General features: G+C 60.8%; 43 protein-coding genes and 1 tRNA gene. 18 read left to right on the plus strand and 26 right to left on the minus strand.

The genetic code is table 11. From position 1 onward, the window contains the following. Positions 1-54: 54 nt before the first annotated feature. Positions 55-594 carry a gamma carbonic anhydrase family protein gene (locus G5137_RS19870; RefSeq protein ID WP_058057072.1) on the plus strand — a complete coding sequence of 180 codons (540 nt, stop codon included), beginning with the start codon at positions 55-57 and terminating at the stop codon, positions 592-594. A 92-nt stretch (positions 595-686) separates the two neighbouring features. Here G5137_RS19870 and polA read toward each other — a convergent pair whose 3' ends face one another. Then, positions 687-3,452 (minus strand): DNA polymerase I, encoded by a 2,766-nt coding sequence (gene polA / locus G5137_RS19875; protein ID WP_421207254.1) that lies wholly within the window; start codon positions 3,450-3,452, stop codon positions 687-689. A gap of 400 nt (positions 3,453-3,852) precedes the next feature. On the opposite strand from polA, the gene elbB reads away from it, so the two are divergent. Beyond that, the gene (gene elbB, locus G5137_RS19880) at positions 3,853-4,503 is read left to right on the plus strand and encodes an isoprenoid biosynthesis glyoxalase ElbB (RefSeq protein WP_421255861.1); all 651 of its coding nucleotides are present in this window, start codon (positions 3,853-3,855) and stop codon (positions 4,501-4,503) included. A gap of 72 nt (positions 4,504-4,575) precedes the next feature. Here the strand turns inward: elbB and G5137_RS19885 are convergent, their stop codons facing one another. From G5137_RS19885 to G5137_RS19900, 4 genes are all read right to left on the minus strand, one after another. Beyond that, positions 4,576-4,785: a cell division protein ZapB gene (locus G5137_RS19885; RefSeq protein ID WP_005339554.1), complete on the minus strand. Its 210-nt coding sequence runs from the start codon at positions 4,783-4,785 to the stop codon at positions 4,576-4,578. 246 nt (positions 4,786-5,031) lie between these two features. Continuing rightward, complete coding sequence (locus tag G5137_RS19890) at positions 5,032-6,312, minus strand: hypothetical protein (RefSeq protein WP_227341733.1); 1,281 nt, start codon at positions 6,310-6,312, stop codon at positions 5,032-5,034. A 20-nt stretch (positions 6,313-6,332) separates the two neighbouring features. Then, positions 6,333-7,112, minus strand: a complete 780-nt coding sequence (gene cysE, locus G5137_RS19895) for a serine O-acetyltransferase (protein ID WP_005339552.1) — start codon at positions 7,110-7,112, stop codon at positions 6,333-6,335. Positions 7,113-7,120: 8 nt separating this feature from the next. After that, on the minus strand, positions 7,121-8,032 hold the full coding sequence (locus G5137_RS19900) for a cation diffusion facilitator family transporter (RefSeq protein WP_227341732.1): 912 nt from the start codon (positions 8,030-8,032) through the stop codon (positions 7,121-7,123). 85 nt (positions 8,033-8,117) lie between these two features. Between G5137_RS19900 and G5137_RS19905 the strand changes: the two genes are divergently transcribed. The 3 genes from G5137_RS19905 (at position 8,118) to trmL (ending at position 10,704) form a co-directional block, all read left to right on the plus strand. Further along, positions 8,118-8,813 carry a response regulator gene (locus tag G5137_RS19905; RefSeq protein ID WP_227341731.1) on the plus strand — a complete coding sequence of 232 codons (696 nt, stop codon included), beginning with the start codon at positions 8,118-8,120 and terminating at the stop codon, positions 8,811-8,813. Then, positions 8,795-10,165 (plus strand): ATP-binding protein, encoded by a 1,371-nt coding sequence (locus G5137_RS19910; RefSeq protein WP_408082979.1) that lies wholly within the window; start codon positions 8,795-8,797, stop codon positions 10,163-10,165. Before G5137_RS19905 ends, G5137_RS19910 begins: the two co-directional genes overlap by 19 nt. A 74-nt stretch (positions 10,166-10,239) precedes the next feature. Continuing rightward, a complete protein-coding gene (gene trmL / locus G5137_RS19915; RefSeq protein ID WP_005339545.1) occupies positions 10,240-10,704 on the plus strand; it encodes a tRNA (uridine(34)/cytosine(34)/5-carboxymethylaminomethyluridine(34)-2'-O)-methyltransferase TrmL in 465 nt (154 codons plus the stop codon). 13 nt (positions 10,705-10,717) lie between these two features. On the opposite strand, the gene dinF is transcribed toward trmL, so the two are convergent. The 4 genes from dinF to lexA form a co-directional block, all read right to left on the minus strand. Continuing rightward, on the minus strand, positions 10,718-12,079 hold the full coding sequence (gene dinF, locus G5137_RS19920; protein ID WP_421255862.1) for an MATE family efflux transporter DinF: 1,362 nt from the start codon (positions 12,077-12,079) through the stop codon (positions 10,718-10,720). A 2-nt stretch (positions 12,080-12,081) separates the two neighbouring features. After that, entirely contained in the window at positions 12,082-12,708 is a 627-nt protein-coding gene (locus tag G5137_RS19925) for an SCO family protein (protein WP_158114375.1), read from the minus strand. A 210-nt stretch (positions 12,709-12,918) separates the two neighbouring features. Continuing rightward, on the minus strand, positions 12,919-13,134 hold the full coding sequence (locus tag G5137_RS19930) for a hypothetical protein (RefSeq protein ID WP_019446524.1): 216 nt from the start codon (positions 13,132-13,134) through the stop codon (positions 12,919-12,921). 484 nt (positions 13,135-13,618) lie between these two features. Then, positions 13,619-14,242: a transcriptional repressor LexA gene (gene lexA, locus G5137_RS19935; RefSeq protein ID WP_139433841.1), complete on the minus strand. Its 624-nt coding sequence runs from the start codon at positions 14,240-14,242 to the stop codon at positions 13,619-13,621. A 204-nt stretch (positions 14,243-14,446) separates the two neighbouring features. Here lexA and plsB point away from each other — a divergent pair, with 204 nt between their 5' ends. Beyond that, positions 14,447-16,870: a glycerol-3-phosphate 1-O-acyltransferase PlsB gene (plsB, locus tag G5137_RS19940; RefSeq protein ID WP_421173179.1), complete on the plus strand. Its 2,424-nt coding sequence runs from the start codon at positions 14,447-14,449 to the stop codon at positions 16,868-16,870. 68 nt (positions 16,871-16,938) lie between these two features. Here the strand turns inward: plsB and ubiA are convergent, their stop codons facing one another. Next, complete coding sequence (ubiA, locus tag G5137_RS19945) at positions 16,939-17,808, minus strand: 4-hydroxybenzoate octaprenyltransferase (RefSeq protein ID WP_005339536.1); 870 nt, start codon at positions 17,806-17,808, stop codon at positions 16,939-16,941. After that, positions 17,805-18,341, minus strand: coding sequence for a chorismate--pyruvate lyase family protein (locus G5137_RS19950; RefSeq protein ID WP_005339534.1), 537 nt, complete (start codon positions 18,339-18,341; stop codon positions 17,805-17,807). The genes ubiA and G5137_RS19950 overlap by 4 nt, the downstream gene beginning before the upstream one ends. Positions 18,342-18,486: 145 nt before the next feature. On the opposite strand from G5137_RS19950, the gene G5137_RS19955 reads away from it, so the two are divergent. Together G5137_RS19955 and G5137_RS19960 are read left to right on the plus strand one after the other, a co-directional pair. Beyond that, positions 18,487-18,927 (plus strand): flagellar basal body-associated FliL family protein, encoded by a 441-nt coding sequence (locus G5137_RS19955; RefSeq protein ID WP_216952370.1) that lies wholly within the window; start codon positions 18,487-18,489, stop codon positions 18,925-18,927. Positions 18,928-19,039: 112 nt separating this feature from the next. After that, positions 19,040-19,204 (plus strand): hypothetical protein, encoded by a 165-nt coding sequence (locus tag G5137_RS19960; protein WP_098971330.1) that lies wholly within the window; start codon positions 19,040-19,042, stop codon positions 19,202-19,204. A gap of 18 nt (positions 19,205-19,222) precedes the next feature. Here the strand turns inward: G5137_RS19960 and G5137_RS19965 are convergent, their stop codons facing one another. From G5137_RS19965 to waaF, 5 genes are all read right to left on the minus strand, one after another. After that, positions 19,223-19,555: a DUF2799 domain-containing protein gene (locus tag G5137_RS19965; protein WP_216952374.1), complete on the minus strand. Its 333-nt coding sequence runs from the start codon at positions 19,553-19,555 to the stop codon at positions 19,223-19,225. 137 nt (positions 19,556-19,692) lie between these two features. Continuing rightward, positions 19,693-19,830, minus strand: a complete 138-nt coding sequence (locus G5137_RS19970) for a hypothetical protein (protein ID WP_216952376.1) — start codon at positions 19,828-19,830, stop codon at positions 19,693-19,695. Between the two features lie 74 nt (positions 19,831-19,904). After that, complete coding sequence (locus G5137_RS19975) at positions 19,905-20,885, minus strand: MDR family oxidoreductase (RefSeq protein ID WP_421255863.1); 981 nt, start codon at positions 20,883-20,885, stop codon at positions 19,905-19,907. 93 nt (positions 20,886-20,978) lie between these two features. Continuing rightward, a complete protein-coding gene (waaA, locus tag G5137_RS19980; protein WP_421255864.1) occupies positions 20,979-22,244 on the minus strand; it encodes a lipid IV(A) 3-deoxy-D-manno-octulosonic acid transferase in 1,266 nt (421 codons plus the stop codon). A 1-nt stretch (position 22,245) separates the two neighbouring features. Then, complete coding sequence (gene waaF / locus G5137_RS19985; RefSeq protein WP_421255865.1) at positions 22,246-23,280, minus strand: lipopolysaccharide heptosyltransferase II; 1,035 nt, start codon at positions 23,278-23,280, stop codon at positions 22,246-22,248. A gap of 218 nt (positions 23,281-23,498) precedes the next feature. On the opposite strand from waaF, the gene G5137_RS19990 reads away from it, so the two are divergent. Continuing rightward, positions 23,499-24,275, plus strand: coding sequence for a glycosyltransferase family 2 protein (locus G5137_RS19990; RefSeq protein ID WP_113740654.1), 777 nt, complete (start codon positions 23,499-23,501; stop codon positions 24,273-24,275). A 333-nt stretch (positions 24,276-24,608) separates the two neighbouring features. Here the strand turns inward: G5137_RS19990 and G5137_RS19995 are convergent, their stop codons facing one another. Further along, the gene (locus tag G5137_RS19995; RefSeq protein ID WP_041210780.1) at positions 24,609-25,646 is read right to left on the minus strand and encodes a glycosyltransferase family 9 protein; all 1,038 of its coding nucleotides are present in this window, start codon (positions 25,644-25,646) and stop codon (positions 24,609-24,611) included. A gap of 134 nt (positions 25,647-25,780) precedes the next feature. Here G5137_RS19995 and coaD point away from each other — a divergent pair, with 134 nt between their 5' ends. Next, the gene (gene coaD / locus G5137_RS20000; RefSeq protein WP_041210779.1) at positions 25,781-26,266 is read left to right on the plus strand and encodes a pantetheine-phosphate adenylyltransferase; all 486 of its coding nucleotides are present in this window, start codon (positions 25,781-25,783) and stop codon (positions 26,264-26,266) included. Between the two features lie 92 nt (positions 26,267-26,358). On the opposite strand, the gene G5137_RS20005 is transcribed toward coaD, so the two are convergent. From G5137_RS20005 to radC, 6 genes are all read right to left on the minus strand, one after another. Further along, positions 26,359-27,294, minus strand: a complete 936-nt coding sequence (locus G5137_RS20005) for a VirK/YbjX family protein (protein ID WP_421255866.1) — start codon at positions 27,292-27,294, stop codon at positions 26,359-26,361. 114 nt (positions 27,295-27,408) lie between these two features. Then, positions 27,409-28,221, minus strand: a complete 813-nt coding sequence (mutM, locus tag G5137_RS20010) for a bifunctional DNA-formamidopyrimidine glycosylase/DNA-(apurinic or apyrimidinic site) lyase (RefSeq protein WP_421255867.1) — start codon at positions 28,219-28,221, stop codon at positions 27,409-27,411. Positions 28,222-28,245: 24 nt separating this feature from the next. Further along, entirely contained in the window at positions 28,246-28,701 is a 456-nt protein-coding gene (locus tag G5137_RS20015) for a hypothetical protein (RefSeq protein WP_216952392.1), read from the minus strand. Between the two features lie 93 nt (positions 28,702-28,794). Then, positions 28,795-28,962, minus strand: a complete 168-nt coding sequence (gene rpmG / locus G5137_RS20020; RefSeq protein WP_005307500.1) for a 50S ribosomal protein L33 — start codon at positions 28,960-28,962, stop codon at positions 28,795-28,797. 11 nt (positions 28,963-28,973) lie between these two features. Then, positions 28,974-29,210, minus strand: coding sequence for a 50S ribosomal protein L28 (rpmB, locus tag G5137_RS20025; protein WP_005307492.1), 237 nt, complete (start codon positions 29,208-29,210; stop codon positions 28,974-28,976). A 136-nt stretch (positions 29,211-29,346) separates the two neighbouring features. Next, on the minus strand, positions 29,347-30,021 hold the full coding sequence (gene radC / locus G5137_RS20030; protein ID WP_421207232.1) for a RadC family protein: 675 nt from the start codon (positions 30,019-30,021) through the stop codon (positions 29,347-29,349). A gap of 147 nt (positions 30,022-30,168) precedes the next feature. Here radC and coaBC point away from each other — a divergent pair, with 147 nt between their 5' ends. The 5 genes from coaBC to pgi all read left to right on the plus strand — a co-directional run bounded on the left by coaBC (position 30,169) and on the right by pgi (position 35,575). Next, on the plus strand, positions 30,169-31,371 hold the full coding sequence (gene coaBC, locus G5137_RS20035) for a bifunctional phosphopantothenoylcysteine decarboxylase/phosphopantothenate--cysteine ligase CoaBC (protein WP_421255868.1): 1,203 nt from the start codon (positions 30,169-30,171) through the stop codon (positions 31,369-31,371). A gap of 81 nt (positions 31,372-31,452) precedes the next feature. Next, a complete protein-coding gene (dut, locus tag G5137_RS20040) occupies positions 31,453-31,911 on the plus strand; it encodes a dUTP diphosphatase (RefSeq protein WP_005339498.1) in 459 nt (152 codons plus the stop codon). A gap of 68 nt (positions 31,912-31,979) precedes the next feature. Continuing rightward, complete coding sequence (slmA, locus tag G5137_RS20045; protein WP_005339495.1) at positions 31,980-32,576, plus strand: nucleoid occlusion factor SlmA; 597 nt, start codon at positions 31,980-31,982, stop codon at positions 32,574-32,576. Positions 32,577-32,741: 165 nt separating this feature from the next. Then, positions 32,742-33,578, plus strand: a complete 837-nt coding sequence (locus tag G5137_RS20050; protein WP_088868140.1) for a mechanosensitive ion channel domain-containing protein — start codon at positions 32,742-32,744, stop codon at positions 33,576-33,578. Between the two features lie 347 nt (positions 33,579-33,925). Further along, entirely contained in the window at positions 33,926-35,575 is a 1,650-nt protein-coding gene (pgi, locus tag G5137_RS20055) for a glucose-6-phosphate isomerase (protein ID WP_247823751.1), read from the plus strand. Positions 35,576-35,731: 156 nt separating this feature from the next. Here pgi and ilvC read toward each other — a convergent pair whose 3' ends face one another. Further along, a complete protein-coding gene (ilvC, locus tag G5137_RS20060) occupies positions 35,732-37,213 on the minus strand; it encodes a ketol-acid reductoisomerase (protein ID WP_139411011.1) in 1,482 nt (493 codons plus the stop codon). Positions 37,214-37,434: 221 nt separating this feature from the next. Here ilvC and ilvY point away from each other — a divergent pair, with 221 nt between their 5' ends. Further along, positions 37,435-38,328: an HTH-type transcriptional activator IlvY gene (gene ilvY / locus G5137_RS20065; RefSeq protein WP_005339488.1), complete on the plus strand. Its 894-nt coding sequence runs from the start codon at positions 37,435-37,437 to the stop codon at positions 38,326-38,328. On the opposite strand, the gene G5137_RS20070 is transcribed toward ilvY, so the two are convergent. Further along, on the minus strand, positions 38,317-39,183 hold the full coding sequence (locus G5137_RS20070) for a hypothetical protein (RefSeq protein WP_198505594.1): 867 nt from the start codon (positions 39,181-39,183) through the stop codon (positions 38,317-38,319). The genes ilvY and G5137_RS20070 overlap by 12 nt on opposite strands. A gap of 191 nt (positions 39,184-39,374) precedes the next feature. Here G5137_RS20070 and G5137_RS20075 point away from each other — a divergent pair, with 191 nt between their 5' ends. Continuing rightward, entirely contained in the window at positions 39,375-39,566 is a 192-nt protein-coding gene (locus tag G5137_RS20075; protein ID WP_019446537.1) for a hypothetical protein, read from the plus strand. A 73-nt stretch (positions 39,567-39,639) separates the two neighbouring features. Beyond that, positions 39,640-42,216: a GNAT family N-acetyltransferase gene (locus G5137_RS20080; RefSeq protein WP_421255869.1), complete on the plus strand. Its 2,577-nt coding sequence runs from the start codon at positions 39,640-39,642 to the stop codon at positions 42,214-42,216. Positions 42,217-42,488: 272 nt separating this feature from the next. On the opposite strand, the gene G5137_RS20085 is transcribed toward G5137_RS20080, so the two are convergent. Continuing rightward, positions 42,489-42,565: transfer RNA gene (locus G5137_RS20085), tRNA-Asp, on the minus strand. Positions 42,566-42,668: the final 103 nt, after the last annotated feature.

Here is a 42,668-nt window from a genome sequence, read left to right on the forward strand (position 1 = left end):
ATCCACAGAAACTGGTTCCAGATTGCTAGAATGGCCGAAAACAAGGAGGCCAAGATGGACTTGCGACTGAGACCCTATAAGGGAAAACGCCCGCAACTGGGCAAACGGGTGTATGTAGATCCCTGCGCGACACTGGTGGGCGATATCGAACTGGCCGACGACGCCAGCATCTGGCCCATGGTGGCGGCACGGGGGGATGTGAACCATATCCGCATCGGCGCCCGCAGCAACATTCAGGATGGCACCGTATTGCATCTGACCCGCAAGAGCGTCAGCAATCCGACCGGCTATCCGCTGCTGATCGGTGAAGATGTCACTGTGGGTCACAAGGCGATGCTGCACGGCTGCACCATAGGCAACCGGGTGCTGGTCGGCATGGGTGCCATTCTGCTTGATGGCGTCGTGGTCGAAGATGATGTGATGATCGGCGCAGGTTCACTGGTGCCACCGGGCAAGCGACTCGAATCGGGCTTTCTATATATAGGGAATCCCGTCAAACAGGCTCGTCCGCTCAAACCCGCCGAGATCGCCTTCCTCAAGACCTCGGCCGACAATTATGTGCTGCTCAAGGATGAGTATCTGCAAGAGACCTGATAGGGCTGGCAGAAACAGGAAGCCCGGCATGATGCCGGGCTTCGCTTCTTATATAGCTATCTATATAGCCGTGCAGAACGGCTGACCGGAAATCAGTGGGCCTGATCCCAGTTGTCGCCGGTACCCGCTTCAACCAGCAGCGGCACATGCAGTTCGGCAGCGGCCGACATCTTCTCCTTGATGATGGCGGTATACTCCTCCAGCTTCTCTTCGCGGATCTCGAACACCAGTTCATCGTGTACCTGCATCAGCATGCGGATCGACTCATCCCCGATACCGCGGATCCAGCTGTCCACGTTGATCATGGCGCGCTTGATGATATCGGCGGCCGTGCCCTGCATAGGCGCGTTGATGGCGGCCCGCTCGGCTGCCTTGCGCAGACCGGCGTTGCGGGACTTGATATCCGGCAGATAGAGGCGACGACCAAACAGGGTCTCGACATAACCCTGGGCTTCCGCCTGCTGGCGGGTACGCTCCATATACTCCAGCACGCCCGGGTAGCGTTCGAAGTAGAGATCCATGTACTTCTGCGCTTCGGCACGACCGATCCCCAGCTGCTTGGCCAAACCGAAGGCACTCATGCCGTAGATAAGACCGAAGTTGATCGCCTTGGCGCTGCGGCGCATGTCGGTGGTGACCGCATCGAGCGCTACACTGAATACCTCGGCGGCAGTCGCCTTGTGGATGTCCTTGCCCTCGGCAAAGGCGGTCAGCAACCCCTTGTCACCGGAGAGGTGCGCCATGATGCGCAGCTCGATCTGGGAGTAGTCCGCCGCCACCAGCTTGTAACCGGCGCTCGGAATAAAGGCCTGACGGATCCGGCGCCCCTGCTCGTTGCGCACCGGGATGTTCTGCAGGTTGGGATCAGATGATGACAAACGGCCCGTAGCCGCTACCGCCTGATGATAGGAGGTATGTACCCGCCCGGTCTGCGGCTTGATCATCAGCGGCAACTTGTCGGTGTAGGTGGACTTGAGCTTGGCCAGCCCACGATGCTCCATCAGCAGTTGCGGCAGCTCATAGGTCTCCGCCAGCTCGGCCAGCACCTCTTCTGCGGTGGACGGTGCCCCCTTCGGCGTCTTTTTGATGATCGGTAGGCCCAGCTTGGTGAAGAGGATCTCCCCAAGCTGCTTGGGTGAGGAGAGGTTGAACTCCTGTCCAGCCAGCTCATGGGCCTGCTTCTCCAGCTCCGCCAAGCGCAGCTCGATCTCCTGGCTCTGCTGGTGCAGCAACTTGGGATCGATAGTGGTGCCGAGCAACTCCATCCGCGCCAGCACTGGCAGCAGAGGCAGTTCGATCTCGCTGAATACCTTGGCGAGACCCGGCACGGCCTCCAGCTGACCCCACAGCGCCTGATGAAGACGCAGGGTGATATCGGCATCTTCCGCCGCATAGGGGGCGGCCTGCTCCAGCTCGATCTGGTTGAAGGTGAGCTGTTTCACCCCTTTGCCCGCAATATCTTCAAAGGAGGTGGTCTCAACCCCGAGGTAACGCTTGGCCAGCGAATCCATGTCGTGGCGACTGGCGGTGGAGTTGAGCACATAGGATTCGAGCATGGTGTCGTAGGCGATACCTTGCAGGTCGATGTCGTGGTTGAGCAGCACGTTGCGATCGTATTTGAGATTCTGCCCCACCTTGAGACGGGTCGGATCTTCCAGCAGCGGTTTGAGCTTGCCCAACACCACGGCCTCGCTCAGCTGTACCGGTGCCCCCAGATAGTCATGGCCAAACGGCACATAAGCAGCCTTGCCCGGCTCAACCGCGAAGGAGACCCCGACGATCCGCGCCTCCATATAGTCGAGACTGGTGGTTTCGGTATCGAAGGCAAACAGCGGTGCCGCTTTCAGCTGTTCCAGCCAGCCGTCAAACTCGGCTTCGTCCAGAATGCAGCGGTAGTCGGTTTCGATGGCGGCAACCGGAGCGGCGCTCTCATCGCCAGCCTCGTTCTGTCCGGCGCTCTCGCTGCCCTCTTCACCACCGGATTCCAGCTCCTTGATCAGGTTGCGCAGCTCGTATTCGCGATAGACCGCCAGCAGGGACTCCTTGTCGACCGGCTTGAGCAACAGCTCTTCCAGACTCTGTTCCAGCTCGACATCGGTCTTGATGGTCGCCAGTCGATAGGAGAGACGAACCTGCTCTTCCTGCTCGCGGAACTTGTCGGCGAACGCCTTGGAGCCTCGGAAGCCGAGGGCGGCCACCTTGTCCAGGTTGGCGGCAATCTCGTCGATACTGCCAATCCCCTGCAGCAGAGCCAGTGCAGTCTTCTCGCCGACACCGGTCATACCGGGAATGTTGTCGACCTTGTCACCCATCAGGGCCAGATAGTCGATGATGAGCTCGGGCGGTACGCCAAACTTCTCGATCACCCCTTCCCGATCGGTCTTCACATCTTTCATGGTGTCGATCAGGGTGACATGATCGGAGACCAGCTGCGCCATATCCTTGTCACCTGTACTGATCAGCACCGGTAGCTGCTTCTCGGTCGCCTGGCGGGCCAGGGTGCCGATCACGTCGTCGGCCTCCACCCCCTCCACCATCAGGAAGGGGAAACCCATCGCCTTGATCATCTGGTGGATCGGGGCAACCTGGCTGCGCAGATCGTCCGGCATGCTGGCGCGGGTCGCCTTGTACTCGGGATAGATGTCATCGCGGAAGGTCTTGCCCTTGGCATCAAACACCACGGCCACATGACAGTCAGGATATTGCTTGCGCAGGCTGCGCATCATGTTGGCCATGACACGGACGGCGCCGCTCGGCAAACCGGTCGATGTGCGCAGATCGGCCTGCTGGGAGGCGAAGAAGGCGCGGTAAAGATAAGAGGAGCCGTCGACCAGAATAAGGGGGTTGCTAGGGGCCATGAAATCGTCCTGCCAGAGATAAACAGCCGCTAGGATGCCACAGGGCCCCCCTCACACCAAGGGGCGCAGCAACAGCACACAGCGCCTGATAAAGGGACTCAATCTGTGGATAACTCTGTGTTCAAAAATGGGGCGCATCAGAGCGCACAGTGATAAAACTGTGCATAAGAATATAAAAAGCCATTAAAAACAATGCTTTGAGATCGCAAAAACCGATCGTGAGACAGTTAGAATGATCTCGATCAATGTGGAAAAAGATTTAAGGGAGTAGGTACGGCAGGATCCAAAACGAAACAATCCTAGCACAGCAAGATGACTTGACCAGCGGAGGGCGAGCGATAACCATACAAAAGTACAACAATCCATCCTGGCTCACATTTTCAACAACGAGGAGTTTGCCATGAAAAAAGTGGCCGTGATTTTGAGTGGCTGCGGTGTCTTTGACGGGGCCGAAATCCACGAGGCCGTCATCAGCCTGCTGGCGTTGGCCCGTCAGGGAGCCGCCGTCCAGTGCTTCGCCCCGAACGTGGCGCAGCTCCATGTCATCAACCACCTGACCGGTGAAGTGAGCGAAGGGGAGAGCCGCAATGTGCTGGTCGAAGCGGCCCGTATCTGCCGTGGCCAGATCAAGGATGTGGCCGAGCTGGATGCGGTAGATTATGACGCCCTGCTGGTGCCCGGCGGCTTTGGCGCGGCCAAGAACCTGTGTGACTTCGCTATCAAAGGAGCCGAGTGCCAGATCCAGCCCGATGTGCTGAAAGCGTGTCAGAGCTTTGCCAACGCCAACAAACCGGCCGCCTATATCTGCATCGCCCCCGCCATGATCCCGCAGATCTATGGCGCCGGGACGCTGGCGACCATCGGCCATGACGAAGGCACCGCCAACGCCATCGAGGCGATGGGTGGCAGCCATCTCAACTGCCCGGTCAACGAATTCGTGGTGGATCAGGAGCGCAAGGTGATCTCCACTCCGGCCTACATGCTGGCCAACAACATAGTCGAAGCGGCAGACGGCATCGAGAAGACAGTCAAGCAGCTGCTGGCGCTATAATCCTCACCCAGCCAAAAACAGACGGGCCGCTCATGGAGCGGCCCGTTTTCAATTCTGCCTGAAGGCGATGAGTTAGATGGTTTCGCCCATTTGATCCATTTTACCCAGCAGGGCACGCAGACGCTCCTGCCATGCAGTGTGCTCGTTGCGCAGCTGATGGTTCTCGTCTTGCAGCTTGCTGTTCTGCTCTTTCAGCTCGTCCAGCTCCATCTTCAGCAGGGAGATGTTGTCGACAGCGGATTGTACTTTGGATTCGAGTTGCTCAAGGACTTCTAGTGACATATGCATACCTGTTTGTTCAATTGCGATGCCCCACAGAGGGCGATTCAAGCGCGTGAAGCCAGCATACCCCGAGCGCATCGGCACAAACAAGCCAGTGCGCTGTAAAATGCGCCTTCCATAGATGTATTGTCTAAATATGCGTCTATTTTTCTCGCATCCTGCGCCCGAGCCGCGACAACACACTGAACCGTGCGTAAAAGACCCCGCCGCCCGCGCATCATTTGCCCCCTCCTGACGGCGCCGCCGTTATCCATGCAAGGCGATATAAGCCCCCAGCAACAGACAGGCGACGACATACATCAGCAGGCCATAAAGCAGGTTCCAGCGCAGGATCAGCCCGGCACTGAGGTTGTAGCGGGAGGCCAGCGCCAGATTGGAGCCGGAGAGCGGACTGGTGCCGGTGGCAAGCCCCCATCCCAGCAGGAAACACATACCTAGCAGGCTGGGATCCGGCGCCAGCGGCCAGAGCAGTGGCGCCAGCCCGGAGATACTGATGAGCGGATGCACCCCGACGATGGCCACCAGCAGGATCAGCAGCAGAGTGAGGGATGCCTCCAGCCAGCCAAAGTGATTGAACAGCGGCAGGCCGTGACCGGCACCGAAATCGATGACCGACAGCGCACTGTTGATGCCTGCCGCCAACAAACCGGCCCCCAGAAACAGCACCAGCTGACCGCCGATGGCGGGGAAACGCTCCACCACCTGCCGCTTGAGGGCCGCCTTGCGCCCTGTCCTCGGCATAAAGAGCAGCGCCAGCAGCGGGGCCACCAGTGCGATCACCGCCAGAATGCCGAGCTGGGGCCAGATCTGCTTGATGAGCAGTACCAGCAACGCCAGCGTGACTGGCAACCCCAGTGTCTGCAACCGCAGCGGATAACCGGCAAAGTCGGCCACTCCGATCCTCTCCACCTGCCAGGCAGTCAGCCCCATCGCCAGCAAGGCGGCGAGGATCCCGAACGGCAGAATATGGGAGAGCTGCAAGCCCGGCGCATAGGTGAGCGCCACCGCCATGGCGACAAAGAAGGGTGACCAGAAGGCGGCGGCACAGAAGATCCGGCTCAGCACCATCACCTGACGCCGCTCCAGGGTGCCATTACGCTCCAGCCGATCGCCGATGATAAAGAGCACCGAGAGATTGATGACCGCCCCCAGCAGATTGAGGCTGGCCATGGTGCTCCACAGCCCCTTGCGCCCGGTCCAGGAGGTGGTGCCGGTCAGCAAGCCGGAAGTGGCAAGGTTGAGGGTGCTCACCGCGGCAAACATGGTGAGCATATTGATATTGGGCAGCAGCCAGTCACCGGCAATGAGGGTCGCGCCCTGCCACCAGGAGAAGATCAACAGCAGCAGGGCGGCACTATACAGGGCCAGCGCCTGCCGCCTGGCGGCCCCTACCAGCCAGGGCCAGGTGAGCAGTGACGCCCCCCAGGCTGCAATGGCCGCGGGCCAGGGGGAGAGACCCAGATAGAGATGAAGCAGGTTGAGCAGCCACATCCCCAAAATCAGATAACCCGACCAGCGTTTGGCCATCGACGCCTCCGGTCAGGAGATCAGAGACACTGATCCATATCCAGTGAAGGCTTGTCGCACTCCGGACGGCCGACGATCTTGGCGGGTACGCCAGCAACCGTGGTATGAGGTGGCACCGGGTTGATCACCACGCTGCCGGCGCCGATTTTGGCACCCACGCCCACTTCGATATTGCCGAGCACCTTGGCGCCCGCCCCTATCATCACCCCTTCGCGGATCTTGGGGTGGCGATCGCCGCTCTCCTTGCCGGTACCACCGAGGGTAACGCTCTGCAGGATGGAGACATCATCTTCAATCACCGCCGTCTCGCCGACCACTATGCCGGTGGCATGGTCAAACATGATGCCCTTGCCGATGCGGGCGGCCGGGTGCACATCCACCCCGAACACCACCGAGATCTGGTTCTGCAGATAAAGAGCCAGCGAGCGGCGCCCCTGACGCCACAGCCAGTTGGCGACCCGATACCCCTGCAGGGCATGGAACCCCTTGAGGTAGAGCAGCGGGGTGGAGAAGAGGTCGACCGCAGGATCGCGCTCCTGCACGGCGCAGATGTCGGCCGCCACTACCGTCAGCAGCTCGGGCTCGCTGCGCAGGGCCAGCTCGATCACCTCGCGCAGGGCGATGGCGGGCATGGTGGCGCTGTCGAGTTTGTTGGCCAGCTGGAAGCTCAGCGCCGAACGCAGATTCTTGTGATTGAGAATGGTGGAGTGGAAGAAGCTGGCCAGCATCGGCTCCTGGGCCGCCATGCACTCCGCTTCTTGCTGAATTTTGTGCCAAGTTTTGGCAACCAGTTCATCCATGTTGCAGCCTACTGTTGTTCTGGGTGAGGGCTCTGTTGTTCTTTTGTCAGCACCGAGATGGGGTCCATGTGGATGATGACATCCATCCGCTCGAATGCCTGGCGAACCGCCAGCTCGGCTTCATCGGCGATCTGATGGGCCTTGACCAGGGGGATCTGATCATCCAGTTCCAGATGCAACTGTACGAATCGGGTCGGCCCGGATTGACGGGTGCGCAGGTCATGTACGCCGTGTACCCCTTCGACGGCGCAGCAGAGGGCCATTATTCTCGCTTGTTCTTCCGCTGGCAACTGACGATCGAGCAGGGCCTGCACCGACTCGTAGCCGATATGTCCCGCCCCCCACAACAGGAACAACCCGATCAGGATGGCAAACAGGCCGTCAGCCCAGTACCACCCCTGCCCCGCCAGCACCAGCGCCAGCAAGACACCGGCGTTGAGCAGCAGATCGGAGCGGTAGTGCAACATGTCCGCCTTGATGGCCACGCTGTTGGTCTTGCGAATAACGAAACTCTGGAAACTGACCAGCAGCAGGGTCAGCACAATGGAACCGCCACTAACCCAGAGACCCGCCTCTAACCGTTCAATAGGTGCCTGTTTGAGCAGGGAGGAGATGCCGTGCATCACCAGCAGCAATGCGGAACCGGAGATAAAGGCCGACTGGATCAGCCCCGCCAGAGACTCCGCCTTGCCGTGACCGAAGCGGTGTTCATCATCGGCGGGGGCCAGCGCATAGCGAATGGCCAGCAGGTTGATGATGGAGGCACTCACATCCATGAAGGAGTCGGTGAGCGACGCCAGCAGGGTCGACGAGTCTGTCATCAGCCAGGCGATCAGCTTGCCGGTGATCAGCAAGGTTGCAGTGGTAACCGCCGCCATGCTGGCAAAGGTAACCCAACGGGAATATTGTTGATGGCTCAAAACCGGCTTTCCTCTGGCGATGAAAAACTTATTATACCCTGACCCCGGCGTCAGTTTGGCGCGAAAATCTGCGGAATAACACCCGATGAACAGAATACTCCTGGTCGACGACGATCTTGAATTGACCCAGCTGCTCACCGAAATTCTGACCCTGGAGGGATTTCAGGTCACGGTCGCCGAGGATGGTGAAGAGGGGCTGCAACGGCTGGCGGAGCAGAGCTTCGATCTGGTGTTGCTGGATGTGATGATGCCCAAGCTCAACGGCTTTGCCATGCTGACCAAGCTGCGCAAGACCCATGAAACCCCGGTGCTGATGTTGACCGCTCGTGGCGACAGCCAGGATCGGGTTAACGGTCTGGAAGCGGGTGCCGACGACTATCTGGCCAAGCCGTTCGACGATCGGGAGCTGCTGGCCCGGGTTCGCGCCATCCTGCGTCGTACCCAGAGTGCCCCGCCCCAGCGTGGCAGCTCCTCCGACGAAGTGCACTTCATGGATATCGTGCTGCAACCCGGCCTGCAGCAGGCCCGCTGCGGCGTACAACTGCTGGAGCTGACCGCCACCGAATTCGGGCTGCTGGAGTGCCTGCTGCGCAATCCCGGCCAGATTGTCAGCAAGAGCCACCTCTCCGAACAGGTGCTTGGCAAGAAGCTGGAGCCCTTCGATCGGGCCATCGACATGCACCTGAGCAACCTGCGCAAGAAGCTGCCGGACCGCAGTGATGGCCAGCCCCGCTTCAAAACCGTACGGGGGCGCGGTTACCTGTGGCTAGAGCAAGAATAAAGAGTACCAGCTCCCTCAACGGCATATCGACCCACATCTTCCTCTGGTTCTGGTTCATGCTGCTGGTGATGCTGGCCGCCGTGATCAGCCTGCCCACTCTGGATCCTCGCAACCAGATCCCGCTGCCGACCCATGAGGCGGTGCGAATGCAGAAAAATGTGCAGGCCCTGCTCAACGCTGCCGATCCGAATCAGGATTTCGATCTGGCCAAAACGATGGACAAGATCGCCATGCTCCCGGTGGACAATGTCTACCTGCGCGACGAGAGGGGGCAGATCCAGTCCACCACCCATCCGCGCAAGTTTGTGGTGCGCTTTATGGTGGACGCCGATGACCCGGCCAACCCCATGCTGGGCAACGAGGATCGCAAGGCGATCGCTGGTCCCTTCCTGATGGAGCACCGCGGCCATCGCTATCACGTCTATTTCGGCCTCAATGCCGAGAACCCCTACCTGTTCCTGTTCATACAGGTGCTGGATCACCCGATCCGCATTCTGGGCATATCAATGCTGGTCAGCACCCCGCTCTGCCTGCTGCTCGCCTGGCGGCTGACCCGCCCCATCCTGCAGTTGCAGAAGTCGGTCTCCCAACTGGCGGCTGGCAATCTGGAGGTACAGATCCCCAACCTGGGACGGGGCGACGAGATCGGTCAGCTGGCGGATAACGTCAGCCGCATGGTGGAGACACTCAAGAGCATGATCCAGAAGCAGAAACAGCTGCTTTCCGATATCTCCCACGAGCTGCGCAGCCCCCTCACCCGGATGCAACTGGCGCAGGCGCTGATCCGCCGCAAGCAGGGTGACAGCGCCGAGCTGGCGCGGATCGAATCGGAGATCGGACGGCTGGACAAGCTGATCGGCGATCTGCTGGATCTGTCGCGAGTGCAGCAGCATGTGGAGGCGCCGGTGGTACATCCGCTGGCCGACCTGCTGGAACCCATCCTCGAAGATGCCATGTTCGAAGCGAATCAGAGTGGCAAACAGCTCAGACTGCCGCCGCTGCCCGCAGAGTCGATCCAGATGTGGCCCGAGCTGCTGGCCCGGGCCGTGGAGAACCCCCTGCGCAACGCCCTCAAATATGCCCGCGAGTTCATCAAGGTGGACTGGTATCGGGAGGGACTGGAGTGGGTGATGACCATTCGGGATGACGGCCCAGGGGTGCCAGACGAGCAGCAGGCGCTGCTGTTCCAGCCCTTCTTCCGGGTCGATGACGCCCGCAACGCCAAGACTGGCGGCACCGGGCTGGGGCTGGCCATCGCCTCGGAGGCGATCCAGCGCCACGGCGGCACCATTGCGGCCAGCAACAATCACCCGACTGGGCTAACCATCACCATCCGCTTGCCCATCGCCTGATCCTTTTCATCCGGACGGGCGCTGGGTATGCTGGCGCCCCTTCTTGGCTTTACATCTCTTTGCAGGAGCTCGTCATGCTCGATATCGTCCTCTACCAGCCGGAAATTCCGCCCAACACCGGCAATATCATCCGGCTCTGCGCCAATACCGGTTACCGGCTCCATCTGATCGAGCCGCTGGGATTTGAGTGGGATGACAAGCGGGTAAAGCGGGCGGGACTCGACTATCACGAGTTTGCCGAGGTGAAGCGCTGGCCGAGCTATGAGGCCTTTCTGGCCGCCGTGGCGCCCAAGCGGGTATTTGCCTGCACCACCAAGGGGCGCACCGCGCACTCGGCAGCACAATATGCCCTTGGCGACGCCCTGCTGTTTGGCCCGGAGAGTCGCGGCCTGCCCATCGAGATCATCGAGAGTCTGCCATTCGAGCAGCGGCTGCGCATCCCTATGGTGCCCCAGAGCCGCAGCATGAACCTCTCCAACGCGGTGTCTGTCTTTGTCTACGAGAGCTGGCGCCAGCTCGGCTACGACGGTGCCATGTAAGCGCCACCGATGATCAGTGGCGGGCGTCGAGCAGATGCCCGCTGCGCTCCAGCCGCCAGCAAGTGACCCCCAGCGACAGACCGCGCCCCACCATCAGCGCCGCCATCGCCGCCCATAACGCGGCCACGCCCCACGACTGACAGAGCCACCAGATCGGGAAGAAGCCGCCAAACGCGGCCAGCAACATGCTGTTGCGCATCTCCCGCGCCCGGGTCGCTCCGATAAATACGCCATCCAGCAGGAAGCACCAGACCGCCAGCAAGGGCATGGCGATCAGCCAGGGAAGCTGACGATGTGCCTCCGCCATCACGGCCGGAATGTCGGTGATATAGCCGATAAGGTGGGCACCAAAGAGGGCAAACACCAGGGTAAAACCACTGGCAATGAGGGCGGCCCAGCCCAGATTGAGCACGATGGCCTCCCGCAGTTTCTGCCGATCCCGCTGACCGATGGCTCGTCCTACCATGGCCTCCACCGCATAGGCAAAACCATCGAGTCCGTAGGAGATAAGCATCAGGAAGTTGAGCAGCACCGCATTGGCGGCCACCGCCACATCCCCCAGTCGTGCCCCTTGCAGAGTCATGAAGGCGAAACAGAGCTGCAAACAGAGGGAGCGCAGAAAGATATCGCGGTTGAGGCCGAGCAACCGCACCATGGGCGCAAGCTGCCGCCAGCGCTGCCAGCCATCCTGCCACACCGTCGGCGCCAGTTGCCGCAGCTGACGGCGTACCAGCCAGATCCCGACCGCCAGCGCGCAGTAGTCCGCCATGACCGAGGCCGCCGCCACACCCCGCACCTGCCAGCCGAGCCCCAGCACAAACAGAGCATCGAGCGCCATATTGACCAGATTGGTGAGGATCAACATTACCATGGGGCTGCGGGCATCCTGCATCCCCAACAGCCAGCCCATGACCACCAGATTGCAGAGCGCCGCCGGGGCGCTCCAGATCCGCACCGCCACATATTGGCCCGCATAAAGCTGCACCTCGGGCGAGCCGCCACTCAGGGCGATCAGTCGTGGCAACAGGGGGAAGAGCAACAACAGCAGCGCCAGACCGAGAGCAATGGCCAGCCCCAGCGCCCGCAGCAGGGTATCGAGCTGGGCACGACCATCGGCGGCGCCGTGCGCCTGCGCCGTCAGGCCGGTGGTCGACATCCGCAAAAAGCCGAGCAGCCAGAAAATGAGGTTGATCAGGGTTGCACCGACCGAAACGCCCCCCAGAAACCAGGCCTGACCGAGATGACCGATCACCCAGGTGTCCACCAGCCCCAGCAAGGGGGTGGTGATATTGGAGAAAACCATGGGCAGTGCGAGCGCAAAGACGGCGCGGTGGCGAGAGGGATCTCGCCACCAGGGGGCAACAGCTGGGGTCACGCTCAGTGGCCTGCCAGCTTCAGAATGCGGGCGAAGTCAGAGAGCATGGTGGCCATCTGCACCCGGGGCACCTGACCCGGCGCCACCTGCGGGCGGAATACCGCCTGCAGCTTGCCCTTGGGATTGATGAGCACGATGGAGGCGGAGTGATCGATCAGGTAATCCTTCTCCCCCTGATTGGCGATGGAGTAGATCAGCCCCAGATTGCGCACGAACGGGAACAGCTTGTCGTGGGGGGCAGTGGCCGCCTTGAATTCGGGATTAAAGAAGGCGGTATAGGTCTTGAGACGGGGAATGTCGTCACGCTGGGGATCCGCCGAGATAAACACCACCTGACTGTCGGGCGCCATCTTCTTCAGCTGGTCATAGACGGAGCGCATATCTGCCAGGGTGGTGGGGCAGATATCGGGGCAGAAGGTGTAGCCGACGAACAGGAAAGTCCAGTGCCCCTTCAAGTTGGCAGGGGTGAACGGCTGGTTGTCCGCATCGGTAAAGACAAAATCGTTGATGTCCCGCCCCGCCGGATAGTAGTCGGCCTGTTCCGGCTGCTCTGGCTGCGTGGCGTAGAACACCAGGATCAGGCAGGCTGTCAGCAGCAGAAAGAGCAGGGGATAGCGGAGCTTCATCATAACAAGAGACCCTTTCAGTTCGAGGCAGATGGCCAGCAGTGACCGGACAAGAGAGGGGCATTGTACCCCAGCGAGCCGCCAAGGTGGTTCAACCTTGTGCAATGCCCTGTCAGGAGTCGACCATTTGGCATAATTAATCGCCAGTTGCGGCCATAAAAAAACCGGCCCCCTCAGGTGCCGGTTATGGATGGATTTGTTTGTCTCTTCTGCTCAGGGGCGAGCGTTACGCCCCTGCTGCAACATCTTGCCGATGGCCCGCACGCCGATGGGAATCACGGGGGCCAGCCAGCCCTCTTCCCCCTGGCGATCACCGTGACCACGCTTGAACAGCAACACCAGACGTACCACCTTCTCTTTCGGACATCCCAGCCAGAGCGTCCAGTGCGAACCACGATGGTGCAGCCAGAGACCGTAAAACCAGGTCATCCGGCTACCTTTGACGAAACGGGTGATTGACGATTCCGCTGGCGCAGCCCCAGCCTCTGAATCCCATGGCGATCTTGATGCCATACCAGTCCTCCTTGACCGACAGGTCATGTTGCTTCGTCGGCCTGAACTGGGAACAGGCCCGTCACGACTATCTGCAACCATTACGAGTGGTTCCCTTTGCCCGACAAGGCTCGGGATCTCCCCACTCCCCCTTCATATCCCGTGAAGGTGTACTGCCCTATTCTCGTTGTTACCGGCCCTTCCGTACCGATGCATTGTGATGGTCAGAGGGAGGTGCCAAGCCCTGTCTCGGCGACAGGGCACTGATCTGAGCATATATCTGAAATGGATGATTGGTAGCCGGTCGCGCAGGACAAAAATGCCGCCGCCGATGATCTGTTTGATATGACAGGGAAAGTGCGCCAGAAACAGCACGGCCTCCCGAAGGAGGCCGTGTGGCAAACGCAGTTGGCGGGGAGGATTACATCCAGTCGGCGTTGCGGATCACCCCGACCGCCAGCCCTTCGATGGTGAGCTGCTGGCAGGAGAGGTCCACCTCGATGGGGGAGAGCTCTTCATTTTCCGGTAGCAGCCATACCTGACTGCCCTTGCGCTGGAAGCGCTTGACGGTGACATCCTCATCGAGACGGGCCACTACCACCTGACCGTTGCGCACCTCCTGGGTCTTGTGCACCGCCAGCAGATCGCCATCCAGAATACCGATGTTCTTCATGCTCATCCCCTGCACCCGCAGCAGAAAATCTGCCCGCGGATGGAACAGGGTAGGATCAACCTGATAGTGGCTCTCGATATGCTCCTGAGCCAGGATGGGTTCACCGGCAGCGACCTTGCCGATAAGCGGCAGGCCGCTCTCCTCCAGCACCTCTTCCTCTTCGAGCAACAGGCGAATGCCGCGGGACGTGCCCGGCATGATCTCGATGACCCCTTTTTTGGCCAGGGCCTTCAGATGTTCTTCGGCCGCATTGGCCGACTTGAAACCAAGCTTCTGGGCAATCTCGGCACGAGTCGGCGGCATACCGGTTTCGCTCATATTCACCTTGATCAGCTCCAGCACTTCGGCCTGGCGGGGGGTAAGGGGTTTCATAGAATTGGCACCTGTCTTTTTATACAGCACACTGGCAGTATATACAGTGCAGTGGCCAAGGCAAGGCGCAGCTGACATTTGTCGCGACCAACCCCTCATTTACTACTGTTTTGATCCTGCGCAGCCGACTCATCGTACCTCTCGGCGACAAGGGGCTGTCGATTTGCTATGCTCACGCCGCATTTTTTTGGAGAGCAGACGCACATGTCCCTAGGACAGAAGATTTCCAGAGCCATCTTGCAATGGCCGGTCAGCGGCTTGGTCAATCACAAGAGCCTGCCGGAAAATCCCATCACAGAACTCAATCTGGATCCGGCCAGACCCATCGTCTATGCCCTGAAAACCAGTTCGATCACCGACCTGATGACCCTGCAGCAGTGCTGCGAGGATCTCGGTCTGCCCGGTCCCTTCACGCCGCTGGAGCTCAACGGCCAGCTGCTGCCGCGCTATGTCTGTCTGGATCGTCCGCCTCCGCTGTTTGGCAAACGCAGCAAACCGCTCCCCTTCCTGCAGGAGTTCCACCAGCTGCTGGATCTGCACAAGCAGGATCCCGAGCTGGATATCCAGGTGGTGCCCGTCACTCTGTTCTGGGGTCGTGCGCCGGGTCGGGAAGGCGAAGAGGCTTCCGGCTGGAACATCATCAGCAGTCTGGCGCCGAACCGGCTGAAGAAAGCGCTCATCGTGATCCTCAAGGGTCGCGAGAATCTGGTGCGCTTCTCGCCGCCGCTCTCTCTGCGCTACATGGCGGACAAGCACGGCACAGACGAAGGGATCGCCCACAAACTGGCGCGGGTGGCTCGCACCCACTTCAGTCGCCAGCAACTCGCTGCCACCGGCCCGAAACTACCGAACCGCCACCTGCTGTTCAAACAGCTGCTCGATTCCGAAGTGATCCAGCAGGCGATTGAAGAGGAGGCCCAGCGCGAAGGGATCAGCCTCGAGAAAGCCAAGAAGCGGGCTCACGGCTATATGGACGAGATCGCCTCCGACTTCTCCTATCGGCTGATCCGTCTCGGCGAGAGTTTCCTCGGCTGGCTGTGGAACAAGCTCTACCGCGGGCTCTCCGTCAACGGCGCCGAGAAGGTACGCCAGCTGGCACAGGAGGGGCACGAGATCGTCTACGTCCCCTGCCACCGCAGCCACATGGACTACCTGCTGCTCTCCTACGTCATCTATCACCAGGGGATGGTGCCGCCCCATATCGCGGCGGGCATCAACCTCAACTTCTGGCCGGCGGGCCCGATTTTCCGCCACGGCGGCGCCTTCTTCATCCGCCGCACCTTCAAGGGCAACCCGCTCTACAGCACGGTATTTCGTGAATACCTCAACCTGCTGTTTGCCAAGGGGTACTCGGTGGAGTTCTTCACCGAGGGTGGCCGCTCCCGTACCGGTCGCCTGCTGCCACCCAAGACCGGCATGCTGGCGATGACACTGCAGGCGATGATGCGCGGGCTGGACAGACCGGTCACTCTGGTGCCCGTCTATCTGGGTTACGAGCACGTGATGGAGGTGAACACCTACCACAACGAGCTCAAGGGCAGCCGCAAGGAGAAAGAGAGCTTCCTGCAGGTGCTCGGCATCCTGCGCAAGCTGCGCAACTATGGCCGTGGCTTCGTCAACTTCGGCGAACCGCTGACCCTCAACAGCTACCTGAGCGAGCATATTCCCGACTGGAAACAGCACATCGGAGAAGAGGAGCGTCCGGAGTGGATGGCGGGTACCGTCAACGAGCTGGCCGAGCTGCTGATGACCCGCATCAACGGGGCTGCCGCGGTCAATGGCCTGACCCTGAGCGCACTGGCACTGCTGGCCGCCGAGCGTCACGCCCTGACCCGCGACGAACTGCAGGCCCAGCTCAACACCTATCTGGATCTGCTCAAAGCGGTGCCCTACAGCCCGCACAGCACCATGCCGGCCGAAGATGCCGCCACCCTGCTGGATCAGGCCATGGAGCTCAACAAGTTCGAGGTGAGCGAGGACAAGCTGGGCCAGATCATCAGTCTCGACCGCTATCAGGCGATCCTGCTGACCTACTACCGCAACAACATCCTCCACCTGTTCGCCATGCCTTCGCTGGTAGCGGCCCTGATCGAGCGTTGCGAAGGGATCTCCCACAGCGAGCTGCTGGCCCGCTGCATCGACATCTATCCGCTGCTCAAGACCGAGCTGTTCCTGCGCTACGAAGAGGATGAGCTGCCGGAGCTGGTCGATGCCCTGCTGGCAGAGCTGCAGCGTCAGCAGCTGATCGAGGCGCGCGATGGCGGCTACTGGGTCAACCCGGCCAACCAGATGCGCCTGCTGCTGCTGGCGGAGAGCATTCAGGAGACCCTGCAGCGCTACGCCATCGTGCTGACCCGGGTGCTGGCCCAGCCCCATATCGAGGCGGAGCAGCTGGAAGCGGACGGCCTGATGATGGCAGAGCGCCTCGGCACCCTGCACGGCATCAACGCCCCCGAGTTCTTCGACCAGAAGCTGTTCAGCACCCTGATCCACACCTTGCGCAAAGAGGGTTACCTCTCCCCAGAGTGCAAGCCGGATCTCGGCCGCTTCCAGGCGCTGGCCGACAATATAGTGCCGCTGCTGAGCAACAAGATCCGCCGTACCATTCAGGCAGGCAATCAGCTCTGATCTGCAACACAAACAAAGAAGGCCGCATCATGCGGCCTTCTTTTTATCCAGTTTTACTCGGGGCGCAATCACGCCAGCAGGTAGTCAAGCACCAGACCGGCAAACACCAGCGCCCCCACATAGTTGTTGTTGAGAAACGCCTGGAAGCAGGCTTCCCGCTGCCGCTCGCGAATGAGCCGCTGCTGATAGACAAACAGCACCGCCGCCCCCAGCAATCCCCAGTAATACCAGCCCCCCAGCGTCATCAGCTGCCCGACCGCCAGCAACAGCAGCAGCGTCGAGAGTTGCAGTGCGCCGATGATCCGCTTGTCGTAACGACCAAACAGGATGGCGCTGGATTTGAGGCCGATCTTGAGGTCGTCATCCCGATCCACCATGGCGTACTGGGTGTCGTAAGCCACCGTCCAGAGCAGGTTGGCGAAAAAGAGCAGCCAGGCCACCAGCGGCAGAGCATCCGCCTGCGCCGCATAGGCCATCGGGATCGACCAGGAGAAGGCCATCCCGAGCACCAGCTGAGGGTTCGAGATAAAGCGCTTCATAAAGGGGTAGCTCACCGCCAGCAGCAGGGCGACAAACGACAGACCGATGGTGAGCGGATTCATGGTCAGCACCAGACCAAAGGAGATAAGCGCCAGCACGAAGAAGAGCGCCAGCACCTCCCACGGCTTGACTCTACCCGTAGGCAAGGGGCGACCAGCGGTGCGTTTGACGTGGCCATCGAAGTTGCGATCCGCATAGTCGTTGATGACGCACCCTGCCGAGCGCATCAGAAAGACCCCGACCACAAACACGGTCAGCACCCAGAGATTGGGCAGGCCACCAGCGGCCAGCCAGAGCGCCCACAGGGTTGGCCACAGCAGCAGCAGAGTACCTATGGGTTTGTCGACGCGGGCCAACTGCATGTAGGCAAGTCCCCGCTCCTTGGTTAACAGGTTCACTCCAGCTCCTTGTCACAGACGAGAGAGGGCAGAAACAGCTCGTGCACCAGCAGTGGCCACTGCCCCAGAAACAGACGGGAACGACGCCCCCAGACAGTGGCGGCCGGGCAACGAGGATTGGCGGCAATATCGAAACGGGCCAGCTGCAGGTGATCACGGCGGGCAGGCTCATGGCCAAATACCCGCTCACCCAGCGGCTGCTCGCCAAGCTCGGCAATGCCGCTCCCTTGCAATGCGTCATCGGCAAACAGGGTCCAGCCCAGCACGGCGGGCCCACGATCCCCGTGCAGGATCACCTCGCGGCAGGTACCGGCCGGCGAGGCCGAATCCACCAGCCACTGCTCATCGGCAGTAAGGGCGACCGGGTGATTGCCCAGCCACTCCACCGAAAAGTGGCGATTGTGCTGACGCAGCCGCCGGGTCATGGAGCCGGGCTCCAGCAGCCAAGGGCGCAGGCTGGCGGGCAATTCGCAACATTCGGGGGCCAGCCACCCGCTTAACGGCGTGAGGGGAACAGTCAACTCGGACTTCACAGCTTCACCATCCAGAGATTTCCGTGTTCAGGTTAAAATCCGGTTTATTATCCGTAAATCAATAGCGAAATGTAAGAACATCCGTGCTTGACGGCCCCGATGGCAACATCAAAAATGGGTTATCTCTTGCTGATGAGCCATCTATATGAAGATCTTCAAAATTCTGCTGGTGTTGTTACTGAGCTGTGGTGCGCTGCATGTACAAGCCTCATCCGAAGAAGAGCCGCCCGCAGAGGGAGAAGAAGCAGCCGCAGCCGCCAAGCCGGGCTTTTCCTACCACGCGCTCGACCCCGACATCATCACCAACTACCTGAGCAACGGCAAAACCCTCGGTTATGTCCGAGTCACGGTGGAGCTAATGGCGGAAAACGAAGCCGACCTCAAGCTGCTGGAGCAGCATGACCCGCTGATCCGAGATACCATCATTCGTTTGATGGGCAGCAAGAGCGCCGAGCAGATCAAATCCCTGGTCAGCCGTGAAGAGTTGCGCAAGGAGTGCGAAACCAAGGTCAACGAACTGCTAGTCAAAGAGACTGGCAAGAAAGCGGTGCGCGAGCTCATCTTCACCAAGTTCCTTTACCAGTAATCCCTCCCGAAACAATCGCTTATTGGCATAACGGCCAATAAGCGAGCTTTACCGATTCACTCGAAATGAAAATCGATTACAATACGGCCGTCGAGTCTTAGAGGTAGTCGTTATGGGCAGCAAGACCCTGTGTGAGTGGCGTCGCCACGAGATCCCCACTGATCTCAAAGCGTTGCGCAAAATTGTTCGCAAGCCGAAATTCGTCTGCGGCAAGTGCGCCCGCAGCGCCAATGACAAGGGTTACCTCTGCCAGCCACTCCGCTTGAAAGAGGAGTAACCCCTCACGGTCAGTGCACTATTGATCGGTCCAACCCTGTCGTCCCTGCTCGAACAATCTGCGCGCCTGGGTATCGTTCGGGCAGACACCGCGATACTCCTCGCCTGAGCGGCCAGCCAAATAGAGATGCTCGGGGCGGCAATACCATGCCAATCCCTTCTGATGTCCCTGCTTCCACAGTTCGGTATCCACCTTCTTGCCACACTGGCCCTGATGGAACTCAACCCGTTCGGTGGTGAAGCCCAGCTTGCCGTCAGCCTCCCCCACTTCGCTCCACACCTTCTCGCAAGGGTCATCGTTGGAGACACAGCCCCCCAGCAGGGCCGCCAGCAATATGATGGAAAGTCGCATAGTCATCCTTGAGTGTCGTTTGAGCTGTTCATTCTTGACCAGCCAGGGGATGACCACAAGCAACTTGCATCCCCCCTGTGAGCGCACCAAAAAAATCAGGCGGGCACAATGCCCGCCTGTTCATTCAATGCTATGGATCACGGGTTGTTGAAGGGGTCATCGAAGGGATCATCGTCCTGCCAGCCTTCTTCTTCCCACTGATCCAGCTCTTCTTCCCAGGAATCCGGCTCCCAATCATCATCAGAGGAGTCGTAATCCGGCTTGTGTCCACCCATCTTCACTCTCCTTGGATAGTTCACCCGCACTCCAATTTTATCCGGAATTGTCGGGCTCGCCAGTCAGAGGAAGTTCAAAGTTTGACCAAGGTGCGGCCGGCGATCTGGCCTTGCGTGATGGCCTCGGCGGCCTCCACTACCTGCTCCAGCCCAATCTCGGTGACCGCCTGTTCAAAGAAGCTGGCAGGCAGATCCCGTGCCAGTCGCTGCCACGCCAGTTGACGACGTTCAAACGGGCACATCACCGAATCGACCCCCTGCAACCGCACGTTGCGCAGGATAAAGGGCATCACACTGGTCGGCAGATCGAAACCGCCCGCCAGCCCACAAGCTGCCACAGCGCCGCCATAGTTCATCTGGGCCAGCAGCTTGGCCAGCACCTGACTGCCGACGGTATCGATGGCAGCGGCCCAAAGCTGCTTCTCCAGCGGTTTGGCAGGCACCTGCAGCTCGCTGCGCGGCACGATGCGGCTGGCACCCAGTGCGGTCAGCATGGCGCCCTGCTCTTCGGGACGACCGGTCAGCGCCGCCACCTGATAGCCAAGGGCCGCCAGCAGGGCGACCGAGGTGGCCCCCACACCGCCTGCCGCGCCGGTGACCAGCACCTCGCCACTTGCGGGAGTAATACCCGCCTCTTCCAGCGCCAGCACGCAGAGCATGGCGGTGAGACCGGCGGTACCGATGCACATGGCCTGGCGCTCATCCAGCCCGGCGGGCAATGGCACCAGCCAGTCCCCCTTGACCCGCGCCTGTTCGGCCATGCCGCCCCAGTGCCCTTCGCCCACGCCCCAACCGGTCAGCACCACCTTGTCGCCGGGCTGATAGCGGCTGTCGGCAGACTCGAGCACGGTACCGGCGAAGTCGATACCGGGCACCAGCGGCCACTGACGCACAATCTTGCCCTTGCCGGTTATGGCCAACCCATCCTTGTAGTTGATCGAGCTGTAAGCGACCGCCACCCGCACTTCACCTTCCGGCAACTGGCTCTCGGTCAGCCGAGTCAGAGTCGGAACAGTCTTGCCGTCTTGGTTTTCCAGTAACAGAGCCTTGAACATGGTTGCCTCTTTGATGACGTGTGAAACGGGGATCAGCTGCTTTGACGCTTTTGCAGTTGAAAATCGAGAGCCAGAGCAGTGCCCATCATGGGTTCAGTCGTTCTCCAGCGCGGTGAGACAATGAGAGAGGGTGCGCGCCAGCGCTCCCTGATTGCGCAGCACCACGGCGCGAGCCTGCTCGCCCATCTCGCGGCGGGCGTTGCCGTCGGCAAACAGCTGGCTCACCCGCTCGCCCAGCTCGGCGGCGTCGGCCACAACGGCGGCGCCCCCCTGAGCCACCAGCTGGCGGGTGATGTCGCTGAAGTTGAAGTAGGCGGGACCGGTCAGGCAGGGCTTGCCGAGGGCCGCCGGCTCCAGCAGGTTGTGACCGCCAATCTTCACCAGACTGCCGCCAACGAAGGCCACATCGGCCGCAGCCAGCATCAGCGGCAGCTCGCCCATGGTATCGCCGAGATAGACCTTATCCTCCGCACTCACCGCAGCACCATCAGTGCGCCGCACGCAGCCATAATGGGCGCACAGCTCGGCCACCCGATCGAACCGCTCGGGGTGGCGCGGCACCAGAATGAGCAGCGCAGCGGGATGGCGTTTGAGCAGCAGATCGAAGGCGGCCAGCACCTGCTCGTCCTCACCCTGATGGGTGCTGGCGGCGATCCAGACCGGCCGCTCGGCGCCCAGCTGCTGGCGCAGGGCGCGCCCCTTGGCCTGCACCTCGTCGCCAAACTGGATATCGAACTTGATGGAGCCGGTCACCGCCAGCCGCGAACGATCGATGCCGAGGCGGGCGAAGCGGTCGGCGTCATCCTGATGCTGGCAGAGCAGATGGGTCAACGGCCGGCTCAGGGTGTCGAAGGCGCCGTGGAAGCGGGCATAACGCTGGCAGGAACGCTCGGAGAGGCGGGCATTGATGATGGTCACCGGCAGGTGGCGCGCCTCGCAGGCGGCCAGCCAGTTGGGCCACAGCTCGGTCTCCATCACCCAGAGCGCGCGCGGCTTGAAGGTGTCGAGAAAGGCGGCAATGGCCCAGGGGTAGTCGAGCGGCGCGTAACGATGGATCACCAGATCCCCCAGCTTGGCAGCCTGATCGGCGCCGGTGCGGGTGGTGGTGGTGAGCAGGATCGGCAGATCGGGCCGCTCCGCCTTGAGGGCGCGAATGAGCGGCGTGATGGCCAGCGTCTCCCCCACGCTCACCGCATGGATCCAGAGCGGCGCCTCCTGTCCGGTGGCGGGCAGCCGTCCGAGATGCTCGGCCCAGCGCTTGCCAAAGCCGGGCTTGCCTTTCTTCGGCTTGTAGAGGGCCAGCAACGCCAGCGGCAATCCGAGATGGATCAGCAGGTTGTAGAGCAGACGGTAGGGCATCTTACTGACTCTGCTCCAGCTTCTTGCAGGCATCGACCACCTGCTCCGGCGCCAGGTCGATCAGGCACTTGAGATGGCCGAACTTGCAGGTGCGCTTGAAGCAGGGGCGACACTCGATGTCGGTGTGAACGATCTCGACCCGATCCGCCAGCGGCGGGGTGTAGAGCGGCGAAGTGGAGCCATAGACGCCCACCAGCGGCCGGTTGAGGGCGGCGGCGATGTGCATCAGGCCGGAGTCGTTGGAGATGACCCGGCTGGCCAGCGCCATCAGATCGATCGCCTCGTGCAGGCTGGTCTTGCCCGCCAGCACGTGGCAGTTGGGGCGGGTCAGCAGGTTGACCCGATCCCGGATGGTATTGGCTACCGGTACATCCTTGTTGGAGCCAAAGATCCACACCTGCCATCCTTCGTCCAGATGCTGCTGGGCCACCACGGCGTAGTGCCCCTCCGGCCAGCGCTTGGCCGGGCCAAACTCGGCACCGGGGCAGAGCACCAGCACCGGGCGGGCGCGATCCAGCCCCAGTCGCTCCAGCGTCTTGCTCTGGTTGACCAGATCGACGTGCAGAGAGGGGTGGGGAATGGTCGGAATATCGGCCCGGCTCTTCATCTGCTCCTTGGGATAGGCGAGCGCCAGATAGCCCTCCACCATCAGCGGGAAGGCGGACTTGTTGCTGCGCATATCGTTGAGCAGGCCGAAGCGGTGCTCCCCTTTCCAGCCGGTACGCACCGGAATGCGGGCAAACCAGGGGATCAGCGCCGATTTCATGGAGTTGGGCTGGACGATAGCCTGATCGTACTTCTCGGCCGCCAGCTGCTTGCCGAGGCGGCGGCGCGCCACCAGCTTGAAGTCACCGTGGCCAAGGGGCATGGTGATCGCCTTGTCCACCTCCGGCATCCGCTCCAGCAGGGCGCAGCACCAGGCGGGGGCCATCACGTGCAGCTCGCTCTCGGGATGGTTGGCCTTGATCGCCTTGTAGAGACTCTGGGACATCACCATGTCGCCGACCCAGGAGGGGCCGATCACCAATATTTTCATTACGCGTCTTCTCTCGGGTCTGGCCCGGCGGTTAATCATCACTGGGCGAGATTATGCCCCAAGAATGGTCGGATAAATAACAGAAGATCCTTACCTACCCGCCCTGACATGGGAGACCAGCCGCCACCCGGGTCATGCCCCGGCCACGCTTTTAGGCTAGAATGGGCGCCAATTCGAGCATGTCCCGCCAGACGGGCAACAACCGAGAGCCCCATTTCGTGAAAAAACCGACTCTGGCTGCCGTTCTGATCGTCAAGAATGAAGCCGACAACCTGCGCAAGTGCCTCGCCTCCCTCGACGGACTGGTGGACGAGATCGTCATTCTGGACTCGGGCAGTCAGGACGAGACCCCGGCCATCGCCGCCGAATTTGGGGCCCGTTTCTTCGTCAACGCCAAGTGGCCCGGCTTTGGCAAACAGCGCCGACTGGCCCAGTCTCATGTGCAGTCCGACTGGGTGCTGTGGCTGGATGCCGACGAGCGGCTCACCCCCGAGCTGAAAACCGCCATCGCCAACGTGATGGCCAATCCGGCCAGCGACACCATCTACTCGCTGCCGCGCCTCTCCTGGGTCTTTGGCCGCTTTATCCGCCACAGCGGCTGGTATCCGGATCGGGTGCTGCGCCTCTATCCCAAGGCACTCACCAGCTACAACGAGGCGCTGGTGCACGAGAAGGTGGAGGTGCGCGCCAACATGAAGATCGTCAACCTCTACGGCGACCTGCACCACTTCACCTATCGGGATCTGGAGCACTATCTGGTCAAATCGGCCGGTTATGCCCGCGCCTGGGCCGATCAGCGCACCGCTCGCGGCAAGAAGGGCTCCCTCAGTCAGGGGCTGATGCACGCCATCGGCTGCTTCATCAAGATGTACCTGCTCAAGGCGGGCTTCCTCGATGGCAAGCAGGGGTTGCTCCTAGCCATCCTCTCCGCCCACTCCACCTTCGTCAAATACGCCGACCTCTGGGTGCGCCAGCAACCGCAGCAGCCGGAATAGCGCCGTCCCCCACCGCAAGTTCGTCAATTCGCCCCTTGTTCCAGCGGAACAAGAGGCGAATGGCATGGCGGCAGATCGGGCGTAGCCCTTGCAGAACGCGCAATGGCCATGACGGAGGGCGACAGGGGTTAACTCGATCGCTATAAGCTGAATTTATGGGTTTTGCTTAAATGACCCAACTCCAGCTTATACCGGCAGGGTCCGCGCCAGTGGGGTGCTGACCGAGCCGCAAAAGGGCTGTCGGGGGCAATGTCCGATCTACAACCCTGTCAGCTGCACCCATCACCATACAGAACAGGGCCCCGCGGGGCCCTGTCTGCATTGCTGCATAGGTTACTTGCGCCAGAAGGGCGCCGCCCAGCGGGCCATCTCCGGCACCATGGCCTTGGGATCGAGCTGGCTCATATCCTCCGGGTGGTCGCTGTCCTCGGGCGGACTGAAGGCGAGGTGGCGCCCTTCGCTGTTGAGGGGCTTCCAGCGCAGCGGGGTGGCGGAGCGGCGCATCGGGAAGAAGCCGATGGTCGGCACGTCGAGCGCCCCGGCGATATGGAGCGGGCCGGTACTGCCGGCGATAAACAGGGCGGCGTTGGCCAGCACCTGACAGAACATTGGCAGACCGTCGCTGGAGCGGTAGATCCAGCCGTTGCCGCCGTGGGCCAGCAGCTCGGCCGCCAGCTGTTCGGCCATCTTCTCCTCGCCCGGGCCGGCGGTCAGCACGCACTGCAGCTCGGGGCAGGCCTGGTTCAGCTTGATGATGATGCGGGCGTACTGCTCGATGGAGAGGTTGTTGGCCGAACCACCGCTGCCGGCGTGTACCATCAGCCAGGGGCGGCTGGCATCGAGCTTGAGCTTGGCCGCCAGCTGCTCGCGCACCTGCTGCAGGCTCGCCTCATCGAAACTGAGGAAGGGAGTCTTGGGCTCCACCACGGCGACCTGATGATCGGTCAGGAAGCGGCGGATCAGCTCCAGATTGTACTCGGACTCCGGCTTCTGGGAGCGGGAGCGGCGCTGCACCAGACGCTGGTTGTAGAGCACCTGCGCCAGCTTGGTCGCCGGCGCCAGCCGGTAAGGGATGTGTGCCTTCCACACCAGCATGGCGTTGCGGGAGTTGGAGAAGAGGCAGATGGACGCGTCGAACGCCGCCGCCTTGATCCGGGCCAGCAGTGCCCGCTGTTGCTCCTTGTCGGCACGCACGCCCGGATCGATGATCACCTCGTCAATCCAGGGGCAGAGCCGGGCCAGCGGGGCCGTGTAGGCCGGAACCAGGGCAGTCACATGACACTCCATGGAGCCTTTGAGCATGGCGAAGCTAGGCCACGCCAGCATGAAGTCACCAATCTTGTCATTGCGAACGACCAGAATACGTTTCATAAAAAATCCCTTTGCTCCCTGTCACCAATGCAGGGAGGCTTGATGCGCGATGGCGTATTCTTGCCTGATGCACTGCTATTCTCAAGCGACGACCTTATAATGCGACCAAATTTCCAGGTTGCAGGACCACAAAGATGACTACCAGGGTGATCTATCCCGGGACATTTGATCCCGTTACCAATGGCCACGCCGACCTGATCGGCCGCGCCGCCAAGCTGTTTGACGAGGTGATCGTTGGTGTCGCCAACAGCCCGAGCAAGCGCCCGCTGTTCGATCTGGCGGAACGTGTCCAGCTTGTCCAGCAAGTGACCAGCCAACTTCCCAACGTCAAGGTGGTCGGCTTCTCCGGGCTGCTGGTCGATTTTGCCAAAGAGCATCAGGCCAACGTGCTGATCCGCGGCCTGCGCGCCGTCTCCGACTTCGAGTACGAGTTCCAGCTGGCCAACATGAATCGCCGCCTGATGCCGGAGCTGGAGAGCGTATTCCTCACCCCGGCCGAGGAGAACTCCTTTATCTCCTCCACTCTGGTGAAAGAGGTGGCGCTGCACGGTGGCGACATCCGCCAGTTTGTCGACCCCGTGGTGGCGCAGGCCATCGCCGCCAAACAGCAGCAGCGCTAATCCCTCCCCTGATGGGCAGAAACGAACAAGGGCTACCCGCGGGTAGCCCTTGTTGTATCTCTCTCGCATGGAGAGGTCAGCCTGCTTGCCGGTTACTGACGGGCAAACCGCTCATTCATCTCCTGCACCAGCAGATCGAGCCACTCGTAGCGGCGCCGATACATGGCCCGCTTCTTGGAGGCGATCTCCTCCAGCGGCTTGCGTGGCTGGGCTTGCAGGGCGACGAAGTTGGCATCCACATCCCGGGCGTCGAACTCCTGCCACAGCTCGTCATAATCGGCCTGCAAATTGGCTTTCTGCTTGCTGCTGTAGCGCTTGGCCTGAAACACGTGGGCCCGCTTGCGCACCGCCAGCACCTCCGCCGCCCCCATGCTCTGCGCCAGTTGCAGCACCAGTTGCACCAGCAGGGATTTGGGCCGCAGGCCGTGTCCCTCTTTGGTCAGCTCGCGCACCCGATCCTGAGCATTGTCGACCGCAGGCTCCGGCCCCTGCATGGAGCCGATCATCAGAATCAAACGATCCACGCTACCTGCCAGCGAAAAGGCGCAACTGTAGAGGCGCTGCCCCTCGCCGTTGACGATGGAGAGCGCCAGCTCGGCCTCGCGGCGGAAGGTGCCATCGTGGCGCAGCAGAAGGCGGCAGCCACTCTGGGGATAGTGCCCCAACTCGATCCCCTCGCCCAGATAGAGGGGATCAATCAGCTGGGGGTAGCACTCCAGCAGCAACCGATAGTGATTTTCCAGCATCTCGGCCCGTTGACGGGCGCTGGCACAGGCGAAGCGATAGGGACGCATCGGCTTGTCGAGCAGCTCGGGATAAACAGCTGGAAGCGCCTTGAGCGAGTCGCACTGAAACAGGCTGAAGACCCGGCTCAACGACTTGCGATAGAGCAGGCTGCGCAGCACAAACTTGCCGCGATTGAAGGTTTGGCGCTCGCACCCCTCGGGATAGAGGAAGCGGGCCATGGATTTTGCGCAATAGCGCTCCTGCCGGGATAGATACTCCCAGTCTATTGATTTTAAAGTCATTTCTAGTTCTCAAACCGCCTGAACGGCCGCTGATACTAGTAATGACTGCGCAAATATTCAACAGCCTGGAAATATGCTGTTACAACTTCCCCCGGATCGGGGAAAAAAGTACGCTCAGCGCTGGCAATGACTGCAAAAAACCGTGGTACGCTGCCCCATTCTTGTCTCGGTCAGCAGGGTGTGACAGTGGAAACAGGGCTGACCGCCACGGCCGTAGACCTGCAACTGCTGCACGAAATAGCCTGGCTTGCCATCGGCACTGGTGAAATCCTTGAGGGTGGTGCCGCCCTGCCGGATGGCTTCGGCCAACACCCGCTTGGTCTCGGCCACCAGGGTTCCCAGCCGCTCGGCGCTGATATTGCCCGCCGCCCGTTTGGGGTGAATGCCGGCGGCATAGAGCGCCTCGTTGGCGTAGATGTTGCCTACCCCGACCACCACCTGATTGTCCATCAGGAACTGCTTGATGGCAGTGCTGCGCCCCTTGGCACGCCCCTGCAGGTAATCAGCACTGAAGGCATCGGTGAGCGGCTCGGGCCCCAGCTTGGCGAGCAGCGCGTGGGCTTCGGCCGGTTCCCTGGTCCAGAGCAGGGCGCCGAAGCGGCGCGGATCGTTTAGCCGCAGCAGCTTGCCATTCTCCAGCTCGATATCCACGTGGTCGTGCTTCTCGGCCGGGGTGCCGATATCCAGTACCCGCAGGCTGCCGGACATCCCCAGATGAAGGATGGCGGTGCCGAAATCGGTCTCCAGCAGCAGGTATTTGGCACGGCGGCGCACCCGATGGATGGTGAGGTCCACCAGCTCCTGAATCTCACCGGGGATCGGCCAGCGCAGGCGGCCATCCCGCACCACCACGCGCGTCACCTTGATACCGGTGAGCCAGGGGGAGATCCCCTGACGGCTGACTTCAACTTCTGGCAATTCAGGCATGGGTACCTCACAAGGAAAAGGAACTCAGGGGGCAGGGCGCAGCAGATCGCGATACTGCTCGGCTGTGAGGGCGAGCCAGAGACCGGACGGCAGCTGGGCACCATACTGACCGCTATTCTGATAGAGGCCGATCTCGACCGGATCGTTCTGGCCGGCAATCCACACCTTGATGGTCACCGGCGCACCGCGTACCGCTTCACCGGGGGGTAACAACCAGCCCTGCCAACGTGCCAGACGGGCATCCAGCTGCGCGCTGTCGAGCCCCAGATCCGGCCCGCTGCGCCAGCCCTGACCGATCCGCTCAATCTGCCAGCTCGGCCCCTGCCAGGTGAGCACCACAGCCGCATCAGGCAGCAAGGGGCGAGCCCGCTTGGCGCTATTCTCCTGCTGGGCCAACTCCATACGATGCAACAGGGTGATCACGATCAGCACCACCACGATGATCACGTTATTCCAGCCTTTGCGGCTCAATTTGAACATGGCAAGCCTCCCTTTGAACCGGCAGTGTACTGAATTCGGCGCATAAAAAAACCCGGCACGAAGCCGGGTTTTTGGGAATGCAGCATCAAGTAATTACTTGATTTTGCCTTCCTTGTAGATCACATGCTGACGAACAACGGGATCAAACTTTTTGATCTCCATTTTTTCGGGCATGGTGCGCTTGTTTTTGGTAGTGGTATAGAAGTGACCAGTACCGGCGCTGGAGTTCAGGCGAATTTTCTCGCGAATACCTTTAGCCATGATCTAATTCCTTATACCTTAACACCGCTGGCGCGCAGTTCAGCCAGAACCACTTCAACGCCACGCTTGTCGATGATACGCATGCCTTTTGCGGATACGCGCAGGCTTACGAAGCGTTTTTCACTCTCAACCCAGAAACGGTGAGTGTGCAGGTTCGGCAGGAAACGACGCTTGGTGGCGTTGTTAGCGTGCGAACGGTTGTTACCAACTGCCGGGCGCTTGCCGGTTACTTGGCATACTCTAGACATGTCAGTCTCTCCAAATCTTACTTCATTGCTCGAGCAAATATCTGCCCCGCTGGCCTTCGATTGCGGGGCAAACAGAAGGCGGCATTTTATACAGCATCCGTGATCAAAGATCAACTAATACGGTGCCAGAGCACAGTTATAGCCAACCGCGCTCGGCAAAAGAAACCGTGATGCCGTCACCGATCACCAAGTGATCCAGCACTCTGATATCGATCAGGGCCAAAGCGGCCGTGATCCGATCCGTGATCTGGCGGTCGGCCCTACTGGGCTCGGCGACGCCGGACGGGTGATTATGCGCCAGAATCACTGCGGCTGCATTATGTTTGAGCGCGATCTGCACGATTTCTCTTGGCCAGACGCTCGCCGAGTCGATAGTGCCGAAAAAAAGCTCAACAAATTGAATGACTCTGTGCTGATTGTCGAGCAACAGCAGGGCAAACACCTCGCGCGGCCGATCCCGCAGCTGGGCTTGCAAATAGTCCCGGGTCAGCTGGGGAGAGGTGAGCGCATCACCCCGTTGCAACTGCTCGGCCAGATGGCGTCTGGCCATCTCCAGCACCGCCTGCAACTGGGCATATTTGGCCGGGCCAAGGCCGTGCGCCTCGCAGAATGCCTGTTGATCCGCCCCCAGCAAGCTGCGCAAAGAGCCGAATTGATTCAATAGGTTGCGTGAAAGATCCACTGCACTCAGGCCATTGATGCCGGTGCGCAGAAAGATGGCGAGCAGCTCGGCATCGGAGAGCGCCGCGGGCCCCTGACGCAGCAACTTCTCTCTGGGGCGTTCATCTTCCGGCCACTCTTTGATGCTCATTTGTCTCTCCCTCATCCCTGTTGAGAAAAAACATAGCAAAAAATTGCGCGCGCCCGACCACACCCCTTGATGCCAACCCCTGTCGTCATCCATTGCCTGTGGTATCTTAGCCGACCAGTCAGAATGAGCCGGATAGAGAAACAGCAGATGAGATTGGCCGATAAACGCATCCTGTTGGGTGTCAGTGGCGGGATCGCCGCCTACAAGAGTGCCGAGCTGGTACGCCGCCTGAAAGATCAGGGCGCCGAAGTACGGGTGGTAATGACCCGCTCCGCCAAGGAGTTCATCACCCCGCTGACCCTGCAGGCGGTCTCCGGCCATCCGGTGGCGGACAGCCTGCTGGACCCCTCCGCCGAAGCGGGCATGGGCCATATCGAGCTGGCCAAGTGGGCCGATCTGGTACTGATCGCCCCCGCCAGCGCCAACCTGATGGCGCGGATGGCTGCAGGCATGGCCGACGAACTGCTGACCACCCTCTGTCTGGCCACTCCGGCGCCCATCGCGCTGGCACCAGCAATGAACCAGCAGATGTATCTCAACGCCGCCACCCAGGCCAACCTCAAGACCCTGGCCAGCCGCGGCATTCTGCTGTGGGGGCCGGATGCCGGCAGCCAGGCCTGTGGCGATGTGGGCCCGGGCCGGATGCTGGATCCCCTCGAACTGGTGGATCGCTGCTGTCAGCAGCTGGCCGCCGAGCCCTTGCTGGCAGGCGTCAAACTGCTGCTCACCGCAGGGCCAACCCGCGAGGCGCTGGATCCGGTGCGCTACATCAGCAACCACAGCTCCGGCAAGATGGGCTACGCCATCGCTCGCGCTGCCCGTGAAGCAGGCGCCGAAGTGACGCTGGTGAGCGGCCCGGTGACGCTAGCTACACCTGCTGGCGTGACCCGTGTCGATGTGGAGAGCGCCGAGCAGATGCATCAGGCGGTGATGAGCCGGGTCGGCGAGTGCGACCTCTTCATCGGCTGCGCCGCGGTGGCCGACTACCGTCCCGAGCAGGTGGCCAGCCAGAAGATCAAGAAAACCGGCGACAACGACCAGATGGTGGTGAAGCTGGTGAAAAACCCCGACATCATCGCGGCCGTCGGTGCCCTTTCAGACAAACCCTTCACTGTCGGATTTGCCGCCGAAACCGTGGATGTGGAACAATACGCCCTCGATAAATTGCAGCGAAAGCGGTTGGACATGATCGCCGCCAACGATGTATCCCGCGAGGGGCAAGGCTTCAACGCCGATGACAACGCCCTGACCGTGTTCTGGCAAGGGGGCCAGGCGCCTCTGCCGCTGGCCGACAAGCTGACGCTGGCCCGTCATCTGGTTGCCCTGATTGCGCGCCACTACCGGCACTGAGCGTCCCGAAAGAACAAGACTCACGGCGCCCCGCCTTGCCAAGAGGGGCGCCAACACAAGATCCAACTGAAAAAGCGATTCATGACAACACAAATTGAACTGAAGATTCTGGATGCCCGTATTGGTACCGAGTACCCGCTGCCCGCCTACGCTACTCCCGGCTCTGCCGGCATGGACCTGCGCGCTCTGCTGGATGCACCGCTGACTCTGGCTCCGGGCGATACCACTCTGGTACCGACCGGTCTGGCTATCCACATCCAGGATCCGGGTCTGTGTGCCACCATTCTGCCCCGCTCCGGTCTCGGCCATAAGCACGGCATCGTGCTGGGCAACCTGGTCGGTCTCATCGATTCCGACTATCAGGGTCAGCTGATGGTCTCGGTCTGGAACCGCGGCAAGGATGAGTTCACCATGCAACCCGGCGAGCGCATCGCCCAGCTGGTGATCATGCCGGTAGTTCAGGCCAGCTTCCAACTGGTCGATGAGTTCAACCAGAGCGAACGGGGTGAAGGCGGTTTTGGTTCTTCTGGTCGCCAATAACCGACCACACCAGCCTGATGGGCGGTGCCTAATAACAGAATCAAGCCATTGTTTTTTTAGGGGAATCCATGGCAAGCAGTAATCAGAAACAGAGTCGGCGCGATCAGATCCTGCAGGCGCTCGCCCATATGCTGGAAACCAGTCCCGGCCAGCGCATCACCACGGCCCGTCTGGCAGCCGAGGTCGGCGTCTCTGAAGCAGCCCTCTATCGACACTTTCCAAGCAAGGCGCGGATGTTCGAAGGGCTGATCGACTTTATCGAGGATTCCCTGCTGTCACGGGTCAATCTGATCATGGCGGAAGAGAAAGACACCATGGCGCGCTGCCACCACATCCTGCAGCTGCTGCTGGTGTTCGCCGAGCGCAATCCCGGCATCACCCGCATCCTCAACGGCGATGCCCTGCTGGGCGAGCACGACCGGCTGCGGGATCGCATCAGCATCCTGTTTGACAAGCTGGAGACCCAGATCAAGCAGGTACTGCGCGAGAAACGGCTGCGCGAGGGGCAGGGCTTCCAGCTCGACGAAACCATGCTGGCCAATCTGCTACTGGCCTATACCGAGGGCCGGATCAGCCAGTTTGTCCGTTCCGAGTTCAAGCTCAAGCCCACCGCCGGCTTCGAGGATCAGTGGCAGTTTATCCGCAGCCAGCTGCTGCAGAGCTGAGCGGCAGCGCTTTTCACCGAGCATGAAGAAGGGAGGCCTTGGCCTCCCTTCTTTTTTGTGTCAGGTTTTTATGGCAGAAAAGAAGTACCAGATGCGACCCGTACTGTCGCGCTGCGGTGTTAGATTTATCCACCATAAACCTTTTAGAACCTGACAGGACATCCTATGGAACCCGAAATCATTACCGAAGCGCAGACCTGGCTGGTCAATAATCAGGGACTGCTGATCGAATACGGCGTCAATATCGCCGCCGCCCTGCTGACCCTGCTGGTCGGCTACATCGCCGCCAACCTCATCAGCGGTGGCGTGGTCAAGGTGATGCAGGCCCGCAAGCTGGACACCACAGTCACCCACTTCGTCGGCAGCATCCTCAAATACGCCATTCTGGTGTTCGTGGTGATCGCCGCGCTGGGCCGTGTCGGCGTGCAGACCGCCTCCTTCGTCGCCATTATCGGTGCCGCCGGTCTGGCCATCGGTCTGGCGCTGCAAGGCTCGCTCTCCAACTTCGCTGCCGGCTTCCTGCTGATCATCTTCCGCCCCATCAAGGCGGGCGAGTTTATCGAAGTGGCAGGCACTGCGGGTGTGGTGCAGTCCGTTCAGCTCTTTACCACTACCCTCACCTCAGGTGACAACAAGATGGTGGTAGTACCGAACTCCGCCATCCTCAACGGCACCATCGTCAACTACTCGCGTATGGATACCCGCCGCGTCGATATGACCTTCGGTATCGGCTACGGCTCTGACCTGCGCAAGGCCAAACAGATCCTCGAGCGTCTGGTAAGCGAAGAGCCGCGCATCCTGAAAGATCCGGCAGCCACCATCGCCGTTGCCGCGCTGGCCGACTCCTCGGTCAATATCGTGGTGCGTCCCTGGGTGAAAACCGCTGACTACTGGGGTGTCTGGTTCGACTTCCACGAGAAGGTGAAACTGACCTTTGATGCCGAAGGCATCGAGATCCCCTTCCCGCAGATGGTGATGCACATGCAAAAAACGCAGGCGTGATCGCGGTTCTGCTGCAACAGACAATGCCAGCCTTCGGGCTGGCATTGTCGTTTCTGGCACCAGCCCATGGCCATGTCGGTGCATAACCACGCCAACCGGATGAAAACAATTTCAGGCTATCGGGGTGGCCCCAATCATGAGCAAGCGCAAGATCCGCCTTGCTTTCGTGACACATAATCCCAATGTTCTGGTTGTATGCTCCCGACAGTGACCCATTGCGGTAAAAGACAATCGGTAAAAATCTGTTACACGGGCCGCCCGATCGGCTCGCTATAATGCTCGGATAATAAGGTTTGGCGGGACCTTGCCTGCAAGGTTCAAACACAACTTGGCATTTCAGGAATCCTATGAAAAATATCAATCCAACCCAAACCCAGGCCTGGCAGGCACTGGAAGCCCACTTTGCAGCAAACAAAGAGACCCGACTCAAGGATCTGTTTGCGCAGGACCCGAAGCGCTTTGACAAGTTTTCCCTCACCTTCGGCGGCGACATCCTGGTTGATTACTCGAAGAACCTGATCACCGAAGAAACCCTCAAGTTGCTGGTTGATCTGGCCAAAGAGACCGATCTTCGCAGCGCGATCGATGCCATGTTCAATGGCGACAAGATCAACATGACCGAAGGCCGCTCCGTACTGCACGTGGCCCTGCGCAACCGCTCCGACCGCCCCATCGAGAGCGACGGCAAGGATGTGATGCCGGAAGTGAACGCCGTACTGGCCAAGATGAAGGGCTTCTGCGAGAAGATCATCTCCGGCGAGTGGAAAGGCTACTCCGGCAAGGCGATCCAGCACGTGGTCAACATCGGTATCGGTGGCTCCGATCTCGGCCCGGTGATGATCACCGAGGCACTGCGTCCCTACAAAAACCACCTGCAGATGCACTTCGTCTCCAACGTCGATGGCACTCACATCGCCGAGACCCTGAAGAAGATCGATCCGGAAACCACCCTGTTCCTGGTGGCCTCCAAGACCTTCACCACCCAGGAGACCATGACCAACGCCCTGACCGCCCGCGACTGGTTCATCAAGATCGCCGGTGACAAGGCCCACGTTGCCAAGCACTTCGCCGCCCTCTCCACCAACGGCAAGGCCGTGGCCGAGTTCGGCATCGACACCAACAACATGTTCGAGTTCTGGGACTGGGTTGGCGGCCGCTACTCCTCCTGGTCTGCCATCGGCATGCCCATCGCCCTGTCTGTCGGTTTCGAGAACTTCGAAGCCCTGCTGCAAGGCGCCTTCGAAATGGACATGCACTTCGCCACTGCCTCCTATGAGCAGAACGTGCCGGTGCTGCTGGCGCTGATTGGCCTGTGGTACAACAACTTCTACGGTGCCGAGTCCGAAGCCATTCTGCCGTACGACCAGTACATGCACCGCTTCCCTGCCTACTTCCAGCAAGGCAACATGGAATCCAACGGCAAGTACGTGGATCGCAACGGCAAGCCGGTTGACTACCAGACCGGCCCCATCATCTGGGGTGAGCCGGGTACCAACGGCCAGCACGCCTTCTACCAGCTGATCCATCAGGGCACCAAGCTGATCCCCTGTGACTTCCTGGCACCAGCCATCAGCCACAACCCGATCGGTGACCACCACCCGAAACTGCTGGCCAACTTCTTCGCCCAGACCGAGGCACTGGCCTTCGGCAAGAGCAAGGAAGAGGTTGAAGCCGAGTTCCTGGCGGCTGGAAAAACCCTGGAGCAGGTCAAGGATCTGGTGCCGTTCAAGGTGTTCGAAGGCAACCGCCCGACCAACTCCATCCTGTTCAAGAGCCTGACCCCGAAAACCCTGGGTGCCCTGATCGCCATGTACGAGCACAAGATCTTCGTACAGGGCGCAATCTGGAACATTTTCTCCTTCGACCAGTGGGGCGTGGAGCTGGGCAAACAGCTGGCCAACAAGATCCTGCCGGAGCTGGGCAACAACGAAGCTGTCACCAGCCACGACTGCTCCACCAACGGTCTGATCAACACCTGGAAAGCGTGGAAAGCCTGATTTATCCGGCCTTTCTGAATGCAAAAGCCCCGCTCGATGAGCGGGGCTTTTTTATGACTGTCAGGCTGATTTTTCTGGCTGGCCGGTCGGGTGTCCAGTCCGACCGGCGACGGGGATCGTCATCCCCGCCCCTTCATCATCCAGCCCGATGCCGGCTTAACCGCCAACGGCGATGCGTTTCATGTCTTTCATATAACCACGCAGTACCTGGCCGATTTTTTCGATCGGGTGGTTGCGGGTCGCCTCATTTGCAGCCAGCAGCGCCAGGTTGTCGACGCTCTGCCCTTCCGCCTTGCTGGCACCCAGATCGCCCGCTTTCAGGGTCGGCATGAAGTGCTCGCGCAGCAACGGCACTGCAGCGTTGGCGAACAGGTAGTTGCCGTACTCGGCGGTGTCGGAAATAACCACGTTCATCTCGTACAGACGCTTGCGAGCAACGGTGTTGGCGATCAGCGGCAGCTCGTGCAGGGATTCGTAGTAGGCGGACTCCTCGTAGATACCGGAAGCCACCATGGTCTCGAACGCCAGCTCGACACCCGCCTTGACCATGGCCACCATCACCACGCCATTGTCGAAGTACTCCTGCTCGGCAATCTTGCCAGCGAACGCCGGGGCGTTTTCGAAGGCAGATTTACCGGTCTCTTCGCGCCAGGTGAACAGTTTGACGTCATCTTCGGCCCAGTCGGCCATCATGCCGCGGGAGAACTCACCGGCAATGATGTCGTCCATGTGCTTCTCGAACAGTGGGCGCATCAGGGTCTTGAGCTGCTCGGAGAGCTCGAAGGCGCGCAGCTTGGCCGGGTTGGCGAGGCGGTCCATCATCAGGCTGATGCCGCCCTGTTTCAGGGCTTCGGTGATGGTCTCCCAGCCGAACTGGATCAGCTTGCCGGCGTAGGCCGGGTCGGTCCCTTCGGCAACCAGCTTGTCGTAGCAGAGTAGGGAACCGGCCTGCAGCATGCCGCAGAGGATGGTCTGCTCGCCCATCAGGTCGGATTTCACTTCCGCCACGAAAGAGGACTCCAGCACCCCGGCACGGTCGCCGCCGGTGGCAGAGGCCCACGCCTTGGCGATGGCCATGCCTTCGCCTTTCGGGTCATTTTCAGGGTGAACGGCGATCAGAGTCGGTACGCCGAAACCGCGCTTGTACTCTTCACGCACCTCGGTGCCCGGGCACTTGGGCGCCACCATCACAACTGTGATGTCGGAGCGGATCTGCTGACCCTCTTCCACCACGTTGAAGCCGTGGGAGTAGCCCAGCGCGGCGCCCTGTTTCATCAGCGGCATCACGGTCTTCACGACGTCGGAGTGCTGTTTGTCCGGAGTCAGGTTCAGCACCAGATCGGCGGTCGGGATCAGCTCTTCATAGGTGCCGACCGCGAAGCCGTTGTCGGTAGCCTTCTGCCAGGAGGCGCGCTTCTCGGTGATGGCAGCCTTGCGCAGGGCGTAGGAGATATCCAGCCCGGAGTCGCGCATGTTCAGACCCTGGTTCAGACCCTGGGCACCACAGCCCACAATCACCACCTTCTTGCCCTTCAGCACGTTGCAGCCGTCCGCGAACTCTTCGCGCTGCATGAAACGACACTTGCCCAGCTGGGCCAACTGCTGACGCAGGTTCAAGGTGTTGAAATAGTTAGCCATGGTGATTGCTCCGTTCGATTGATTCCATGCCGGATGGCGGCGTTGTCTGAACCACTATAGCGCGGGACACTTATTGCCTGAACTGATATATTCGAAACAGTACGTTGCAATAACTGAAACGCTCACCCTTCATAATTGCCTGCTGAATGTACCGCGAGATGGCAGAAACAAGCCGCCAACCGCTGGATATCGGGCACACATGCCGCGCCAGGAGCTGAAAGATGGACCTTCGCAATCTCGAGCTGTTTCTCCACCTCGCCGACTCCCTTCATTTCGGCAAGAGCGCCGATGCCATGGCGGTCAGCCCCTCCACCCTGAGTCGCGCCATCCAGCGACTGGAACAGGAGACCGGCTGCATCCTGTTCGAGCGGGACAACCGCTCGGTGCGGCTCACCCCTGCCGGCGAGAAACTGCGGGAGTTTGGCGGCGGCCTGTTGCAGGAGTGGCGTCAGCTCAAGCAGGAGCTCAAACGCAGCGATGAACCGCTGCAGGGGCGGCTGCGGGTCTTCTGCTCGGTCACCGCCAGTTACTTTCTGCTGCCCGAGGTACTGGAGCGCTTTCGCCGCCGCTACCCCCAGCTGGAGATCAAGCTGGAGACCGGCGACCCGGCGCTGGCGGTGGACAAGATTCTGGCCGACGAGGCCGATCTCGCCATCGCCGCCCGCCCCGATGCCCTGCCCGCCAAGCTGGAGTTCGCCAGCCTGCAGCTGGTGCCGCTGGTCTTTATCGCGCCGCGCAACGCCCCGCAACTGAACCAGTGGTTCCGTCAGGGAGAACCTGATTGGGAGCAGCTGCCAGTCATCCTCTCCGAGCAGGGCTTGGCCCGCAAACGCAGCGATCAGTGGTTTCGCAACAAGGGGATAGCGCCCAACATCTATGCCGAAGTGGCGGGCAACGAGGGGATCGTCGCCATGGTGGCGCTCGGTTGTGGCGTGGGGCTGGTGCCGGCGGCGGTGATCGACCATAGCCCGCTCGGCGACAAGGTGCGGATCATCGACCTCAAGCCCGCCTTCAAGCCATTTGATGTGGGGATCGGGGTGCTCAAGAAGCGACTGGAAGAGCCGCTGATCCGCGCCTTCTGGGATACGGCACAGAACCAGAACTCACTGCGCTGAGACGGGCTGGTAGATGAGCGTCGGGTCGGCCATCATCTTGCGACTCGACAACGGCAGATCAGGGTTGTTCAGCTCGAGGCGCTGCCGCTGGTCGAGCTGCAAACGGCGGATGGTGCTGCCAAACCCCTCCTCGAAGATCCGGTCAAAATCCCCGGTTTGCCGCGCCCGCTGCAGGCCAAGCTCGATGCGCTGCGCCAGCTCCGGATATTTGGGCGAAACAAAGAAGAGCAGCGCCAGCGGATAGCGAAACACCAGATGGGGCTCGATGGCCAGATCCGGGTGCTGTTTCAGCTCATCCTCGACCTCGATGACGGAGCGCAAAAAGCAGTCGAAACGCTGCTTGCGCAACATGTTGAACAGCGCTTCGTAGAGGTTGCCAGCCATCACGTTAAGGCCATTGGCCCTCAGCAACTGGGTGTCAGGCCAGGATCTGTGCTGGCCGATGATGAGCCCGGAGCGGCGCCAGTCGGCCAACGAGTGAATAGCGGCAAAGCGCCCCTCATCCCCCTGCCGGATCAGACAAACCCGCCAGCCGAGCAGCCCTTTGGCCAATGGAATGTGTACCGCCAGCAGATCCCTTTCCCGCTCCTCATCGGGGGCAAACACTCCTACCTGAACCAGCTCGCCGCTGTGCAGCTCTTTCACCGTCCGCCCCTGTTCCATCGGCGGGCTGGAGACCAGCTGGTAGGGGCCATATTCAGGCACCGTCAGATCAAGGGAGAGCCGCAATAACTGCACCACTGCCGGGTTGGGATGCTCCAGCAGCAGATTCCAGGCGCGGATCGACTGCGCGGCAGCCGACGCATCCGCCGCCCACAGCCACAACACCATGCACCACAATCCGACTCGCTTCATTCCCCGCACCATCCAAACGCCATGCTTCTGGTCATACTATAACGCCAGCCAAGGGCCTGATGCGGCGTTCGCTGCCAGATGTGTGAACCTTCTCCTGTCCCGTCTCATGTCAGAAGTGACAATAGGCAAACCGGGCAAGGGATCACAGACTGAATATTCGCCATCATCGAACCACATCAGGGAGGAGCGCCATGAAACAGCATCTGGTCGAGATCAAGGGTTCAACCCTGTTTGAGGAGTATTTGCAGAGCATGGGTCTGCCCAGCACCTTGCTGGACAGGGAGCAGGAGATCTATCTGCAGGAGCGTCACCTCGGTGCCATCCGCCGGGTACAGGGGGAACTGCGCTTTTACCTGCGCGCCAACGCCCTCAACAAACGGTGATCGGGAGCCGGTCACAGAACCTGCAACAAAGAGGTATTAGACTGGTATCTTCCCCCTTTCGACGGGAGTGCCCATGAACGCAAGCGGTCTGGATCGGCTGTTCAAACCCCAATCAATCGCCATCATCGGCGCCTCGACCGATCCGCACAAAGCGGGCCATGTCATCGTCCGCCACCTGCTGGCGGGCCACTTCAAAGGGCCCATCCTGCCAGTCACCCCGCGCAGCAAGGCGGTGGCCGGCGTGCTGGCCTATCCCGATATCGCCAGCCTGCCACTGGCTCCGGATCTCGCTATCATCTGCACTCGCCGGGAGCGGGTCATCCCCCTGCTGGAGGCGCTCGGCCAGAAGGGAACAGGCGCAGCCATCATCCTCGCCGCCGATTTTTCACAAGATGAGCGGCAGGAGTTGAAACGGCTCTGCAAGCAATACGGCATCCGCCTGCTCGGCCCCAACAGCATGGGGATGCTGCTGCCCGGTCAGGGGCTCAATGCCAGCTTTTCACCGATTGCCGCCAAGCCCGGGCAGGTCGCCTTTCTCTCACAATCTGCCGCGGTCAGCACCACCATTCTCGACTGGGCCAAGCAGCATGAGCTGGGATTCTCTGCCTTCATCTCCCTTGGCGATCACTGCGACATCGACTTTGGCCAGCTGCTGGATCAACTCTCCCGCGACAGCGTCACCCGCGCCATCCTGCTCTACATGGACAAGCTGCACGATGCCCGCCATTTTCTCTCGGCGGCGCGAGCGGCCTCACGCAACAAGCCGATCCTGGTGCTGAAAAGCGGACGCCACGATCCGGCTCACGGCCTCGACAATGTCTATGACGCCGCCATCCGCCGCGCCGGCATGTTGCGGGTGCGGGATACCCACGAGCTGTTTGCCGCAGTGGAAACCCTCAGCCACTCCATGACCCTCAAGGGGGAGCGGCTCGCCATCATCTCCAATGGCCGCGGGCTGGCCAATATGGCGGTGGATGTGCTGCTGGAGCGGGGCGGTAAACTGGCACGCCCACCGCTCGATATCGGCAGCGATGCCACCATCGCCACCTATCAGGAGGCATTGGACAACCTGCTCGGGGAAGAGGGGATCGATGCCATCCTGATCATTCATGCTCCCTCGCTCACGGCCCCCAGCGCACCGCTGGCCAGCCACCTTATAGCCCACCTGAAACAGCACCCCAAAGCTCGCCGTTTCAATATCCTCACCAACTGGGCAGGCGAGTACTCGGCGCAGGAGGGGCGCAAACTCTTTACCGAAGCGGGCATCCCGACCTACCGTACCCCGGAAAGCGCCATGGCCGCCTTCATGCATATGGTGGAGTACCGCCGTAACCAGAAGCAGCTGATGGAGACCCCCGCTTCCCTGCACGGCAACCAGCTCAATATCGAGCTCTGCCAGCAGCTGATCCGCCAGGCGCAGGAGCGCAAACAGCTGAGACTGGATACCCATCTCGCCCACCCCATCTTGCAGGCAGCCGGGCTCGCAACATTGCCCACCTGGATCGTCACCGACGCCATCGAGGCAACCCTGACTGCCGAGCAGATCGGCTACCCGGTGGCAGTCAAACTCCGTTCACCCGATATCCTGCACAAATCTGCCGTGCACGGTGTGGTGCTCAATCTGCGCACCTCGGCCGAAGTAGCACAGGCTGCCGATGCCATTCTGGACAGGGTGAAACAGCACGATCCCGGCGCCCGTATCGAAGGGCTGCTGGTACAGCGCATGGCACGGCGCAGTGGCGGTCTGGAGCTGCGGGTTCGTATCCAGCAAGACGCCATCTTTGGCCCAGTCATCCTGCTCGGTGAATCGGGCGCGGAGCCACAGGAGATGGTTGCAGCACTACCGCCGCTCAATCAGGCACTGGCCCGTTACCAGATCATCGGTGCGCTCAAAAGTCGCAAGATCCGTGAACATGCCACTCCGGATCGGCTGGATATCGATGCCCTCGGTCAGGTGCTCTGCCAGCTATCCGAACTGCTGCTCGCCTTCCCGCAAATTCAGGAGCTGGATCTTCATCCGCTGCAAGCGTGCGGTGCCGAGATGGTAGTGCTGGATGCCAGCGTGACGCTGGCCGACCCAGCACTTCCACCCGCCAGTCGCCTGGCTATCCGCCCCTACCCGACCGAGCTGGAGGAAGGGGCCTGGCTCAAGGATCAGAGTCATGTTCTGCTGCGCCCCATTCGCCCGGAAGATGAACCGGCTCACAAACAGTTCGTGCTGCAGGTTTCCGATGAGGACAGGTACAAACGCTTCTTCGCCGACGTGGGTGAGCTGGGTCACGAAGAGTTGGCCCGCATGACCCAGATCGATTACGACCGCGAAATGGCCTTTGTCGCCGTAGGGCAGGATGGGGAGCGCAAAGATCAGATTCTCGGGGTGGTGCGCGCCATCTCGACGCCGGATCTCAGCGATGCCGAATTTGCCATTCTGGTTCGTTCCGACCTGAAAGGGCTGGGGCTCGGCAAGCTGATGATGGAGAAGATCATCCGCTACGCCGACGAACAGGGCATTGGCCAGCTCTCCGGCATGACCATGCCCAGCAATCGCGGTATGGTGACCCTCGCCAAGCGACTCGGCTTTACCATTGATGTCCAGATGGAAGAGGGAGTGGTCAATATGGCTCTTACCTGTGGGGCTGGAGTCCGGTGATGGCGATGCGTGGAAGCGAGTAATCCAGCACAAATGGTTGCGAATCATCCGAAAAATCACTGTGATTACACACCAAAAGGAGGGAATAGCGGGCCTGTCAGCGGCCCTCCCTCAGGCAAGAACCACTGTTCAGTGGCTTCTGGATGCTGAAAATGCCAAAGCCCGGTCTGATAACCGGGCTTTGGTATCTATTCTGGCGTGCAACGCTGTGGCCAATCGGCAAATCGCCCATAGCAAAAAGGCCTTCCCAATCGGGAAGGCCTTCTATTTAGTGGCGGAGCGGACGGGACTCGAACCCGCGACCCCCGGCGTGACAGGCCGGTATTCTAACCGACTGAACTACCGCTCCGCATTCGGCTAGCTTATTGCTAATTAGGTGCCTGGCAGTGTCCTACTCTCGCATGGCGAATGCCACACTACCATCGGCGCTACCGCGTTTCACTTCTGAGTTC

The organism is Aeromonas sp. 600282, assembly GCF_049175755.1.
Classification (GTDB): Bacteria; Pseudomonadota; Gammaproteobacteria; order Enterobacterales; family Aeromonadaceae; genus Aeromonas; species Aeromonas veronii_A.

What these genes read in the sequence shown, in the direction of transcription:
- G5137_RS19960 (WP_098971330.1), top strand. Translation starts at nt 19,040, where the DNA reads ATGGGCAGCAAGACCCTGTGTGAGTGGCGTCGCCACGAGATCCCCACT.
- G5137_RS19955 (WP_216952370.1), top strand. Translation starts at nt 18,487, where the DNA reads ATGAAGATCTTCAAAATTCTGCTGGTGTTGTTACTGAGCTGTGGTGCG.
- G5137_RS19930 (WP_019446524.1), bottom strand. Translation starts at nt 13,134, where the DNA reads ATGACCTGGTTTTACGGTCTCTGGCTGCACCATCGTGGTTCGCACTGG.
- G5137_RS19995 (WP_041210780.1), bottom strand. Translation starts at nt 25,646, where the DNA reads ATGAAACGTATTCTGGTCGTTCGCAATGACAAGATTGGTGACTTCATG.
- G5137_RS20005 (WP_421255866.1), bottom strand. Translation starts at nt 27,294, where the DNA reads ATGACTTTAAAATCAATAGACTGGGAGTATCTATCCCGGCAGGAGCGC.
- coaBC (WP_421255868.1), top strand. Translation starts at nt 30,169, where the DNA reads ATGAGATTGGCCGATAAACGCATCCTGTTGGGTGTCAGTGGCGGGATC.
- mutM (WP_421255867.1), bottom strand. Translation starts at nt 28,221, where the DNA reads ATGCCTGAATTGCCAGAAGTTGAAGTCAGCCGTCAGGGGATCTCCCCC.
- G5137_RS19890 (WP_227341733.1), bottom strand. Translation starts at nt 6,312, where the DNA reads ATGGCCAAACGCTGGTCGGGTTATCTGATTTTGGGGATGTGGCTGCTC.
- dut (WP_005339498.1), top strand. Translation starts at nt 31,453, where the DNA reads ATGACAACACAAATTGAACTGAAGATTCTGGATGCCCGTATTGGTACC.
- G5137_RS19965 (WP_216952374.1), bottom strand. Translation starts at nt 19,555, where the DNA reads ATGCGACTTTCCATCATATTGCTGGCGGCCCTGCTGGGGGGCTGTGTC.
- waaA (WP_421255864.1), bottom strand. Translation starts at nt 22,244, where the DNA reads ATGCCCTACCGTCTGCTCTACAACCTGCTGATCCATCTCGGATTGCCG.
- plsB (WP_421173179.1), top strand. Translation starts at nt 14,447, where the DNA reads ATGTCCCTAGGACAGAAGATTTCCAGAGCCATCTTGCAATGGCCGGTC.
- G5137_RS19885 (WP_005339554.1), bottom strand. Translation starts at nt 4,785, where the DNA reads ATGTCACTAGAAGTCCTTGAGCAACTCGAATCCAAAGTACAATCCGCT.
- G5137_RS19970 (WP_216952376.1), bottom strand. Translation starts at nt 19,830, where the DNA reads ATGGGTGGACACAAGCCGGATTACGACTCCTCTGATGATGATTGGGAG.
- coaD (WP_041210779.1), top strand. Translation starts at nt 25,781, where the DNA reads ATGACTACCAGGGTGATCTATCCCGGGACATTTGATCCCGTTACCAAT.
- lexA (WP_139433841.1), bottom strand. Translation starts at nt 14,242, where the DNA reads ATGAAACCCCTTACCCCCCGCCAGGCCGAAGTGCTGGAGCTGATCAAG.
- trmL (WP_005339545.1), top strand. Translation starts at nt 10,240, where the DNA reads ATGCTCGATATCGTCCTCTACCAGCCGGAAATTCCGCCCAACACCGGC.
- G5137_RS20080 (WP_421255869.1), top strand. Translation starts at nt 39,640, where the DNA reads ATGAACGCAAGCGGTCTGGATCGGCTGTTCAAACCCCAATCAATCGCC.
- G5137_RS20050 (WP_088868140.1), top strand. Translation starts at nt 32,742, where the DNA reads ATGGAACCCGAAATCATTACCGAAGCGCAGACCTGGCTGGTCAATAAT.
- G5137_RS19925 (WP_158114375.1), bottom strand. Translation starts at nt 12,708, where the DNA reads ATGATGAAGCTCCGCTATCCCCTGCTCTTTCTGCTGCTGACAGCCTGC.
- ilvY (WP_005339488.1), top strand. Translation starts at nt 37,435, where the DNA reads ATGGACCTTCGCAATCTCGAGCTGTTTCTCCACCTCGCCGACTCCCTT.
- G5137_RS20075 (WP_019446537.1), top strand. Translation starts at nt 39,375, where the DNA reads ATGAAACAGCATCTGGTCGAGATCAAGGGTTCAACCCTGTTTGAGGAG.
- rpmG (WP_005307500.1), bottom strand. Translation starts at nt 28,962, where the DNA reads ATGGCTAAAGGTATTCGCGAGAAAATTCGCCTGAACTCCAGCGCCGGT.
- pgi (WP_247823751.1), top strand. Translation starts at nt 33,926, where the DNA reads ATGAAAAATATCAATCCAACCCAAACCCAGGCCTGGCAGGCACTGGAA.
- rpmB (WP_005307492.1), bottom strand. Translation starts at nt 29,210, where the DNA reads ATGTCTAGAGTATGCCAAGTAACCGGCAAGCGCCCGGCAGTTGGTAAC.
- waaF (WP_421255865.1), bottom strand. Translation starts at nt 23,280, where the DNA reads ATGAAAATATTGGTGATCGGCCCCTCCTGGGTCGGCGACATGGTGATG.
- G5137_RS19975 (WP_421255863.1), bottom strand. Translation starts at nt 20,885, where the DNA reads ATGTTCAAGGCTCTGTTACTGGAAAACCAAGACGGCAAGACTGTTCCG.
- cysE (WP_005339552.1), bottom strand. Translation starts at nt 7,112, where the DNA reads ATGGATGAACTGGTTGCCAAAACTTGGCACAAAATTCAGCAAGAAGCG.
- radC (WP_421207232.1), bottom strand. Translation starts at nt 30,021, where the DNA reads ATGAGCATCAAAGAGTGGCCGGAAGATGAACGCCCCAGAGAGAAGTTG.
- elbB (WP_421255861.1), top strand. Translation starts at nt 3,853, where the DNA reads ATGAAAAAAGTGGCCGTGATTTTGAGTGGCTGCGGTGTCTTTGACGGG.
- ilvC (WP_139411011.1), bottom strand. Translation starts at nt 37,213, where the DNA reads ATGGCTAACTATTTCAACACCTTGAACCTGCGTCAGCAGTTGGCCCAG.
- G5137_RS19905 (WP_227341731.1), top strand. Translation starts at nt 8,118, where the DNA reads ATGAACAGAATACTCCTGGTCGACGACGATCTTGAATTGACCCAGCTG.
- slmA (WP_005339495.1), top strand. Translation starts at nt 31,980, where the DNA reads ATGGCAAGCAGTAATCAGAAACAGAGTCGGCGCGATCAGATCCTGCAG.
- G5137_RS20070 (WP_198505594.1), bottom strand. Translation starts at nt 39,183, where the DNA reads ATGAAGCGAGTCGGATTGTGGTGCATGGTGTTGTGGCTGTGGGCGGCG.
- polA (WP_421207254.1), bottom strand. Translation starts at nt 3,452, where the DNA reads ATGGCCCCTAGCAACCCCCTTATTCTGGTCGACGGCTCCTCTTATCTT.
- G5137_RS20015 (WP_216952392.1), bottom strand. Translation starts at nt 28,701, where the DNA reads ATGTTCAAATTGAGCCGCAAAGGCTGGAATAACGTGATCATCGTGGTG.
- G5137_RS19870 (WP_058057072.1), top strand. Translation starts at nt 55, where the DNA reads ATGGACTTGCGACTGAGACCCTATAAGGGAAAACGCCCGCAACTGGGC.